This is a genomic window from Succinivibrio dextrinosolvens, assembly GCF_900116345.1.
GTDB lineage: Bacteria > Pseudomonadota > Gammaproteobacteria > Enterobacterales > Succinivibrionaceae > Succinivibrio > Succinivibrio dextrinosolvens_B.
On the sequence record NZ_FPAH01000008.1, the window covers coordinates 1 to 57671 of the forward strand.

General features: G+C 40.5%; 40 protein-coding genes (1 of these 40 running past the window's edge). 22 read left to right on the top strand and 18 right to left on the bottom strand.

Annotation, left to right across the window (positions count from 1 at the left end):
* Positions 1-354: 354 nt before the first annotated feature.
* Positions 355-1053 carry a type III secretion system chaperone gene (locus BM308_RS03860; RefSeq protein WP_074943021.1) on the bottom strand — a complete coding sequence of 233 codons (699 nt, stop codon included), beginning with the start codon at positions 1051-1053 and terminating at the stop codon, positions 355-357.
* A gap of 447 nt (positions 1054-1500) precedes the next feature.
* On the opposite strand from BM308_RS03860, the gene BM308_RS03865 reads away from it, so the two are divergent.
* Positions 1501-5883, top strand: coding sequence for an EAL domain-containing protein (locus BM308_RS03865; RefSeq protein WP_074943023.1), 4383 nt, complete (start codon positions 1501-1503; stop codon positions 5881-5883).
* A 151-nt stretch (positions 5884-6034) separates the two neighbouring features.
* Here BM308_RS03865 and BM308_RS03870 read toward each other — a convergent pair whose 3' ends face one another.
* The 7 genes from BM308_RS03870 to bcsA all read right to left on the bottom strand — a co-directional run bounded on the left by BM308_RS03870 (position 6035) and on the right by bcsA (position 18475).
* Positions 6035-6901: a hypothetical protein gene (locus BM308_RS03870; RefSeq protein WP_074943025.1), complete on the bottom strand. Its 867-nt coding sequence runs from the start codon at positions 6899-6901 to the stop codon at positions 6035-6037.
* 259 nt (positions 6902-7160) lie between these two features.
* Positions 7161-8078, bottom strand: coding sequence for a PPK2 family polyphosphate kinase (locus BM308_RS03875; RefSeq protein ID WP_143098558.1), 918 nt, complete (start codon positions 8076-8078; stop codon positions 7161-7163).
* A gap of 171 nt (positions 8079-8249) precedes the next feature.
* A complete protein-coding gene (locus BM308_RS03880; protein WP_074943026.1) occupies positions 8250-9266 on the bottom strand; it encodes a family 8 glycosyl hydrolase in 1017 nt (338 codons plus the stop codon).
* A gap of 20 nt (positions 9267-9286) precedes the next feature.
* Entirely contained in the window at positions 9287-9742 is a 456-nt protein-coding gene (bcsD, locus tag BM308_RS03885) for a cellulose biosynthesis protein BcsD (protein ID WP_074943028.1), read from the bottom strand.
* Complete coding sequence (locus BM308_RS03890) at positions 9742-13956, bottom strand: cellulose synthase subunit BcsC-related outer membrane protein (protein ID WP_074943029.1); 4215 nt, start codon at positions 13954-13956, stop codon at positions 9742-9744. The genes bcsD and BM308_RS03890 overlap by 1 nt, the downstream gene beginning before the upstream one ends.
* A gap of 18 nt (positions 13957-13974) precedes the next feature.
* Complete coding sequence (locus BM308_RS03895; protein WP_074943031.1) at positions 13975-16371, bottom strand: cellulose biosynthesis cyclic di-GMP-binding regulatory protein BcsB; 2397 nt, start codon at positions 16369-16371, stop codon at positions 13975-13977.
* On the bottom strand, positions 16364-18475 hold the full coding sequence (bcsA, locus tag BM308_RS03900; RefSeq protein WP_074943032.1) for a UDP-forming cellulose synthase catalytic subunit: 2112 nt from the start codon (positions 18473-18475) through the stop codon (positions 16364-16366). The genes BM308_RS03895 and bcsA overlap by 8 nt, the downstream gene beginning before the upstream one ends.
* 64 nt (positions 18476-18539) lie before the next feature.
* On the opposite strand from bcsA, the gene BM308_RS03905 reads away from it, so the two are divergent.
* The 8 genes from BM308_RS03905 (at position 18540) to kdsA (ending at position 28696) form a co-directional block, all read left to right on the top strand.
* Entirely contained in the window at positions 18540-20231 is a 1692-nt protein-coding gene (locus BM308_RS03905) for a tetratricopeptide repeat protein (protein WP_074943034.1), read from the top strand.
* Positions 20232-20251: 20 nt separating this feature from the next.
* Entirely contained in the window at positions 20252-20773 is a 522-nt protein-coding gene (locus BM308_RS03910; RefSeq protein ID WP_074943035.1) for a hypothetical protein, read from the top strand.
* 19 nt (positions 20774-20792) lie between these two features.
* The gene (locus BM308_RS03915) at positions 20793-22187 is read left to right on the top strand and encodes a PelD GGDEF domain-containing protein (protein ID WP_074943037.1); all 1395 of its coding nucleotides are present in this window, start codon (positions 20793-20795) and stop codon (positions 22185-22187) included.
* Positions 22153-23136 carry a hypothetical protein gene (locus tag BM308_RS03920; protein WP_074943038.1) on the top strand — a complete coding sequence of 328 codons (984 nt, stop codon included), beginning with the start codon at positions 22153-22155 and terminating at the stop codon, positions 23134-23136. Before BM308_RS03915 ends, BM308_RS03920 begins: the two co-directional genes overlap by 35 nt.
* Entirely contained in the window at positions 23126-24715 is a 1590-nt protein-coding gene (gene pelF / locus BM308_RS03925; RefSeq protein WP_083425434.1) for a GT4 family glycosyltransferase PelF, read from the top strand. The genes BM308_RS03920 and pelF overlap by 11 nt, the downstream gene beginning before the upstream one ends.
* Positions 24696-26072, top strand: coding sequence for an exopolysaccharide Pel transporter PelG (gene pelG, locus BM308_RS03930; RefSeq protein ID WP_074943040.1), 1377 nt, complete (start codon positions 24696-24698; stop codon positions 26070-26072). The genes pelF and pelG overlap by 20 nt, the downstream gene beginning before the upstream one ends.
* A gap of 239 nt (positions 26073-26311) precedes the next feature.
* Entirely contained in the window at positions 26312-27691 is a 1380-nt protein-coding gene (locus tag BM308_RS03935) for a sensor domain-containing diguanylate cyclase (RefSeq protein ID WP_074943041.1), read from the top strand.
* Between the two features lie 150 nt (positions 27692-27841).
* Entirely contained in the window at positions 27842-28696 is an 855-nt protein-coding gene (kdsA, locus tag BM308_RS03940) for a 3-deoxy-8-phosphooctulonate synthase (protein ID WP_074943043.1), read from the top strand.
* A 563-nt stretch (positions 28697-29259) separates the two neighbouring features.
* Here kdsA and BM308_RS03945 read toward each other — a convergent pair.
* The 6 genes from BM308_RS03945 to BM308_RS03970 form a co-directional block, all read right to left on the bottom strand.
* Positions 29260-30381 carry a 5-methyltetrahydropteroyltriglutamate--homocysteine S-methyltransferase gene (locus tag BM308_RS03945; protein WP_074943044.1) on the bottom strand — a complete coding sequence of 374 codons (1122 nt, stop codon included), beginning with the start codon at positions 30379-30381 and terminating at the stop codon, positions 29260-29262.
* 180 nt (positions 30382-30561) lie between these two features.
* On the bottom strand, positions 30562-31929 hold the full coding sequence (gene purB / locus BM308_RS03950; protein ID WP_074943046.1) for an adenylosuccinate lyase: 1368 nt from the start codon (positions 31927-31929) through the stop codon (positions 30562-30564).
* A gap of 33 nt (positions 31930-31962) precedes the next feature.
* Positions 31963-32610: a lysogenization protein HflD gene (locus tag BM308_RS03955; RefSeq protein ID WP_074943047.1), complete on the bottom strand. Its 648-nt coding sequence runs from the start codon at positions 32608-32610 to the stop codon at positions 31963-31965.
* A 4-nt stretch (positions 32611-32614) separates the two neighbouring features.
* Positions 32615-33736, bottom strand: coding sequence for a tRNA 2-thiouridine(34) synthase MnmA (gene mnmA, locus BM308_RS03960; protein WP_074943049.1), 1122 nt, complete (start codon positions 33734-33736; stop codon positions 32615-32617).
* 89 nt (positions 33737-33825) lie between these two features.
* The gene (locus tag BM308_RS03965; protein WP_074943051.1) at positions 33826-34293 is read right to left on the bottom strand and encodes an NUDIX domain-containing protein; all 468 of its coding nucleotides are present in this window, start codon (positions 34291-34293) and stop codon (positions 33826-33828) included.
* Positions 34294-34441: 148 nt separating this feature from the next.
* Positions 34442-34807 (bottom strand): DUF805 domain-containing protein, encoded by a 366-nt coding sequence (locus BM308_RS03970; RefSeq protein WP_074943052.1) that lies wholly within the window; start codon positions 34805-34807, stop codon positions 34442-34444.
* 451 nt (positions 34808-35258) lie between these two features.
* On the opposite strand from BM308_RS03970, the gene BM308_RS03975 reads away from it, so the two are divergent.
* The 3 genes from BM308_RS03975 (at position 35259) to icd (ending at position 38680) form a co-directional block, all read left to right on the top strand.
* Entirely contained in the window at positions 35259-35735 is a 477-nt protein-coding gene (locus tag BM308_RS03975) for a hypothetical protein (protein ID WP_074943054.1), read from the top strand.
* A 317-nt stretch (positions 35736-36052) separates the two neighbouring features.
* Positions 36053-37303 carry a tetratricopeptide repeat protein gene (locus BM308_RS03980; protein ID WP_074943055.1) on the top strand — a complete coding sequence of 417 codons (1251 nt, stop codon included), beginning with the start codon at positions 36053-36055 and terminating at the stop codon, positions 37301-37303.
* A 123-nt stretch (positions 37304-37426) separates the two neighbouring features.
* Positions 37427-38680, top strand: coding sequence for an NADP-dependent isocitrate dehydrogenase (gene icd / locus BM308_RS03985; RefSeq protein ID WP_074943057.1), 1254 nt, complete (start codon positions 37427-37429; stop codon positions 38678-38680).
* A gap of 64 nt (positions 38681-38744) precedes the next feature.
* Here the strand turns inward: icd and BM308_RS03990 are convergent, their stop codons facing one another.
* The gene (locus BM308_RS03990; RefSeq protein ID WP_074943058.1) at positions 38745-39419 is read right to left on the bottom strand and encodes a YczE/YyaS/YitT family protein; all 675 of its coding nucleotides are present in this window, start codon (positions 39417-39419) and stop codon (positions 38745-38747) included.
* A gap of 94 nt (positions 39420-39513) precedes the next feature.
* Entirely contained in the window at positions 39514-39732 is a 219-nt protein-coding gene (gene infA, locus BM308_RS03995; protein ID WP_031492527.1) for a translation initiation factor IF-1, read from the bottom strand.
* 375 nt (positions 39733-40107) lie between these two features.
* Between infA and fabB the strand changes: the two genes are divergently transcribed.
* The 6 genes from fabB to BM308_RS04025 all read left to right on the top strand — a co-directional run bounded on the left by fabB (position 40108) and on the right by BM308_RS04025 (position 45723).
* Entirely contained in the window at positions 40108-41331 is a 1224-nt protein-coding gene (fabB, locus tag BM308_RS04000; RefSeq protein ID WP_074943060.1) for a beta-ketoacyl-ACP synthase I, read from the top strand.
* A complete protein-coding gene (locus tag BM308_RS04005; protein WP_074943061.1) occupies positions 41324-42061 on the top strand; it encodes a pseudouridine synthase in 738 nt (245 codons plus the stop codon). The genes fabB and BM308_RS04005 overlap by 8 nt, the downstream gene beginning before the upstream one ends.
* Before the next feature lie 299 nt (positions 42062-42360).
* Positions 42361-42651: an HMA2 domain-containing protein gene (locus tag BM308_RS04010; protein WP_074943063.1), complete on the top strand. Its 291-nt coding sequence runs from the start codon at positions 42361-42363 to the stop codon at positions 42649-42651.
* A gap of 10 nt (positions 42652-42661) precedes the next feature.
* Entirely contained in the window at positions 42662-43294 is a 633-nt protein-coding gene (locus tag BM308_RS04015; RefSeq protein ID WP_074943065.1) for an HMA2 domain-containing protein, read from the top strand.
* Positions 43294-45453 (top strand): heavy metal translocating P-type ATPase, encoded by a 2160-nt coding sequence (locus BM308_RS04020; RefSeq protein WP_074943066.1) that lies wholly within the window; start codon positions 43294-43296, stop codon positions 45451-45453. Before BM308_RS04015 ends, BM308_RS04020 begins: the two co-directional genes overlap by 1 nt.
* Before the next feature lie 33 nt (positions 45454-45486).
* On the top strand, positions 45487-45723 hold the full coding sequence (locus BM308_RS04025; RefSeq protein WP_074840921.1) for a hypothetical protein: 237 nt from the start codon (positions 45487-45489) through the stop codon (positions 45721-45723).
* A gap of 250 nt (positions 45724-45973) precedes the next feature.
* On the opposite strand, the gene lon is transcribed toward BM308_RS04025, so the two are convergent.
* The gene (gene lon, locus BM308_RS04030) at positions 45974-48535 is read right to left on the bottom strand and encodes an endopeptidase La (RefSeq protein WP_083425436.1); all 2562 of its coding nucleotides are present in this window, start codon (positions 48533-48535) and stop codon (positions 45974-45976) included.
* A 329-nt stretch (positions 48536-48864) separates the two neighbouring features.
* Here lon and BM308_RS04035 point away from each other — a divergent pair, with 329 nt between their 5' ends.
* Positions 48865-49707: a macro domain-containing protein gene (locus tag BM308_RS04035; RefSeq protein WP_074943068.1), complete on the top strand. Its 843-nt coding sequence runs from the start codon at positions 48865-48867 to the stop codon at positions 49705-49707.
* A gap of 29 nt (positions 49708-49736) precedes the next feature.
* On the opposite strand, the gene BM308_RS04040 is transcribed toward BM308_RS04035, so the two are convergent.
* Complete coding sequence (locus BM308_RS04040; protein WP_074943069.1) at positions 49737-50741, bottom strand: hypothetical protein; 1005 nt, start codon at positions 50739-50741, stop codon at positions 49737-49739.
* A gap of 343 nt (positions 50742-51084) precedes the next feature.
* On the opposite strand from BM308_RS04040, the gene BM308_RS04045 reads away from it, so the two are divergent.
* From BM308_RS04045 to BM308_RS04055, 3 genes are all read left to right on the top strand, one after another.
* Positions 51085-52947, top strand: coding sequence for a potassium/proton antiporter (locus BM308_RS04045; protein ID WP_074943071.1), 1863 nt, complete (start codon positions 51085-51087; stop codon positions 52945-52947).
* A 2-nt stretch (positions 52948-52949) separates the two neighbouring features.
* Positions 52950-56912 carry an ATP-dependent RNA helicase HrpA gene (gene hrpA / locus BM308_RS04050; protein WP_074943072.1) on the top strand — a complete coding sequence of 1321 codons (3963 nt, stop codon included), beginning with the start codon at positions 52950-52952 and terminating at the stop codon, positions 56910-56912.
* Positions 56913-57018: 106 nt separating this feature from the next.
* Positions 57019-57671: the 5' portion of a hypothetical protein gene (locus BM308_RS04055; RefSeq protein WP_074943074.1), read on the top strand. Its footprint extends 424 nt past the window's final position; only the first 653 of its 1077 coding nucleotides appear in the window; it begins with the start codon at positions 57019-57021; its stop codon lies off the right edge, out of view.

Below are 57671 nucleotides of genomic sequence, written 5' to 3' on the forward strand. Positions count from 1 at the left end.
ATGAAGCTATGTTAAAGGATTTTGTTATAAACTCAAAGGAGATGTAACAAAAAAAAGTTCCCACCTAGGGAAATGCACAGAGAAAGATAAACTGGCACAACAGGTAAAACCGGACTGTATCAAACCTGAGTTTTATAATGGTACAAAATACCGCTAATTTAATTAAGGAATACAGTCGCACAAACCATAGAGGCCAGAGTAGGCATACTCAACAAGAGGCCGGATATATAGCTGCATTTACTTCGTTATATAAGGTTGATCAAAAATCTGTTGCACATTCAAGTGGGTCCATATATATAAAACAACAATCCAGCTTTAAGCCGGATTGTTGTTCTGGAATAGTTGCAGAATATATCAGGCGAGCATAAACATACTCTGAGCAATCATCACATCAACCAGTTCTGGCTCCTGTGGATTGCCTGCTTCTCCAGGTCCTCCTCCTATTCCTTGAGCTCCTGCGGCAGAGACCATGTTCTGCTTAAGCTGAGCCTGAATATTAGGTTGGGTGCTAAGAGGCTTATTCTGTTCGTAATTCTTTTCTGCAGTAATATTGGAAACGGAAAGACTTAAGGCACAGGACTGCTCCATATCAGGAGATAACTGTACAGATTCATCGGTGAGTCCCTGACTGCTTCTTAGGGTCTGCATTATTACATCCAGAAGCTGGGTCTTCATCAGTTTTTTAAAGCTTTTGGCATTGTTAATAAAGTCGTTGATACCATCCCGAAGTACGATTGTGGTCAGCTCGTCAAGTTTGATGTCATAACATATCCATAAAACAGTGGTGTCACTGTCATAGGCTAGTCTTAGGTTATTGAATCTGCCTGCAGAAACATCCGATGTCAGAAGCATTTCAAAAAGCTCCGGGAAGGCCTTGCATTCTGCTCCTAGTCTGTCAATTCGGGTATAGATCATCAGTGTCTTAGTCCTCATGCACATGAAAAGATACCCAAATCCCGGTATAAGAGTAGAGGAAAGCGGATTAGATCCAAACTTCGCAATTTTTGGCGAGTCCAGAGATTCTAGCATTCTGTCGATACTTGCTGCATCCATATTTTGATGGATCCTTATTGTGAAATGATTAGTGCTTATTTAAAACTGTCTAATCTAATTCTAGAAGGTATCAAACAATTCAGCCATAAAATCTCGTTAAAAAAAAGGCTATTCTTAGGAATTTATTTCTAAAAATGTAGCGTAGGCTACACATCATTGTGTCAAAACAAATTCTCTATGTGACTGAAATTTTGTCTAAAATCTGGTATATAGGTTTGTTTTTTAGAAAAAAAAATGTAATACCACGCTAATAATTGGGATTAAAAAAAGATTTTGAACTGCTTTTGAAGTTAACATAAAAGAGTATGCAAGGATAATTATGTAACTCATGTTCTCTAAATAATACGATAATCAGAAATCTACCTATAGCATCGTTAAGTCTCTTTTGAAGGTGAGCATGAGTCAATAGAAATTCTGTTTTCATCTGGTAGAAAATTTGGGGTACTGATGAAGAAAAAGCTATATTCTCCTCTATTACCTGCAGCTGCAGGTGGCGGTAGCCGTCTTTTTAATTCTCATATTAGCCCCACCGGCTATGATCCTTTAACTAATCTTGCCAGCATCAGAGAGTTTCAGTTTTTAGCCCCTAATTCTGTTGATGAAATCTATTCCCTAGGGAAAATCCCTGCGGTTATTTTCTTTGATCTTGCAGGTATGAAGGCCTTTAATCTTCGTTATGGCTTTGATGAAGGCGACAATCTTTTAGTATGTTTTGCTAATATTCTGGTAGCTAAATTCGGGAAGGGCAACTGCTGCCGTTTCGGAAGTGATCAGTTTGCGGTTATCAGCTCAACTGAGAAGATTGAGGAGTGCCTGCATAGTATCTTCAGTGCTCTTGCCAATACCAATTCCGGCAAGACTTTAAACGCCAGGGCCGGAATATATGCTATATCGCATGTGGATGAGAATATCATCTATGCCATAGATAAAGCCAAAATGGCGGCAGATATCAATAAATCCTCCATTGAATCACGCTATACCTGGTTCAATGAAAAGATGAGTTCTGATTATCTTTTAAAGGAATATATTGTCTCCCATCTTGATCAGGCTATTGAGCGTGGCTGGATTCGTGTCTATCTTCAGCCTGTAATCAGAACTCTTACCAGGAGGATCTGCAGTTTCGAAGCTCTTGCCCGCTGGGATGACCCTACCTATGGTTTTCTTCAGCCAGGGCAGTTTATCTCAGTTCTGGAGAACAACGGTCTTTCATTTAAGCTCGATATGGCTGTGGCCCGTCGTACAGCACAGATCATGCGAACTATGCTTGATGAGGGAAAAAATGTTGTACCGGTTTCCCTGAATTTCTCTCGACATGATTTTACCTTAGGAGATCCTGTAAGCAGTCTTGAAAGCCTTTTAAAAGAGTTTGCTCTTCCTTCAGACTATTTTGTTGTGGAAATTACCGAGTCTGCTGTTATCAAGGATTATGCCCTGATGCGCGGCATGATAGAGAGATTCCATGAAATAGGTATTGATGTGTGGATGGATGACTATGGTTCAGGCTATTCCTCTCTGAATGTTTTAAAGGATTTTAATTTCAATGAAATTAAAATTGATATGGAGTTCCTGTCCAATCTGAACAAGCGATCTCAGATTATTATCACTCAGACGATTCAGATGGCAAAAAAACTTGGCATTCATACTCTGGCTGAAGGAGTTGAGACTGAGGAGCAGATTGAGTTTTTAACTAAAATCGGATGTGAAAAGCTCCAGGGCTATTATTTTGGATCCCCTATGAGCTTTGCTGACATTTATCCATATATTGAAAAGAAAGGCTTGCTCTGTGAAAGCCGTGAGGCCTCCTCTTTCTTTGAGCAGGCCGGTCTGGTTGAGATTCCAGATGATACTCCTACAGCTCTGTTTCTGTACGGCAAGGATAAAACATTCCTGCTTCTGCGTGAGAATGATGCCTACAGAGACATTATTATGTCTGATAAGATCTCAGATGCTGATGCCATCAGAATCAATATGAATTCCTCTGATTCAGTTTTAAGCAGAAAATTCAGAAATCTTGCTAAAAGAGCTATCGTCAATGGCGGTGAAGAGAAGATGGTATTTGTGGATAGAGGCAATTATTATCTTTTCTCTTTTGAACAGGTGGTCAGAAATCGTAATTACTCTCTGCTGTTAGCTCACATCGATGTTGTTAACTATGATTTTGGCATCAAGCAGAATCAGCTTTTAGACAACACTCTGCGCAATATTATTTCAATTTTTGACAGTATTTATCTCGTTGATATGAATACTGATTCTAGAACGGTGATTTTCAGTGATATACCGTCAGAGAGAAGCGGTGATGTTCTTTACGGCTTAAAGAAATTCTATTCCAACTATCCTGTCCGTCATATTTATCCAGATGATCTTGATCGCTGTCGTCAGTTTATGACCAAGGATTTTCTGATTGAGAATATCAATAAATATAATCGCGGCTTCTATGAGGATTCCTTCAGAATTAAAAAGGCAGATGGTAATTATGAATGGAAGGATTTCATTATTATCACTGTGCCTGAGACTGATAATAAGAAGATGTTCGTTTGTATCAAGGCCTCTTCAATGGATTATCAGTCAGACATAGTATCCACTGTAAACCGTTATTTCGGCTTTGACGAAAACAAGACCTCCAACTCTGCTATTGCCAAGGATGCTCTGCTGTGGCGAACCATGATGGAACAGAGTCATGTGAAGTTTTTCTGGAAAGACTCCCAGCGCCGTTTTGCCGGTGTAAGCAAATCGTTTCTTGATTACTACAACTTAAAATCCTTTGATGAGATCAAGGGGAAAACCGATGAAGAGGTTGGCTGGCACGCCAATAATGCTCCATACCGTCAGGATGAACTCAATGTTCTCAAAAAAGGTAAAATTATCAGAAACTCAGATGGAGAATGTGTGGTCGACGGAGTGCTAAGACCTATATCCGCTACCAAGTTCCCAATCTATAAAAAAGGCAAAATAATCGGCCTTATGGGGTATTTTATTGATCTGTCCGATAAAGAAAATACTGAAGAGTCCTCTCAGAATTCAAGATTCGTTGATCCTGTAACTGGCTTTATGAACTCTAGAGGCATTCTTTTAGCTCTGTTTGGAATGGAAAATGAGCTTCGAGATCATAATCGTGACTATACTGTAATTCTTTGTGATGTTGGTGCGATTACCTTGCTAAGACGTGAATTCGGTCTGGCATTTTCAGAAAAGGTATTAAAGAAAATCGCAGAAAAAATAAAATCAGTCTTTACACCAATGACATCCTTAGGAAGACTCCAGTCAGGAAGATTTATTATCTGTTATCGCGACAACAATGATAGTCTGACAAAAATTCTGCAGAAGCTTAAGGATGAAATCAGTAAGATAAGACAGGTTGATTCCCACAAATGTTCGTTGTCGGCTGCTCTGGGTATTGCCAAAGGTTCCGAATCCTCAAACGCTCAGAAAGTTTTGGAACTTGCATCTAAACGCATGAGATCAAGTCAGGATAGAGTTTCTCTCAAGAACATTGCAACCGGAGATATCTATTCTGATTTGCCATTGCCATATGCTTTGGTTCATCCTATTATCGAAGATGAAAAGGTTACTGATCTGCAGTATATGTTTGTTAACAGCAAATACTGTGAAATCTCCGGAAAAACTGTAGATGAGGTTGTTGGTCATACCTACAGGGAAGTATTCCCAAACTCTGATGTGCAGTGGCTTCAGTTCACCAGAAGATCCTGTCTGGGTGAAGTCTGCTCTGGCAGAATATTCGCGGATGTTATTCATCACTGGGTACAGTTCTACTGCACGCCATCGTCAAAACCAGGCTGCTGCTCGATAATGTTTACTATTGTTGATGAGGACAAAAAGTCTTTTGACAGACTAACTCGCAGCAAGACCACGGATGATTGCATTATCAGAATTGCCAGAACCTTAAACAGTGAAAACAATATCAATGTATCTATTTCTGAGGCTTTTAATTATCTTGGCACAATTATTCATCCTGACAGACTGTTTATCTTTGATATTGACGGCTGGCAGGTATCAAGAACTCATGACTGGTGCCGGAAGGGCATTGAAACGCTTTCTGGCTACCCTAGCAAATTTGATTATCGTGTTATAAGCTACTGGGAGAAGATCCTGTTTAATGAATCAAGCGTTGTGGTTCACGATACTGAGGTGGTTTCTGAATTCAGTCCTAAGCTCTATGAGTTCCTGAAGAAGCTTAATATCACCAATTTCATTGCTACCCCTCTTTATAACAATGGTAAGCTTAAGGGATATCTTGTAGCTGAGAATTATCGAGCTGACGAGCTGGTAGATACCAGACGTCTTCTGGAGACAGTTTCCTTCTTTATTGCTGATCGCAAGGCTTTAAGTGTATCTCTTGATAAACTGAAACGCTTGAGTTCTCATGATGCTTTAACCGGAGCAGGCAGCCGTAATGCTCTGTTTGAAAAAATCTCCGAGCTAAAAAAGGTATCCTCTATGCTGGGAATTGTCTTTGCAGATCTCAATGGCCTTAAGCTTATCAATGATAATCATGGCCATGCAGCAGGCGATGAGGCTATATGTGGAGCTGCTAATCTGCTCTTCAGATTCTGCGGAGAGACTAATGTCTATAGAAATGGCGGTGATGAATTTATAGCCATTATACCTAATATCTCCTTAGGCTCATTTGAAAAGGTTCGAGATAATCTTGTGGAAGCCAGTCAAATTGATAATGCCTCTTCTCTGGCTGTTGGCTTTGAGTGGTGTGAGGATTCTCGAAAGATTGAAGAATCTATGAAAAAAGCTGATAAGAAAATGTATGATGCCAAGGCTGAGTACTACAGAAATCATGATAGAAGACATAGAGAGTAGGGAAGAAATCCTTCTGTTTTCTCAAATGTCACGAGACGTTTTCAAAAATACTCATTATTTTGGATGCTAATAAAAACGGCACACTTCAACGATTTGAAAATGCTGTGTGCCGTTCAGATTGAAAAATCAGAGCTGGATTTAAATGTATCGGCTAAGCTTCATCTGAAATATGGTTCATTCCATGTGCTGCTGCAAGAATACTTTTTACAGTCTTCTCCAAAGTGAGTTCATCATAGCTTAGCTTGTCTTCAAGTTTCTCTTCATCTTCTGTAACTTCCTTGTAGGCAGGAGTTACAAGTTCTTTGTATTCCTTTATGGCCTTGGTTACAGAGGCTTCGTCTGAGAAATCCACCGTGCTGAAAAGAGTAGTGATTCTGTTAATAAGCTCAAGATTAGATGCAACTACCTTATCATCGGTTACGGTTGCCAGATCATCAATTACAGCTGTATCTGCAACTTTATAACCGTAGTATTGATCCTGGGTTTTCTCAAAGAAACGCTTGATGATGTTTTCATTAAGATCCTGTGCTTTGTCGATAAAGCTGTTTAAGGCTTTGTTAATCAGCTCGCCCTGCTCGGTATTCAGATTCTTCTTTGAATATTTATCGACAATGTTGCGGACAACTTCAAACTGGCCGTAATTGAGGTAATCAAGAAGCTTGGACTCGGTGATGTGAGAGGATAATTCTCCTTGTGCTCCTTTTAGTAAGCCTACGGACTTCTGCAGTTCATCTTTGGTAAACACAGTGCCGTCAATAGAGATGTTATTATCAGATTCGGTATTGGCTTTTGTTCCAAACAGCCCTTCAGCAGATTCTAAAATATCATTCATATTTTTCTTCTCCGCTTTCTGCTGTTCGATTTGTTTTCTGATAACTCCTTCTGCGCCGGACATTACGGATTTCAGCATGTTTTGTATTTTTTCCTGCTGAGGATCTGCTTTCACTTTCTTTTTGTTATGGTAGTTATTGCGATTAAGATCATTAAGACTCTTAGAACCGTAGCTAACTTTAATCATAAAAATCTCCTCTGATACATCCATTCTGGTGGGATATACCGTTTGTTGTTTGTCTTATGTAAAGTATGAAATATATGGATATTTTTTTAAAGCAGGAAATTGGTATTCGTGCTATAGATCTGATTATTTTTGACAAAAAATGAATCTTTTTATATTGATTTTGAAACAGAGAAGGTTCAGAAATGATCTCATCCAAAGAATAGGACTGATGTTCTAAATTCTCTGGACGAGATATGCTTTTAATCTAGTTAAATCTATCTTACTTTTTCTTGGTCTTTGAGAGTTTTAGAAGGGCATCTCCAAACTCCTTTATGTCAACATCCTCAAACAGTGATTTAACTGTATGCAGCTGACTCTTTACATCCTCTGACAATTCAGGGAAGTGAGGATCAATTGCGGCAAGATTATCTCTCACCAGCATTGCTATCAGTAATCTTGTAAACCATTTGTTATCAGCAGGAAGTACATACCATGGAGCATACTTGGTGGAGGAACGGTACAGCATATCGCTGTATAAATCCTGATAGCGATCCCAGTACTGACGCTCTCTGATATCACCGAGGTCAAACTTGTAGTGCTTATCTGGATTTATAAGTCTTTCTGCCAGACGTTTTCTCTGCTCATCCTTTGAGACATGCAGGAAAATCTTAATCATATGAAAGCCGTTCTGATACAGATACTTTTCCCAGTTGCAGATCTGCTCATATCTATCCTTCCAGATATCAGAGTCATTTTTTATCTCATCAGGCAGGGGACCGTTTTTAATCAGATCATGCAGTCTTACCGTTACCACATCCTCATAGTGAGAGCGGTTGAAGATTCCAATCACTCCACGTGGAGGCAGAGCTCGGTTGATTCTCCACAGGTAGTCATGATCAAGTTCTTCTTCAGATGGAGCTTTGAAAGAGACAATGGAAAGACCTGCCGGATTTACCTCAGAGAACACTCTTTTTACAGCGCTGTCCTTACCTGCTGCATCCATGCCCTGAAAAAGAATAATAAGACCATGTTTATTCTCAGCCCACAGTTTCTCCTGCAGAGTACAGATTTCCTGGGTTATCTGAGGAAATAAGGATGATTCAACCTCATCTCTTTTTACTTTTGGATCAGCTTTGGTACTGATATCACCTAGAGAAATTTTGTCTTTAACAAGGAAGGAATCAAGTGAGATTTTCATAACTGCTCTCCTATAACTCTATCTCAAGTATAGGAAAGATCTAGGACAATGAACAAATTAAAAGCTCTTAGATTAACTGTCTAAGAGCAGGGAAGGCAGTCTATAATAATTTTCTATTATTCTGTAAGAACATATATAAAGCACGAAAAGATATTCGTGCTTTAGTCATGATTATTTTTGTGAGAAGGCATGATTGTAAGCTAAATATGCTAGTATGGACAGACTTGCGTTGTAATAGTCATCCTTGTCGGTGAAAACTGGCTCGGAAACATTTTCTCCTAAAACCAGCTTTCTGACGTTCAGAAGTCCTGAACTCATGTTGTAATTAGCTTTTTCTCCTGAGAGTACATCCACGTAGGCAGGAGTACTGTCAGCAGGGAAAGAGGAAAACCACTTTTTCCACTCAGCAAGCTCAGGCGCATTCTCATCTTCCCAGTACAGATATACAGGAACTCTGATGGCATCATAGCTTGATCTTGCAGGCCATCTGTCGGAGACGTGAACTTTTCCATTAAGATCCTTGGTGATCCAGTCAGGGGTAATTGGAATCTTTCGTCCCTCAACAGCGGAGATCATTCTCTTGCCTTCATCAGATAACTGTTTCCATTTTTTCTGATAGGTATGCTTATTGATTGTCTTTAAAGCTGGATAGATATAATAGGATGGGTTAATGGTTACACTGCTGTTTTCAAGAAAACTTACAAGACCTGGAAGCAGTACTGGCTTTCTGGCAAAGTCTACAATCAGTGTATTCTGAATTACAGATAGAAGCTTTTCTCCTTTTTTTCTGTAATCAGGATTATTCCATTTCTTTGCTGCCTCAAGCAGAACCCAGGCAATCATCAGATCACCGTCGGTTGCATTGTTCTTATCGGTCAGAGGATCGTTCTCGTTTCTTTTATATGCCCAGATATACAGACCTTTTTCCTGATTATAAAGATTGTTATCTGTCCAGTTTAAAATCTTAGTGAAGGCATCCTGATCATCAAAGTATAGTGAAAAAAGCAGACCGTAGCTCTGTCCTTCAGTATGGGAAATCTTGTTGTTCCCTGTATCGATGATGGATCCGTCCGCTGCAAGATATCTCTGTTTGTAGTCGTCCCAGACAGATGCAAATGCAGTAGATGACAGTGATGCAATCACTAAGGCAGTAGTAAGAGATTTTTTTAAAAGGTCTTTAATTTTCATAGAAAGCCCATTATATAGTTTTAAGCTTTTTTGAATTCAAATACAGCATCACATGGCGATATGATTTCCTTGATTCTACAGATAAGCTCTGAAGGTGAACCTGTCTGTCGGAACCAGCAGTTGTAAAGACCGCACATAATCACACAGAAATACTGTAGCCATTTATCTTTGTAATCTCTGTCCTCAATTACAGGGAGATCATGATGTTTAATAATAACACGATTGCCTGCATCCTCAATCTGACAGACTCCAAATCCAAGCTTTGAGAGAATTTCATTAATTTCAAGATGCAAGGCTGATAGCGTGTCAGCAGCCTTTACTGAATGTCTGTTGGCAAGGTTCACCCCAACCTCAAACAGAAAGTCATTAACCTCTCTGTTGCTGGCATTGATGTTCATCATTTTGATGATCTGCACCAGAATTTCAATATAGCCATTTACATCTGTTTTATACGAGGAAGAATAATAACTTTTCATTACATGCCTCCAAGAACAGACTTGATGTACAGCATTTCAGTCATTTCCTTGTACTCGCCGAAGGTATTGTAGCCAATCTTGCCTCCAATTAGGAGATCGTCAAGCAGATAGTAGTCAAGAGTAATCTTAGCTGAACCTCCAATACCGCTTTTATCCTTGGCTGGATATATAGCGGATTGGATAAAGCCGTAATTGGCAAGAAATTCTGCTGCATCTTGATAATCTGCATTTGTAGGATAATAAGGAGATTCATCTTCATGATAATTCTGATATCCTAAAGATATATTAGCGTTCAGCTCTAGATTCTCGGTTTTCTTTTTGTAGTTGACAGGAATTGATGCTACAAAGTATTTCTGTGGACTGAAATAACCTCCGTGTCCGAAAGTAAAGTAGTTCTCATTGTACTTATATTCCTCGTAGTTCAGGTCGAAACCTACAGTTAGATCCTGATACATGGTTGGCTTGAATGGATGTACATAGAGTCCTCCATTCAGACCGACGTTTTTGTTTGAGAGCACGTTCTTACCTTTGTAATTGTAATATGAGCCTCCAAGATAGCCTCCCAGAAATCCATCATCATAGCCGTATTCAAGTTTTAGTCCGTTTTTAGTGACTCCGCCCCAATAGGTTCCTGAGAGCTCATCCTTGTATCCGTAGTAGGATAATAGAGAATCCTTAACGGCTGAACGTGAGGCATTGAATCTCAGTTCTCCATTCTGGGTTACCGGGTATTTGAATAGAACTCCTCCCACAAGGGTCGTTCCATGCTTTCCTACAGGTGTTACACCCAAATTAATCTTGTAGTTGTCATCTGATAATCCAAGATTAAATCCTACCCCTGAAGTTCGGTTGACTTTTGCGTTAGCCATAACGGTGGTGATATTGGAATACTGATTGACTGCATACAGAACATTTCTTGCTTCTCCTCCCATTGAACGTAAATAGGCGAGCAGATTATGACGACCAATTTCAGTGGTAAGATTCATTGAGGCAGCATTAATGCTGTTTAAACCGTAAACAAAAGATGACAAGTTTGAATATTGGTTTGGATTATTTCCTGCAAGAAGTGCTAACAGTGCTTGATCTGATATATTATTCAATCCGTGATTATTTTTAAAAGTCGATAAAAAAGTTTCTTCTAGGCTTTGTGGTTTTTTTACAGTTTCTGGAGAAGCTTTCCATGCAGCATACTGTGCATTATAAGCATTTAATGCAGCCTCGTAATCTGCCTTAAAGGTCGTCTGAATTGCATTGACTCTTTGTACTAAATTCTGCAGGCCAATATTCAGAGCATTGGTTCCCCATTTTTCCGAGGACTGGATTGACACATCTCCTGCGTACATAGAGTCAGGAGTTACGTTCATTTCAAGCTTAGCTCCGTCAAATACAGGCGTAGACAAAGTTACAGGAACAGCCATATAATTGACTTTGCTAAGTCCTTCTTCACCATCCTTCTGATTTGCTTCTACTCCAATCTTGACTGTAGTTGCAAGCTTGTCCTGCAGATCTCTAATCATGAAGTTTACTTCATTTAATGCATCCACTCTATCCTTTGGCTTCATATTCACACCTGATGAATAAGCGGAATTGCTATTCACGGTCCAAGGCAGTACCACCTGATCAGGCTTATTTGTGGCCGATAGAGAAGCCTTTCGGTTAGAGAATGGGTTACCTGGCTGATGAACAATAGTGTTAGCCGGTGCTGTCATAGAGGTTGATAGATGAGAGTCTGGAAGAATCTCATAACGTCCGTCTAAAAGAGTACGAGCTCGCTTTAACTTGGCCAGTGCTCCTTCGTAATTCTTGTTCTTGTTATCTACTTTAGCCATCAGTGTCAGAGTCTGAGGATCATCACTTGGTGCCAGTCTCTGGGCAAGCTGAGTTGCAGTTTCGTATTCCTTGTTTGACATGGCAGCATTGATGGCTCCTTTAAGGGCATCCTGAGAGTTTGGCTCGGTTCTTAAAACATTTTCATAGATAGTATATGCCTCATCATACATGCCGTTATCCTGATACAGACGGGCCATAGCCATATTAAGGGCTGGGCTGTCAGGATTTGCTTGAATCAGAGGATACAGAGTGTCATAAGCATCGGCATTACGTTTAAGTTCACGTAGTGCATCTGCCTTGCGGATAGAGTCTCCAACGCTCAGATCATCAATTGCCTTGGCACTTGAATTTGCAAGTATGGACATATTGTTCGTGATCTCTCTGGCCTTATCATAATTACCTGTTTCTGTATAAACGGTAACGATATCTGCGTACTCATCAATACCAGCTGTAGGATCTGCTGATCTTAACATTGCCTGATTTGCAAGATCTAAAGCTCTATCCTTCTGACCGCACTTTAAGTACAGATAGGCAAGATGACCTAACTGACTGGTCTTCAAGGTTGCTGGGGAGATATTCATGGACTGAAGTGTATTCAGGGCTGCATGAGGATTTCCCTGATGCAGATAAAGCTCAACCTCTGAGAAGGTTCTGTTTCTTAGAATCTCTTCTTTTAAGGCCTTTGCCTTATGATTTGTCATACCTGACCTTGAGATAGCATTTAAAGCCATTGCATACTGCTTCTGTTCATTTAAAAGCATTGCCGCTGCATATAAATCCTCATTGCTTGCGCCATTACGGGTCAGATACTGAATATGAGAATTTGAGCCGGCACTGTAGCCCTGTTTTGACAGGTATTTAGCAAGATCATAGTGCAGCCATGTTGAATTTGGATACTTGTTGACTCCTGCATTCAAGACATCAACCGCTCCTTCAATATTACCGCCAAGAGCCAGATTTTCTGCATTGCGTCTGATGCCTGGAATTGGATCAACATATGCTTTAACTGTTGTGGCCTTTATAATCTTGTCTCGTAATAACAGGGGAGCATTGTCTAAAATCTCTTTGGCCTTAGTCTGATTTCCGGCACTACGGTACAGGTAGTACAGTGTCTCGATTGCTCCTTCATTGGTTGAATCCTGTGCCAGAATATCATTTAAGGCTTTTTCTGCAGCAGAAAGATTCTTCTGCTTCATATTTACATTTGCCTTGATAAATAGGGCATCCTTGTCATTTGGAGTAGATGCCAGAACCTCATCGATAATGGCGTTGGCCTGAGCATAGTTGTTTAATGACAGATTGAAGTTTGCTTTTGCCATGAGTGCATCATGACCTAATTTACCTGCCTTGCTGCCTCCCTGCTCAGATGCTCGCTGCAGGTAATCAGCTGCTTTTGAGTAATCCTTATCCTCAAGATAGATATAGCCTAATGCTTCTAAAGCATTCTGATTATTTGGATTATGGGCAAGGATCTTCTCAAACTCTTCAATTGAGCCTTTTTTATCAGAAGCTCTCTTTGAATATGCCTTTTCGGTCAGGCTGCCGACAATAGTATCCTCGTAATGTTTGATTACATCAGTGTTGCTGCCGTGTCTTGCAGCATAGCGTTTGTACAGCTCTTCATCTGCAGTGGTTGGAGTCAGCCATAACAGAGCCTGATGTAGGGCCTTGTCTGCATCCTGTGAACGGTTGGAGTAGAATTCCAGAAGCTCAATACCCTTACGCAGTGTTGCCTTACGGTAGGTTAAAATTTTACCGTAGGTTATCTGGGCGTTGACATCATTTGGATTGTTTTTGATGTAGGATACAAGATCATTTACAGCTCTGTCGTAATAAACCTTATCTCCAGCCATGGTCAGATAGTATTCTGATACCAGTGAGCTAGGAGGCACATTACCAGAGAACATCTTGCGATATTCTGCAATTGCTGCGGAAATGTTTCCGCTCTGACTTAATGATCTTGCATGATTCAGCTGATCTGTTGAGAGATTTGCCATATTCTGTAAACGATTCAGCTGCTCAAGATACGGGCTGTTTGGATTTGCCTTGGCAAGGCGGTCTTTATAGGTCTTAGCTGTTCTGGACTGGTTGATTTCTGATGCCCACAAAGCCATGTAGTACAGGGCTTCCTCGTTATTAGGATCGGTTAGAAGGATCCTGTTTAGGGCCTGTGATGCTTTCTGATGCTGGAATTTGTCATGCCAGAACTTTGCCTGATTAAAGAGGCTGTCCTTTAGATTTCCTGAGTTGTCAGGGCTCTGAGCATAATTTGAATTTGCTCCTGTTCCCGTAGAAGAACCGTCATTTGCTGCATAGGCTGCTGGGATCAGTATTTGAGCTAGCACAAGTGCTAATATGCTTTTGTTGAAATGATTTTTTTTCATAATCTTAATCTTAATCCCTTAATCCTCTTTCATGAATCCGCCTTCTTCGAGACGTCTTACCGAACGTCTCTGCAGAATCTTAGAAATAATCAGTGATAACATCATAACTATGAATACAGAGAATATAGCCAGCCACAGAATATGTTCACCGGCAAAATGCATGATCTTAAAGAGAGTGGATACATCTCCTGAATAGATAAAATCACCAACGGTATATTTAACTACTCGGTTGTCTCCGGAGATAACAGTAAGATCTCCGCCAACTTCGCGATTGATCTGTGGATTGTCCAGATCGTTTGAAAGCTTTGCAATTTCCTTGTCATCGGTAGCAGTTACCACCACTGCGATTCTCTCTGAGTCAAATGGAGAGAGCATACTCAAAAATCCTCTCCATGCCAGGGAGGTTCTTACGTAGCGGTTGGCATCAGCATTCTGATTTCTGAAATCACCCGAGAACAGTCTTTCTAGACCTCGCATGATTCCGCCTCTGAAATTGAGGAAACCGTAGTCATAGATGTTCAGCTCAAAGCCGTTGAAGGTGAATGCTGAATTTCTAAAGAGTACAGACAGAAAATCCTTGTTAATCAGAGTGGAAACAATCAGAATATCTTTTCCGTTAAGCTCTTCCTCATGCTGTCGGATATCGTTTAATCCCATGAGTACCATTGGCTTGGAAATCATTGCTCCTGTAGCATCACCACTGCGTGCTGCCATATCAAACAGTGACTTAAGCTCATTCTCTGTTGGATTCTCTGGCAGAAGTACCGCTGTCTGTGAGTAATCTGCATATTTTGAGAACGGGAATGATGCTCCTACGAAGTAGGACAGATTTGGCATTCTTGCATAATGAGAAGAATGTGACAGATCGATATAGCTTGAGGAGTCGATTACGCTCTTGATGTTCTGATTCTGAAAGACTGCACATGGAGCATTGTCATTGAGTCTTAAATCAAAATACAGATCGATGTCATTCTCACCATATATATATGATGGGTCAAGCTGCACATGGCGGTGAGTCTGTCTTGCATTACCTCCAAAAAGACGCCATGCGTTCTCTAACAGACCTTTCTTGTTAACAGGGAGTTTATCCAGGAAAATGCCTGATAGGGTAACATTAAGTCCTGAGTTTCTTTCATTCAGTTCCTTTTCTGCTGGGAACTCATATGATATGTACAGATCAGCCTGACCGTCGTACATCATAAACAGATCTGGTGCAGCTCTGAAAGGCAGATGAATGGAGTTATGCCAGAACCCCTTTGTGGTCAGTGACTGTCCCGGTTTTAAAAGTTCTCTCAGGTAGACTTTTCTGTTTGTTGAAATCCACTTTGGAGCATCGTAGGCTATACTCTCAGTAACGGTTCTTGAGTAAACCGGATAGTACGAGACATCTACCAGTTTCTCATTAGGTGAGAAGATTGGATCGCACAGCTGAAGCAGTTCATTTGAGAATTCCTCATCGGTCTCTGCCACCACATATATTATCTTGTAAGGATAGAAATATGGATTGTTCCTGATGTATACTCCTTTCTTTTCTGGCAGGCTAATGCCAGCTATCTTCTCTTTTGGTTTTCCAAAGAATATGGAATGATTGTGAGGAAGTTTGTCATAGGAAACTTTGAACTGAATGCCTCTATATTCTGCTTTGTCTCCAAAGAAGGAGGAAAGCATCTGAGCAGCCTTAATCTCAGTTGCAGTTGGATTTTTGGAGAAAACATACTCCACTTTTCCCTTGCTGATTTCGTATTTGTCGAAAAATGGCAGAGGGAACAAGGTTAGATCAGAGTCAATTTCCATAGTGTTGCCTTCAACAGACAGGAAACTGTTTCCTTCGATGCTTATTTCATTGAAACCGGTGTAGTCAATCTGACAGTCTGCTGAAAGACCTTCTTCTAGCTCAAAGGTTAGGCTGTTTTCCTGCGCAAGGTATTCTGAAGGCACGTTGAGTTCATAGCTTGAAGACTCAACATTTGAGATTACAAATGAGCCCAGCTCCTGATTATTCAGAAAAACTGAGAAGTGAGGACTTTTCTGAGCCATACCATCAGTAGCTGATATAAAGAGCTCAAGCTTGGACTTGGTTATGATCTTGTCTGTTGGCAGAGTAAAGTTCAGACCACTCTGTTTCTGACCTAAGGTCATAGTAATACCCTGAGGGAAACCAAGCTTTTCAAAGGATAGTTCGGCACTGTAGACGACATCCTTTTTTTCCTGTGTACTGATATTTAAATTATCACTGCTTGAAAGCTCAGTGAAGTAGCTATCATTCTGCTCTAATGGAGTAGAATTCAGAAGTATTTCCTGAAGTGCCTGAGGCAGTTCATTGGTTTTAGCGTTAGGAGCTTTTTCATCTGCAAATCCATGGGTGGTGAATACTAATGCAGATGTTAATAAAAGTGTTTTTGCAAAATTATTCATTGTGTTCCACCACTGCAATATGGATGTTGTCCTGATGGCGTTTTCCGGTTAGGGAATCTTTAATACAGCCTAAAATCGTGATAAATGATCTGAATGGATTATCCTGTTTATATTCAGGTCTTACCCAGGTATCTGCACGTGCGAACAGCAATCGTACAAACTCTCGTCTTGAATCGATATCAACGTCTAGGAATCTGATATGGATGAACTCATCCCTTCCCTGTGCAGGAATGACTCTCTCCACAGGAACACAGAAAGTATGTTTCTCGGTTTTGATTTCAATATGTGATATAGGATCTTCATCAAGATTCAGTTCACCGTTTTCAAAGTTGTCAACACGACAACCTGTCATGGACAGATCTCTCATTAAAGTACGGGAACAGTGTCCGCTTTCCTGATAGATATTAACTGGCGTTTCAACGTACAGACGGACTGTTTTTCTCTTATTGGCGGTTTCCCTTGCAACACAGATTGCAGCAGTCAGCAGTACAAGATTGAACACGGTCCAGGCGATATTCAGAATTGTTGGCTCAAGCTGAGCATCAAAGTAATTTGGAATGAACAGCTTTAAGCTACCGATTACAATTGATAGGAAAAGTATTCCCCATGCGATCAGATGTGGTCTTACTGACAGCGCATCAAAGTAGGACTTATCTACGGTATCACCTTTATCGGTCACATTAAATGAGCCGTGATGAGGTGAGAACAGAGTTACCACTGTAGGCAACACCAGGTGGAAGGATAGGACCAGATCATAAATTGGCCCCCAGAAACTGTATCTGTATTTTCCGTAAAGTCTTGAGGCTGCAAATATAGATAGAATCAGATGCGGTATAGCATATGATAGCAGCAGTTCTACCGAGCCATGAACAATTGACACACCAAAGAGCAGATAGAGTACCGGAGTGAACAGGAAAATCAGTACCGGTATTGCAAAGAAGAAATACATGGTGGCAGATAGATAACAGAGTCTTTGTGCCAGAGTAAGTCCTCTTCCCAGTAATGGATTGTCAAGACGGAAGATCTGGACCATTCCACGGGCCCAGCGGTTACGCTGCTGCAGATGCAGAACCAGACGCTCTGTTGCAAGGCCTCCTGCCAGAATATGATCAAGATAGGCTGTTTTCCAGCCCTTACGCTGCAGTCTTAAAGCGGTGTGGGCATCCTCGGTAACTGTTTCTACCGCAAAGCCTCCGATTTCATCCAGAGCCTTACGTCTGATTACTGCACATGAGCCACAGAAGAAGGTTGCATTCCAGTTGTCATTGCCTCTCTGAATCGGACCATAGAACAGGTCGTTTTCAGCAGGAATATCTCTGCCTAAATACAGATTTCTCTGAATTGGGTCAGGAGAGTAGAAATGGTGAGGAGTCTGTACCAATGAAAGCTTAGGATCCTTTAAGAAGGCTCCTACTGTTGACTGCAGGAAGATCTTGGTGGCGATATGGTCACAGTCGAAAATTGCAATCAGCTCTCCGTCTGTCAGTTTCATTGCATGATTAAGGTTACCTGCCTTAGCATGGTCGTTTTGGGTTCTGGTGATGTAGCCTACATTGGCCTCGGTGGCAAAGGAGGCGAACTCTTTTCTCTTGCCGTCATCGAGGATATAAATCTTCATCTTATCTCTTGGATACTCCATGCACTGAGCAGCAAGTACGGTATCCTTTACCACATCCAAAGACTCGTTATAGGTTGGAATATACACGTCCACGGTAGGCCATGAAGAGGTATCCTTTGGTAGAGGCACAATCTTTCTTTTAAGAGCCCATGACAGCTGGAAAAAACTTAAAAGCAGAACGATGTAAATATATATTTCAGCTAAAAGCAGCAGATATCCGAAGATCATGTCAATCCAGGATGGAAAATCCAGAGTCTGGGTAACTCTAAAGAACATGTATCTTGTTGATGAGATAACTGCAACCAGCAGAATTCCTAAAGATACGAAATGCTTTTTAGACATGAAATGAGCCACAAAACAGGTGGTAACCATGGTTATACCATAGATAAACTGATTGTGGGTACTCATTGGAGCAACTACCATCAGGATTAGAATCGGCAGTGCGACAAAGATTAAAAACAGAGATATGAGTAAATGGTTTTTCATGGGATTCTCTATCGAACTTTAATTCTTATCCTTTCTTAAAGGATTGATAATCATAGTGCCCTTGTTGACTACAAAGCCAAGTCTCTGGGCTACCTTTTTTGCGATAATTTCAATATCGAAGGCTGCAGCTCTTTATCACAAATACAAGAAGATGTTTGCGTCAAATCCAGGAGCCTGGCAGATGGCTGCATATCTTGCTTCAAGTTTAGGTTACGGAATGGATGCGAAAGTATGGTATGAACAGTATCTATCCAATGCACCTTCTCCTTCAGCGGTTGATCTGCTTTCATACGCCGAGGTTTTATCTGATCTAGGTTATTCTGATAAGGCATACAGAATCAGAAAGTATGTAGTGGATACTAAGACTGATGAACTGATGAAACTTGATGACAGCAATGTAACTTTAGCTTCGCTGGTTTCAACATTCATATCAAAGTCAGCAGGTGAGAACATAATTAGAAACGAACTGAAAACATCTCAAACTACTGCTTTGGGAACACAGTTGATGACTTCACTGCTTGAAAGAAATGACATAAAAAGTGCAGTTTACTTCAAAAAGAGAAGTTCTCTTGCAAATGTTGTTTTATCTGACAGTCAGGAGCTCATTCTTGCAACTCGTACAAAGGATAAGGAAAAGATAAAGGATCTTCTGGAACGCGGTGTTGGTATCAGTACTCCTGAAAGATACGACGCTCTTGAAAAAATCTCCAAGCGTCTTGAGGCATACCAGTTAGCTAAAAATACCGTTGGAGTTTCTCCTTACAGAGATGTTAATAAAGCGTTAAGAGGTCAGATGGCTGCTAATAATCAGAGCAAGACTCGCAGTGTGATGGCAGTTGTTAACTCTCAGCCTCTATGGGGACTTCATTCTTATGCAACGTATTTCCACGCTCCATATTCCCTTGGTCAGTTTGGTATAGCAACGATTTATCAGCAGTCCAAGGCTCCTGATGCTATGGCCATTTCCAAGCTTAAGAGTGAAAAGAGAATTATAGGAAAAGTCTCTTACGAACAGGATAAATATGAAGTTGTTGCAACAGCAGATCTTGCTGATGGTGCAGCTGATGAACGACTAGGACTGAAGGTTGATTATCTGTTCAGACTGGATGAACGATATGCTGTTTCTTTATCTGGCGCTATAAACCAGCATTCTATTGTTTCTCACATGATGGCTGTGCTTGGAAAGGATAACTATGCGGAATTACGTTTTAGCGCATCCCCTTGGAACAGAGAGTATTTTGCTCTGACCTCACGCATTCACAATTACAAGACTCGTTATGATGAGAATCTTGGATCTGGTTATGATCTGGAGTTTATGGCTATGACTCCTATCTTCAGTTCAGATCCTGCTTTATATGGTTATACCTCATGGCTCTATCAGAACAATAACCCTTCTGCAAACTCTCTTAATGATACAAACAGACTGAATGGTTCTTTAAACAATAATTTAGTACAGAGCCTAAGTTCAGAGTCATTTATTTCAAAACAGTATAAACATATGGCCTTTGGTTTGACCACCAATCATGGCGATCCGGGAATTCCAGGACCTACAGTCCCATCACCTCGATTCCTGTTTGATCTTTTCTCCGGATACAATTTTACTGAGAGAAAAGTTGATGCAGGTGTCAGTGTCGGAGTTGGTATAAGTCTGTTTAAGTCTCAGGATGAACTTTTTGTCAAGTCATCAGTACAGAGTGCTGATCGTCAGGGCAATAAGTCCGTATCTTTATCTGTCGGTTATAGCATGGTTTTTTAACTATTTGAGGAACAAACAAAATGAGAACTTTAACTTTAACAATTCTTGCAGCACTAGTTGCTTTATCAGGCTGTTCTACATACAGAGGATCAAATGGGATTTCTGTAGTAAATGGTTCAACTTTTGCAGTTATGCCATTTGTTAATCAGTCAAATACTCCTCTTGCAGCAGAAAATGTTGAAACAATCATCTGTTCAGAGCTTAGTGCAAAGAACATCAATTATGTTGCCTATGAATCTTCAGATGAACCAAAGGATCTAAAGAGTATTCTTGATGATTCATATACCACCCGTAAGGCCAATGAGTGGCTAAAAACTGTAAGTCACAACTACGTGATTTCTGGTTCTGTTGATGAGTGGAACTATAAAGCTGGTCTTGACGGTGAGCCTGTTGTAAGTGTAACCATCAGAGTTAAGGATGTAAACGGAAACGTTGTATACGAGAAAACCGGCAGCAGATCAGGCTTCGGTCGCGAGAGTCTGAATGGAGCAGGACAGAAGGTTGTAGAGAACATTTTAGGCGACATTAACTACAGCAGATAATCGCATAAGGGATTTATAAATGAAAAAGAGTCTTAAGGCGTTAGGCCGACTCATTACCAGTGGTTCTGGTCTTCCTTTAATTGTATGGGTTGAAACAGTTGTGCTGGCCGCAATCTCTTCAATTATCTGGATGAATTCTATCGAGATTTATTTTGATCAGAGCGGTCCTGTCCCAGTATTTACAGTAGAGAATACTTCTGAATTTTTCTGGCCGCTGGTTTTTGTAGTAATTGTAGCTTTGCGCTATGGTTTTTCCATGGGCTTTATTTCTGCAATTCTCTCAATTGTACTGACCCTGTCGTTTTTTAAATATCACGGTATCACCGATTATTTTTCATACTATCAGGCAGTTGGAATGCTGGTTGTAAACATGATTGCTGGTGAGTTCCGTGATGTATGGGAAGAAAGACTTCACCGTAATGACCTTGATTATGCCTTTATGAAAAAGAAGCTTTCTCTGTTTACTCAAAACTACTTCATGCTTCGTTCCTCACATGATCAGTTAGAGCAGAGAATGGCCGGACAGGTGGTAAGTCTGCGCTCAAGTATCAGTGAACTAGAAAAGCTCAACGAAAGATATCCTGTTTTAGGTGTAAAACAGTACGACAGAATAACTTCACTAGCACCTCATGTCCTAAAGCTTTTAGCTTCAATTGTGGTTATGGAAGAAGCCGGAATTTACAGAATTGAGAAAGGTAGAATTGATCCTAAGCCTCTGTCTGCAATAGGCAAGATGGCTGAACTTGATCTTAAAGACAGCATGCTCAATGACATGATGGAGAGTCGAGAGCTTTTATCTCCTATAAATCTTTATGAAACTGATTCAGCGCTTAAGTATCAGCTATGCATTCCTCTTATTGATACAGCTGGTGTTATGCATGCTTGCGTTGTAGTATCTCAGGTTAAGTTCTTCACACTTACTTCTCAGAATATTGCTATTTTGAATTTAGTTAGTGCCTATGCTGCTGACATGATGTCTACAGGTGTGATTGCTCCTGTTATTCAGTCCTCAGAGAAGGATCTGTTCCTAAGCTACCTTAAAAAGGCACTTGATGAGAACAAGTACCACGGACAGAACAGCAGTATTGTATTCTGCAGAGGTTATACTGATGCTGCTTTAGAGCTCTTTGACAAGACGATTTCTCTTCGTCGTGGTGCTGACATCTACTGGAAGCGTAAAAACAATGCCAACGAGAACATTCTGGTTGTTCTGTTGCCTCTTACCTCAAAGCTTCAGGCACAGTTGTATATTGATCGTGTTGACCGTCTTATGACCAAAGAGTCTGATGGGGCTATCAAACTTGATTTTACCGGACCTCTTGATGTAGCCGTCGACAATGATCAGTTGATTTCAGAGCTTAAAAAACTGGATTTAAAAGATGACGATTTTTCTTATTGTTTTAAGCCTGATTAGTGATATAAGCGCAGCTGTCTACGCTTTTTCCGATGCTGAGCTGTACAGGCGACTGCTGATATTTGCAATGTTTCATTCTATTGCAAGTATGAGTGCAGCCTATGCTATGTATATGCTTCTGCCTACTAATGTTAGGGTGGCTCAGAGCCCCTATATTGCTGTGGGCTTTATGTTCATGATGTGCATGTTCCTGCCTGTAGTCGGCTTTATCGGACTGTTTGTGTGTGTTGTTGTAGCCATGAATCTTCCAAGAAAGAAAAGTGAGGTTATGTGGGTTCATAATCCTAGGGAAGAATTGCCATCTCATCCTCGTGACATGATGTACACAAAGTTCGGTACAGGAGCTCTGCAGGATATCCTATTAAATGCACCTGACACAGAAAGACGTGTAGAAGCTATTTCATCTGTGTCTCATCTGCCTCGTGATCAGAGAATATCCTTTTATAAGATTGCGCTCAGAGACCCTGCAGACGATGTTCGCCTGATGGCTTATTCTCAGCTTGATCCTATTGAGCAGGGAATTACAGACAATATCAAGATGCTTGAAGATTCCTTCAAGGAGAACAATTCTGCAGATATAGCCTATGATATCGCTCAGCAGTTCTGGGAGATCTGCTATCTGGGAATTGCTGATACTGTTCTTGTAAAGCACTATTTAAACAATGCCAGAAAATGGTGTCAGAAGGCTATTGAACTTGAAGATCGAGGCAATTTTGAGCTTCTTTTAGGGCGTATTCTTCTTGAGCTTAATGAAATTGAGCCTGCCATGATTGCACTGCAGAAAGCAAAGAATGCCAAGATGCTGGATTCTCAGGTTAATACATATCTTGCTGAATGTGCTTTCAGAATGCGTGACTATGTTTCAGTTAAATCGTATCTGAGCTCTCTTTATACCACTGAAGGCTCAAAACTTTCTCAGATCAGGGAGTATTGGTTAAATGCCAAATAGTGAAGAAAAAAAGAGTGTGGGTGAAGTATATAACGAGCTGTTAAAAAAGGATGCCAGCTTTAATGTAGGTGCAGAGTCTGACATCTGCATGATGCTTGAGGGAACCTATCCGTTTGTTCGCGGAGGTGTTTCTTCATGGGTACATCAGATTATCAGCAATATGCCTCAGTACACCTTCTATCTGGTTTTCATCGGCGGACAGAGAAGCTCCTACAAGAAAATGGCCTATGAGCTTCCTTCAAATGTTGTCGGCATGGAAATGCACTATATTCTTCCGGATGAGAAGAATCTTTCCAAAAAGATGCCACAAAAAGCTAATAATAAGGATTTTGGTCTTTGGCGTGAGGTTATCAGTTCCTTTGATAATCCAGAAAATCCTATTCCTCACGACATTCTAAGAGATTTTGCCAATGCTATTGGAACAGATCCATATGCAATTAATGATCTTCTGTATAGCAGAGATTCCTGGGATATTCTGACCGAACGATATGATGCAATTGATGCTGAAGGCTCTTTTGTTGACTATTTCTGGACATATAGGACCTTATATCAGCCTTTAATTGAGCTTTGCAGAATTGCAGCTCATCTGCCAAAGACAAAATGCTATCACTCAATTTCCACCGGCTATGCCGGATTTCTTGGTGCTTTGGCTCATGCTTCAAACAATGTGCCTTATCTTCTGACAGAACACGGTATCTATACAAAAGAGCGCAAGATTGATTTGTCACTTGCAACCTGGATTAAGAGCAAGAGTGATTCTTTAGACATCTCAATGCATTCAGGTATGGATCTAATCCGCAGGATCTGGATTAATTTCTTTGTGCAGATGGGTAAGTCTGCATATCAGGAAGCATATAAGATTACAGCTTTGTTTGAAGGAAACAGACTTCGTCAGGTGAGCGACGGCGCTCCCGAGAAAAAGACTGTTGTTGTGGTAAACGGCATTAAGACTAAACGCTTTGAGGAAGCTTACAGCTTAAGACCTAATACTCCACCTCATGTTGTAGCGCTGGTTGGAAGAGTTGTATCAATCAAGGATGTTAAAACCTTTATCAGAACTATCAGAGGAGCCTTGGAGCTTTATCCTGATCTTGAAGGCTGGATTGTAGGTCCTAAGGAAGAAGATCCAAAGTATGTGTCAGAGTGTGAAAATCTGGTACAGAGTCTAGGTCTTCAGGAGCATATTAAATTCACAGGAAACCAGAATGTAGCCAAAATCATGCCTAAGATTGGAATTATGATGCTGACTTCAATTTCAGAAGCCCAGCCTCTAGTTCTACTTGAAGCTATGGCTAGTGGTATTCCTTGTATAGCAACAGATGTTGGTGCCTGTTCTGAGATTCTATATGGAGCAAATACAGAATCTCCTAACCTTGGACGTGCAGGTGAAGTTATATCAATTGCAAATCCAGCTCAGGGCGTGGAGATGATCGATCACTTCCTGCGTGATGAAAATCTATGGCGTGAAACAGGTGATATTGGCCGTCAGCGTGTGTTGAATCATTATGAAGAATCAATGATGTTTGATTCTTATAGAAAACTTTATCAAGAGGGTATAGATGGCGGGAATAGGATTTGAGTTAAGGAAAATTCTTAAAAGAGATTCTTTAACCTCTGTAATACAGGCTTATGGAATTGCATCTATAGTAAGTTCAGGTCCATGGGTGCTGTCTATCATGGCACTGCTGATTATTGGTATCATCAGTATAGATGTTGTATATCCATCGGTTCTGATTATTCAGTTTTTAATATCGGTCACGTATATGATGGCTGGGTCGCTTATATTAAGTGGCTTTTTCCAGATCCTTTTTTCAAGGTTTGTTGCTGACTGTGAATTCAGAGGCGAGGAGAATCGCATCATTCCTAATCTATTCGGAGCTATGCTGGTCTTAACCGCCGTATCAGGTGCTGTAGGATTCTTCCTGTTAACTCTTCTGCCTAGCATCGATTTTTCTGTCAGAATATGTATGCTTGCATCCTTTGTTCTTCTGACAAATCAGTGGATTGTGATTATTTTCCTGTCTGGTATGAAGGAGTACTACCGCATTGTTATAACCATGTTTGCAGGTTACGGCTTCATGGTATTTCTAGCCTGGTCAATACCTCCTTTTGGTCTATTAGGCCTTGAGTTTGTATTCTGTGTCTCTCAGGGACTACTTACCTTTGCTTTCCTGCTACAGGTTGTTCGCTCAATGCCTGGATTGGCTTTTATCAGATTTGATTTTCTAAACCCTCATAAGGTTTACGCTTCACTTGTATTCTGTGGTCTGTTCTACAACCTTGGAGTATGGGCTGATAAATTTGTTTTCTGGTTCAGAAATGAGACTTCCTATGCCCAGATAGATGTAATGCGAGCCTCTTATATCTATGATCTGCCTATATTCCTGGCTTATCTTGCAGTTGTTCCTGGTATGGCAGTATTTATCATGAGAATTGAGACTGATTTCACTGAGAACTGCTTTAAATTCTACAATTCTGTAAGAGAGGGTGGTTCTCTGAGCACTATTAATCTGTACAAGGAACAGATGATAGATTCATGCAGAAAATGTCTTTATAAGATTTTCAAGGTTCAGGGTATTACTCTGGCTCTGCTTTTGGTTTTTGCCAAGGATATTCTGTCTGCATTTGGTATTGACCTAATTTATCTGAACCTTTTCTATATTGATCTTGTTGGTGTAAGTCTACAGGTTCTGGTTATGTCTCTTCTGAATGTCATGTATTATCTGGATAAGAGATACGGCGCTCTGGTTCTGACTACAGTAATGGTTACATCAAACTTCCTGTTCTCATACATCAGTATTGATCTTGGTCCTGTGTATTACGGATACGGCTTTGCATTCTCAATGCTGCTTTGTACCATCACTGGTCTGTTCCTCGTTGATAGACAGTTCTCTGATCTTGAATACCAGACCTTCATGCTACAGAAAACTCAGTAGCAGTTGCGCGGGAAGCATATGTTTCCTGCGCTCTTAAATCTCTTTTCGTTACTCTCTTATAGAAGAGAAATCTCTTTTTTCAGGTGTTTACCTGTTTTCTCTATAATTCAGATTTAAATACCTTAAATATACTGAGATGCGAACGATATCAGAATATAAATCAGTGTTATATTTAAAATATAGAGAAGTGTTACTGTTTGTATAAATTATGAATCAGCTAAAAGAAGGTATCTGTGATCATGGAATCTAATAATTATAACGAATCAGAGATGGTTAATGAGGTAGATCTTCTTCAGGAAGCACTTGGTTCTGGAGCCTGGAATATGACTTTCAACCAGAACGGTGAAATGACTTCTGTAAAATGGAGTCAGGTTTTTCGACGTATGATTGGGTATAAGGATGAATCAGACTTTCCTAACGAATTCAGTTCCTTCGAGGACAGACTTCATCCAGATGATAGGGAAAGAGTGGTTAATCAGTATTGGAACGCTGTAAAAGATTATACCAATCGAACAATTTATGATACTGAATACAAATTTCTAACCCATAACCGAGGATATCGCTGGTTCCATGCGGCAGGAAGAATTGCCAGAAGAGAAGATGGATCACCAATATCTATTGTTGGTTTCTTTATTGATATCGATGACAAGAAAAAACTCGAGGAAAATCTAAAAGCAGCGGATGCAGTAAAATCGGAACAGCTAAGAATTCTGAAGTCCCTTGCTGATATGTATTATTCTATGCATCTGATTAATCTTAAAACCGGAACAATAACAGAATACTCTTCAGGTGGCGAGTTAAAGGAATTTTTGGATAAAAAAATCTCTGCACCTGAAAAAATGCGGCTTATTATGGAGAACGTCATTGTTCCTCAATATCGTGATAGTGCCTTAGAGTTTACTGATCTCACGACTATTAGTGAACGTATGAGAGGTATTAAGACTCTATCCTCTGAGTTCATTGGACAACATACAGGCTGGTTTATCGCTAACTTTATTTCTGTAGAAACTGATAATGATGGCTGTCCTACTGTCGTACTGTTCTCAACACAGGTAATTGATGAACGCAAGCAGCAGGAACAGGTGTTATTTTTGCGTTCAGTTACAGATGATATGACCGGATTCCTGAATCGAAGAGCATACGAGGCACAACTTGAATATTATCGCAGAAATCCAATTCCTGACAATCTGGTGTTCACTATGTTTGATATAAATCATCTCAAGCAGGTTAATGATACTCTTGGTCATGCTGCTGGAGATGAACTGATTTATGGGTTTGCAGATATAGCTGAAAAACTGAAACATCTGCAGGGAAAAAATAAAAAAATTTATCGTACTGGTGGAGATGAATTTGTCGGTATATTTTACTTAACCCCTGATGAATATACCATAGGAGAAAGAGAATTCTTTATACATGTTAATCAGTGGCAGGGCAAACTTGTAAAGAATATGTCTATTTCGGCTGGCCATGCCTGCAAGGTAGATTATCCTGATGCAAACATAGATGAACTTGCAAAGCTTGCTGATGAGAGAATGTACAAGGCAAAGGCCGAATATTACAAGAATAATGGACTTGATCGCCGAAATACCTCAATTTCGCAATTAGATTCAATCAGCTAGATCTCCAGGAATTCGGTGGCAATACAGATTGATTTGTTTGTCACCGATATTTTTCTTCTATTTATTTTTTTTATGTTCCTTTCGGCTGATGGTTAAATAGAATCTTTTTCTTTTCATGGTAAAATTAACTCAGTATTAAGGAGTTATTTTATGCAGCATAGAGTAATTGAGATTGGAGATATCAAGGTTTCCAATCAGAATAAGTTTGTTCTATTTGGTGGAATGAATGTTCTTGAGAGTCGTGATCTTGCAATGAAGGTCTGTGAACATTATGTCAATGTCACCTCAAAACTTAATATTCCATACGTTTTTAAGGCAAGTTTTGACAAGGCCAACCGTTCATCTGTATTTTCCTACCGTGGCCCTGGTCTTGATGAAGGCATGAAGATTTTCGAGGAATTAAAGAAAACCTTCAACGTTCCTGTAATTACCGATGTTCATGAAGTCTTTCAGGCTCCTATTGTTGCAGAAGTCTGTGACGTTCTGCAGATCCCTGCATTCCTTGCAAGACAGACGGATCTTGTAGCTGCTATCGCCAAGACCGGAAAAGTAATCAATATTAAGAAGCCTCAGTTCCTTTCACCATCTCAGATGGTAAATATTACTCAGAAGATTGAAGAATGCGGAAACCGAAACATTCTGCTTTGCGATCGCGGAACCAACTTTGGCTATGACAATCTGGTTGTTGATATGCTCGGCTTTGGCGTGATGAAGCAGGTCTGTGGCGGATATCCTATTATTTTCGACGTTACTCATTCTCTGCAGTGTCGTGACAGTACAGGTGCAGCCTCAGGCGGCAGAAGAGCTCAGGTTGCAGACCTTGCTCGTGCTGGTATGGCTGTAGGTATTGGTGGTTTATTCCTTGAGTCTCATCCAAATCCTAATGAGGCAAAGTGTGATGGACCTTCTGCACTGCCTCTTGATAAACTTGAACCATTCTTAAAACAGTGCAAGGCAATCGATGATCTGGTTAAATCATTTGATGAACTAGATACCTCTAAATAATCATTTCCAAATCAATGCTGGTGATTCTACCAGCATTATCTCTTTTTCACGCTTAAAATTCGACAAACCATTTTCTCTTAACGCAGACAGAGATTGTACAATGCATTATTCTATTTGAAGGACCAGTGACTTAATTGCTAAGATAGGTATGTTGGATATGATAGAATTAACGACCGTAGAGCGATAGCTCTATAAAAAGGGTGGTTCTAATATACTTTTAGAGCCATTCGGCAAAATGGCTCTAAAGTAATTAGAACTAATTGTTTAATCTAATTAAGGAATATTCTTATGAAAACCTTAATTATCTTAATAGTTGTTCTAATCTTACTGTTATGGTCTGCAGCCGTATGGTAAATTAGAACATACTCTTTTAGGTAGGGGGCTTAACAGTTTCCTACTTTTTTTATTATAGGCTCACTGTTTCTAAAACTCAACGAATAATGATTGAAAACTGAGCTCTGTCTAAAGCCTAATCAATTAAATTCGAACTTAATGATATAAAATGAAAAGAGATGGACTGTTAGGTTAGTTCATCTCCTTTCCTTATACAATTCTGAGCGTTTTTACTGATTATCGCCCCAGACTTCGCTCGCAATATCCTTAACCAGTTTCAGTTTTGCCCACTGATCTTCATCGGTTAGCTTGTTTCCAATTTCACATGAAGCAAATCCGCACTGAGGGGATAGATTCAGTCTGTCCAGATCAACGTATTTTGATGCCTCTGCGATTCTCTTCTTGATGAAGGCCTTATCCTCAAGCTCAGCTCTCTTTGAAGTAATTAGTCCGAGGATAACTTTCTTATCCTTTGGAATATACTTCAGTGATTCAAAACCGCCTGAGCGTTCGTCATCAAACTCAAGATAGAAAGCATCAACATTCTCTTTTGCAAATAAGAATGGGGCTATCTTATCGTATGGACCTGTGCAGGCATAGGTTGAATGGTAGTTACCGCGGCAGACGTGAGTTGTGATTGTCAGATCGGCAGGCTTACCCTCAAGAGCAAGGTTATTTACTTTGAGATACTTGTTTGCTTCATCCTCAAATGATACATTTCCGTTCTGACGGTTGGCCCAGTATTTCTCATCTACGAACATTCCCCAGGTACAGTCATCTAGCTGAATGTTTCTACATCCTGATTCATAGAGTTCTTTGATTACGGTTCTGTAGGCAGCACCGATGTCCTCAATCAGAACATTGATATCAGGGTAGAATGCTTTTGTATTCTCAATGTTGTCCTTTCTGAACAGCTCTGCCAGAAGCTGCGCTGGAGCAGGGAAGGTCTGTTTTGCCACAGTGTTCTCATCCTCAAATTCTTTAACAAATTTGAAGTACTGAACGAATGGATGGTTTTCACCGGTGATTTTGCCGGTAACCTTTATTGAACCCTTAGCGGTTTCTTCTCCGTGGAAGAAATAACCGTGGCTTAATTCAGTCTCTTCAATACCATTTAGTCCCCAGAAGAAATCAAGATGCCAGTAGGCTCTTCTGTACTCGCCGTCGGTAATTACGTGGAAGCCAGCATTCTTCTGTTTCTGGATAAGCTTGGCAATTTCCTCGTTTTCTACAACATTCAGCTCCTCTGCTGAAAGTTTGTTTGCCTTGTATAGATTTCTTGCATTCTTAACAGCGGCTGGTCTTAAGAAACTGCCCACATAATCAAATCTGAATGGTATTGTCTTGTTCATATAGATCTTTCCTTATTATTTAATTTTAATAGGAATAAGTTATATGATTGAGACGTTTTTTTCTAATACTGATTTTGAATAGGTGGGTATAGTTAAAGGCTATAACTATAAATTAAAAACCTGAAGACCTCTCTGAAAAGGAGCTTCAGGTTTAGATTTGAACTGGTCTATATCTTCTTATTAGATATCTTTAGCAAATTGAACTGCACGACCGATGTATTTTGCTGGAGTCAGACCTCTTAGCAGAGCCTTAGCCTCTTCTGGCATATCAAGCTCCTCAAGGAAGTTTTCCATGATTTCCTTAGTTACTCTCTGACCGCGGGTTAGAGCCTTTAACTTCTCATATGGATTCTCAATGCCGTAGCGGCGCATTACAGTCTGGTATGGCTCAGCTAGAACTTCCCAGTTGTTATCCAGTTCAACAGCAGTATGCTCGGCATTTGCCTGTAGCTTTGAAATCCCCTTCAGAGTGGACTTGTAGGCAAGAATTGAGTAACCGAATGCTACACCTAAATTACGTAGTACAGTTGAGTCGGTAAGATCTCTCTGGAATCGTGAAATAGGCAGCTTGTTGCCTAAGTGAACGAATAGGGCATTGGCAATTCCAAGGTTACCCTCTGAGTTTTCAAAATCAATTGGGTTAACCTTATGAGGCATGGTTGAAGAACCAATTTCTCCTGCAATAGTCTTCTGAGTGAATACACCGTTTGAAATATAGCCCCAGATATCTCTGTCAAAGTCGATTAGGATGGTGTTGAATCTGTCAACTGCAGCAAACAGCTCAGCAATGTAGTCATGAGGCTCAATCTGAGTGGTATAAGGGTTGAAGGTCAGACCCAGATCTTCTTCAAACTTCTTTGAGAACTCATACCAGTCAACATTTGGATAAGAAACACTGTGAGCATTGAAGTTACCAACGGCACCGTTGATCTTACCCATGATTTCAACTGCTTCAATCTGCTTGCGCTGACGGCGCATACGATAAACAACATTTGCCATTTCCTTACCAATGGTGGTTGGAGATGCAGGCTGACCGTGGGTTCTTGCTAAAAGAGGAACATCTGCATACTTGTGAGCAAGCTCGGTAATCTTGGCGATGATTTCATCAATAACAGGGAGAATAACCTCTTCACGGGCTGTCTTCAGCATTAAAGCATGAGAGTTGTTATTGATATCTTCTGAGGTACATGCAAAGTGGATGAATTCCTTAACTTTTGCAATCTCTTCGCATTTTGCAGTCTTGTCTTTCAAGAAATACTCAACTGCCTTAACATCGTGATTGGTTACAGCTTCACGCTTTTTGATATCTAAAGCATCTTCTTCTGAGAAATTAGCGATGATGTCATCAATAAAAGCAATTGTTTCCTTTGAAAAAGCTGGAACTTCCTTAATTTCTTCGCAGGCTGCCAGGTGCTTTAACCATGTAAGTTCAACCTGAACACGGAAACGCATCAGACCATACTCTGAGAAGATTGGTCTTAGTTCTTCGGTCTTAGAACCGTAACGTCCGTCCAATGGTGAAATTGCAGATAGTGATGATAAGTCCATTTTAATCCTCATAAGATAAAGTACATCGAACTGTTAGGAAAACTTTTGTGCGTATTCTAAAATTGCCTTGCGACGGAATACCAGGAAACGTCGTCTGCCGCCAACCTGTCTCCACAGAATTACAGCTCTGATACCTGCAAGTAGAAGGGCTCTTATCTTTTCCTGATTTTCAGGAATTCTAAGATGGCGCTCCTCTCCGTAAATCAGGAGTTTTGCAAAGTTAGGGCTGATAATTGACTGATAAAGAGAACCGAAAAGATGAATGTTGGTTGGATCGTTAACGACTGATATACCAGCTTCAAAAAAGTCAGGATGCTCTGCAGTAACTGCTCTTTTCAGACCATCGATTTCGTCAGACAGTCTGCCGAAGATCTTTGAGTTTCTCTCAACGTTGTGTGCAAGAGAAATGAGCTTTAAGGCCATCTTGGTAACTTCGATGGTAGTAGCAGTCTTTGTAACATCAGATTTGCCGAAACTGTCTACAAGCTGTTTAAAACCAACCATCAGTCTTGATGGTTCATAAATATCCTCAATTGTTCTTGGATCGGTAACCAGAAGTGCTCTGAGTACACAGGAAACAGACTGTTCATCATAGTAACCGGTTGATGCCAGTCTCTGAATCTGAGTGCAGCACTGAAATAATGCTGCAAGTGCGATTGTCTCTGATTTAATATCGGTCATACAGCTAATCCTTGATGTGACTATCAATAACAGCTCCGCCTAAACAGTCAGGTCCGTCGTAAAAGACCACTGACTGACCAGGGGCAACAGCAGCAACAGGCTTTTTAAACATAACCCTCAGTTTTTCCTTTTCGCGGTAAATTGTACATTCAACATCCGGCTGACGGTAGCGAATTTTGCAAGTGCACTCAAATGGTAAGTTTGGACATTCTGTTATCCATGTTTCTGAAATTGCATTCAGTCCAATTGAGTATAAAGCTTTGTCGTCATTGCCTTCAGCTACAATCAGTGTGTTGTTCTTAACATCCTTGTCTACAACATACCAAGGTTTGCCGTTGCCGTCCTTTGTACCGCCGATGTTAAGGCCTTTTCTCTGACCGATAGTGGCGTACATAAGTCCGTCATGCTGTCCGACGACCTGACCTGTAACTGTTTTTATAGGACCAGGCTGAGCTGGAAGATATTTGGATAGGAATTCATGGAATCTCTTCTCTCCAATAAAACAGATTCCGGTTGAGTCTTTTTTCTTGGCAGTGGCTAAGTCAAGAGAATCTGCTATTTCTCTAACCTTAGGCTTCTCAAGATCACCTACAGGGAAAAGAACTCTCTCTAGAATATTTTGTCCGATAGCGTGCAGGAAATAGCTCTGATCCTTGTTCTTGTCAAAGCCTCGTAACAGATGTGCACGTTCGGTGTTAAAGCTTCTCTGGCAGTAATGGCCGGTTGCGATAAAGTCGGCTTTCAGAACCTGAGTTGCATAATCTAAAAATGCCTTGAACTTGATTTCCTTGTTGCAGAGAATATCTGGATTTGGGGTACGTCCTGCCTTGTATTCTGAAAGGAAAATCTCAAAGACGTTATCCCAGTATTCGGCTGCAAAGTTGATAGTCTTAAGCTCAATTCCGAGCTTGTCACAGACCTTCTGTGCATCTTCACGGTCCTGTGCTGCTGCACAGTAGGATTCATTGTCGTCCTCTTCCCAGTTCTTCATGAAAAGGGCTGTAACCTTCATGCCGTGCTCTTTTAAAATTGCAGCACTGACAGATGAATCTACACCGCCTGAAAGGCCCAGAACAACATGCTTTCCCTTCAGCACATCATAAGGAATTTTAGGATCAAAAATCATAAGCTAGTCTTTAATTATGACACCCCAGACTTATCAGAAGAGGGGGTTATTATGAAACGTTTATTTGTCTTAACCGAAAGCGACAGGATTTAAGGATGAATACTTCTGATTAGATCAACAGGATATCTTCTGCCAGCAAAGTAATCATCAAAATTCTGACCAACAAGGCGTGTTCTCCAGTAGTCCTTGCCCGCATAAATCTGCTCTTTGGTATACCATTTAACAGCAAGAATCTCATGATCTGGATCATCCGCCTTAAGACTTTCTGGTACTTCCTTGAACTTGGCCTCAAAACAGAATCTGTAAATGGTTTCGTTATCCTTTACATAGTCATTTATAGAGATCAGATTCAGAATCTCAACTTCGGCACCTGTCTCCTCGTAACCTTCTCTTTTAGCAGCTTCTAAAATGGTTTCTTTACCATCAATATGTCCGCATGGATTACCAAAAACCAGTCGGTTATTCTGATCTTCGTTGTATTCTTCTACGATTAGATATTTTCCGTTGTGTTCAATGATAAGAGCAACGGTTGCGTATGGTTTAAATCTTGTTGACATGTGTTTCTCCAATATCACTCTATTTTATCAGAAAAACGGCTATCTTGCATGGATGCTGATTTAGTAAAGGGGGAAGATATTCTTTTTGCAGTAGAGGATTAGTGGAATCCTCTACATGTAACCGAGGATCCCTGTAGAAAAAAACTGTCTAATTCTGAGAAATTGTCTTCCTCGACGCAAAACACAGGTAGATTACGTATGCTAATCCAAACAGAGGGATCAGGATAAACCATGCATAGTAAGGATTTTTGCCACAGTCTCTGAGTCTTCTTGGCATGCAGAAATAAGTAAAGAGAAATACGGTAATTGGTGGAAGGAAGTGAATCATCTGGCAGATGAATACAACCCCTGGTTCATAGGCTGAGGCAGCAACCTGATCTGCAGCTTTGCAGATTATTCTTAATACAATAAAAGTTACCAGAAAAAGTACCGTGAATATGGAGTAGGTTGTTCGGTTCATGGTTTTCTTCTGCTTTTGCAGTGGCTGTGCAGCGGTGATGATTTGTTCGGTCATGGCGAATCCTTTAAATTTAGTAAATAAATCCGCTGTATTCTGAATCTTCTATCTTAGAAAAGAGTTAGATAATCACGATTCTTTTGTCTTTTTCTTAAAAATCCGCCTGAGATCAAAATCGGTGTTCTGGTGCATTGTCTGTGCATTGATTATTTTAGGCAAAAAAACAAATTTTTTGTAAACGTTTTAATAATAATTTTCATGCCGTCTAGATCAGAAATGCACACAATGGCGTGTCATTGATCAATTAAAAAGAAGCTTCTTTCTATAGCTTAATAATTTGATTTTTTTAATAAATTTCTCTAAATGCGACATTCAACTCGTTTTGAAATTCTGAAACATAAGCTTGTTCACGTATTGATGATTTTCAATCAGAATCCGTAAACCTCCTCGCTATAATTAAAATGGTTCTGCAAATTTTGCATAAGATTCAAGAATGTGGAGGCATGACATGAAAACTAAGTCCGACCTGGTTCGTTTAGCTCAGAAAGATCCTAATCTTACAATTCCAAGCTTTGACAGTGATATAAACATCGTTCAGGAAATCAAGGCAAAAGCTGACAAAATGCATTCAACCAGACTGCCTATGCTGATTAAAGAGGTTGTAGGTCAGCTGAGTAACTCAATCAGCGAGCTAGAGGAAATCTATCAGGATGTCTATGAGATCTTTATCAATGGTTCTCCAAAGAATCTGGTGATCAGTGGTATTTCTAAGGAGTTCGTGTGTCTGGAGTTTCAGGTTGGAACCATTCACGTTGTTGATGAGGACATCATTGGTCTTTATATCAAGAAAAGAGGTCTGCCTTCAGTCGATCTTACCAATGCCGAGGTTTTTGCTGATATTCGTGATGTTGTGGTCAGTGAGTACAATGAGAAGCTCGGAACTTTATTTGTAAAGATTGTTGGTGCAAAACTTCTGATTGATTAAAGGAAAGTTTACTGCAAATTATTGCAGAAATTTTTGCTTTACGGATTTCTCTTTAACGACAAAAGTTGAAGTACATAATTACTTTGACTTTCTGTCGTTTATTTATTTTTTGGGAGGATGCGATAGATACAAACGGATATCTTACTTTTTGTTTCCTTAATAACAAAATTTCACATAATTCAGTTTTATAGCGTTAATCAATTAGCAAATCTATGAAGTTAACTCACAAAAATAAGTATTTCTCTGTATTTTGTCTCTTCATTTACTGATTCTTTTCTATTCTTTTATATATATAAGGTGTGTTTGAGGATATGTGTATGCTGCTATTGCGAAGTAAAAGTCTGTTTAAATATCTGGCTTTAGCTTCTTTATTCACGTGTTTTAATGCCTATTCAGAGGATCTTGATTTCAACGCTGCCGTAGAAGACTGCTACAAGGGTAGTGCCAGTGAATGTGAACTGGCAGGAGCCTTCCTTTATAAAAACAAAGATTACAAAAAAGCAGAAAAATATTTCACTATGGCCTGTGACGGAAAAAACAGCAAGGGCTGTAATGAGCTTGCACATATGTATCTTAAGGATGAACTGGGGAAGGCCTCTTATGATCGAGCGATATCCTTCTTTGAGAAAGGCTGTGATCTAAATTACGCCGGAAGCTGCAATAACCTCGGTAAAATCTATGAAACTAAAAAGTACGGACACTATGATTTAAAGAAGGCTCGTGACAGTTATGAAAAGGCATGCTACATGGGAGAGTCTTTAGCCTGTTCTAATTTAGGAAGAATTTTGGCCGATCCTAAAAATCCGGATAAGAATTCAAGAAAATCTAAGGAACTCTTTGAAAAGTCCTGTAAGGCTGATAATCCTGAAGGCTGTGTTGAGCTGGCAAAAATCTATCTTAAAGGAGATGCCGACGATATAAAAATCGGACTTAAGCTTTATGAAAAGGCCTGTTCTCTGAATTCAAAGGATGCCTGCTGGGAGGCAGGAAATATGTACGCGATACCAAAATCCAAAGACAGCAGAAAATCTGACCTTATCACCGCGTTTCAGTTTTATCAGTACGGCTGTAATATCGACAGTGCAGACTGCTGCTACAACTTAGGTGTGCTGTACGAATACTCCCCTGAGTTTAAAAAGGATTCTCATATGGCCTCAGAAGTGTATGAGAAGTCCTGTAAGCTTAAAGAAGGCTCTGGCTGTAATGCCTTAGGAACTCTGTATCAGGATGGTAAGGGTGTCGATAAATCCGAGCAGAAAGCTTTTTCTTATTTTGAAAAAGCCTGCAGTCTTAAGGTTTCTGATGGCTGTATGAATCTTGGGCTTCTGTATAAGAACACCCCTCGTAAAAACAATAAGCCTGACTATAAGAGCGCACTTAAATACCTTGAAATGTCATGTGACATGAATAATGGACTTGCCTGCGGCTATTTGGGGCTGATGCATGAAAAGGGGGAGGGCGTTGAGCGCAGCTATAAACGCGGAAAAGTCTATTACGATAAGTCCTGCGCCTTAAAATCAAGCTTTGGCTGCGATATGTCCCAGAAACTGGATGACATAGAGCCGTAATTTTCTAAGATACGTCACAATTGCACAAAAACTATACAATTTTGGCGTATCTTTTATATTGTCTTTAAATTCTCCCCGTTTTGCTACAATAGCTCCATAGAATTTTGAAATATGGAGTGACTAATGTTCAGCAGTAAAGTTGTTGTTCCTTCACAGGGTAGTGCAATTGAGATTGATGCAAATGGAAAGCTGATTGTTCCTGATAATCCTGTTGTTCCTTTTATACGTGGTGATGGTATCGGTGCTGATATTACACCTGTTATGCAGAAAGTTGTTGATGCAGCTGTAGCCAAGGCTTATAACCAGAAGAAAAAGATTTCCTGGATGGAGATCTATGCCGGTGGCAGATCAGTTGAGGTTTATGGAGACAATACCTGGCTGCCTGATGAAACCTTTGACTTCATCAGAAAGTATCACGTTGCAATCAAAGGTCCTCTGACCACTCCTGTGGGCGGCGGTATCCGTTCTCTTAATGTCGCTTTAAGACAGACCCTGGATTTATATATCTGTCTGCGTCCTGTTCGTTACTTCAAGGGCGTACCTTCACCTGTAAAGCATCCTGAGCTTGTTGATACTGTAATCTTCCGTGAAAATGCTGAAGATATCTATGCCGGTATCGAGTGGGAGGCAAATTCTGAGGGCGCAAAGAAACTGATTGCTTTCCTTGAAAAGGAAATGAATGTCAAGAAGATCCGTTTCACCGAAGACTGCGGTATTGGTGTAAAACCAATGTCAAAGGCCGGTACCGAAAGACTTATCGGTGCTGCTTTTGAGTATGCAATCGATCATGACAGAAAGTCTGTAACCATCGTTCACAAGGGCAATATCATGAAGTTCACTGAAGGTGCCTTTAAGAACTGGGGCTACAAGCTTGCTGAAGAGAAATATGGCGCCACAAAGGATGAGAAGGGCGTTGTAAGCTTTGTAAATCCAAAGACTCAGAAGCGTATCGTGGTTAAGGACTGCATTGCGGATGCTTTCCTGCAGAACATCCTTCTGTATCCACAGGATTATGACGTAGTCTGCGCTATGAACCTGAACGGAGACTATATCTCTGATGCTTTAGCTGCAGAGGTTGGCGGTATCGGTATTGCTCCTGGTGCAAACATTGGTGCTGACAGTGCAATCTTCGAGGCAACTCATGGTACTGCTCCTAATATTGCAGGTACCGGTAAGGCAAACCCAGGCTCAATCATTCTGTCAGCAGAACTGATGCTGCGTCATATGGGCTGGAATGAGGCTGCAGATCTGATTGTTGATGCTATGGAAAAGGCTATCAGCTCAAAGCGTGTAACTTCTGATTTTTCTGGTCTGATGGAAGGTGCAACAACCCTAACAACCAGCGAATTTGGAGATGAGATTATCAAGAATATCTAGCACATAATTGCTATTGTTATCCGTCAGGCTGTTTTCCTTTTGAACGACAGCCGGCGGATTTTTTTTACTTTTGTAGCATAGGTTTCAGCTTTGCAGTAAGCGGAATGAAGAAATGTACGATAGGTCCGGTACATAAGGCTGCAAACAGTGTCCCCTCACGAACAGCTTCAATCTGAGTAAAGCCAGTCAGAAACAGAGAAAGGATAACCGCTGATGAAACCAGGAAGATATCAAAGAAAGTCTTTACAAAGCTGAAGGTTCTGTTGACAAGAGGATGGAAAATCTTGATGAAGTATTCTCCTGGAACCATAGCCACGTTTGAGGTTACAGACATTGATACGGCTAGAGCAAGAAGTACTGTTCCGAAGATTACCAAAGCCCAAGCGACAATGTAATTTATTTCCTCTGGAAGCGTGATTTTCAGAAGATTCATTCCAAGATCAATCATTGCCGAAAAAATCAGACAGACAGGAATCTGCATTAAAAGATTAACGGCATGTTTCTTTAACGGATCTTTTCCTATTGAGATGAACATAACCTGAAGAATCATCAGCAGAATGTTAAAGATCAGAGTTGTTTCTCCAAGTGTAAAGGATGAGTGAATTGCCAGCACATAGTTCGCAGAGGAGATAGGGGTAGTTCCTATATTGGCAAAGGTGATTGAGGCAATTGCGATTCCCTGAAAAACTACAGATAAAAAGAAAAGGGCATACCTTTTCAGAAGTTCTTTTTTAGACACAATGATCCCTTCCAAATTTTTGCAAAATTAAGAATAAACTAAGCCACTTAATACCTTGTGCATTAAGTGGTTATATATTTTTTAGGGGAATTTATTAGCGGGCGCGGAAGGTAATTCTGCCTTTGGTCAGATCGTAAGGAGTGATCTGAACGGTAACCTTGTCACCAGTAAGAATTCTGATGTAATTCTTACGCATCTTTCCTGAGATGTGGGCCATAACAATATGACCGTTTTCCAGCTGAACGCGGAACATAGTATTTGGCAGGGTTTCTAGGATGGTGCCCTGCATTTCAATGCTTTCTTCTTTTGCCATATAAAAAAATAAATACCTAAATAATACTGGTTTAAGCTGATATATACGTTATATATCGTCTTTACAACGTGCGCTATTATACAACAAAATTCAGAAATGCAAATGAAAAGCTATGTTTTTTTTATGTATCTCCACTCTTGAGCAAGCTCTGATTTTTTTTGCGTAAAATCTATTATCAATAATGTTGTGATCAGTGATGCAAGAATTCCACAACTTTTGTTGTGATAAGCTTCAAGAGGTATTCACAGGAATACATAATTGTTATAATTCATCTGAAGTTTTAATTCGTCAATGCACGAAACCGCAACCTTGCACATTTTCTGCGGGAAGACGTGCGCATATAACATATAAAAAAACTTTAATTTTGGAGTACGTATGACATTAAAAAAAGTTGTCATTACAGGTTACGGAATTGTATCTTCGATTGGTGTAGGCGTAGATGCAGTTTTAAAGTCACTAAAAGAAGGCAAATCAGGAATTAAAAAGGCTCAGGACTTTGTTGATAAACAAATGCGTTCCCAGGTAGCCGGTTTAGTTGATCTTGACCTAAAAGATCTTATAGATAGAAAAGTTCTTCGTTTCATGGGTGAAGCTGCCGCCTATTCATATATTGCTATGAAAGAGGCAATCAGCATGGCCGGTCTTACCGATGAAGATGTAAGCAATGATAGAACTGGTCTGATTGCAGGTTCTGGCGGTGGAGACACCAGAACTATTGTTGAATCTGCCGATATTCTTGTTGAAAAAGGGGTAAAGAAGGTTGGTCCTTATGCTGTTCCAAAGGCAATGAGCTCAACTGTTTCTGCAAACCTTGCAACCGCATTCAAGATCAGAGGTGCTTCCATGAGCGTCAGCTCTGCCTGTTCAACCTCTGCTCACTGTATCGCTCTTGCCTGTGATCAGATCGCTTTAGGCAGACAGGATGTGATGTTTGCCGGCGGTGGTGAGTCTGCCGACTGGACTATTTCATGTCTTTTTGACGGCATGGGGGCCTTATCAAAAGGCTTTAATGAGACCCCTGAAAAAGCTTCAAGACCATATGATGCAAACCGTGACGGTTTCGTTATCGGTGCCGGTGGTGGTATTCTGGTTTTAGAATCTGAAGAACACGCAAAGGCAAGAGGTGCTCATATAATTGCTGAGGTTGTTGGCTATGGCGCAACCTCTGATGGCTATGATATGGTGGCTCCATCTGGAGAAGGTGCCTTAAGATGTATGAAACAGGCTCTTGAGACCTGTAATTCAAAGATTGATTATATCAATACTCACGGTACAGCTACTGTTTTAGGCGATATCAAGGAACTTGAGGCAATTCGCGCTGTATTCGGCGATAACTGTCCTCCTATCTCATCAACCAAGTCTATGACTGGTCATGCCTTGGGAGCTGCCGGTGTTAATGAGGCTATCTTCTCTCTGATTATGATGCAGAATAACTTTATTGCACCTTCTATTAATATTGAGACTTTAGATGAGAATGCCAAGGGCTTTGATATTGTTGCCAATACCGCTCGTGAGGCTACCCTGAATACCATTATGTCCAACAGCTTTGGATTCGGTGGTACTAATGCTACCCTGATCTTAGGAAAATATAATGGCTAAGGATACCCTTCGTTTAGACAAGGCTGTATCTCATAACTTCGATGTACCTCGATCTGCTGCCGCAAAGCTTATTAAGGCAGGCGAGGTTGAAGTAAATGGTGAAATCGTTTTAGATCCTGCTGCAAAGATTTTAGTAACCGACGAAATCGTTATCGACGGTTACGAGGTTGAAGCGTCAGACGGATTTAAAAAACGTGTTTTTATGCTTAATAAACCAGCAGGGTATGTCTGTGCCGACAGAGATAACAATAATCCTGTAGTTATAAATATCTTCAGCGATATTCCTAAATTCACTCAGATGCACTGTGTTGGCAGGCTGGATATAGATACTACTGGGCTTCTGCTGGTGACTGATGATGGGGAGCTTAATCATAAGATAACCTCTCCTAAATCAGAGGTAACTAAGACATATCAGGTTTCAACTCGAGATCCGATTGTTCCAAAGGATGTTGAGCTTTTCAAAAAAGGACTGAAACATCCGGAGGAGAAAACCAGATACAAGAGTGCTCTGCTTGAGATCCTCTCAGAACATGAAGCTCTGGTAACGGTTACTGAAGGTCGTTTTCATGAGGTAAAAAGACTTTTTGAATGCGTAAACAATGAAGTAACAGAGCTTAAACGTCTTTATATTGGACAGCTAAAGTTAGATGATTCTCTTGAAGAGGGGGAGTACAAAACTTTAGATGAATCTGACCTTCAGAAGGTCTTTCTTCCGTACACAGCTGATTAGTCTAATTCTTCACCATAATGGTTCGCATAATAGCAGGATTTTTTCTGCTATTTCTTATTGTTAATTCTTTCAAAAAAAAATTTTTTTAATATGAAAATTTTTAGTTTTTTCTGTTAGCATATACTAATTAGCTATGGCTAATTTATGCTGATTAAGGAATTTATTAAACATTATTTCCTGTATTTTTATCATACCTGTTAGACTGAGCTAATTCGTATTACTTATTAGTAATAAAAATTTGACTATGCTCACACTTTAATTTGGTAATACAATTGATAAAAAATATTTAAAGGTAACTTATGTTTAATTTCTTATCTCAGTTTTTTAACGAAAAAAAATATTTTCTTTCAACTGTAACCGTTGCAAGCTACATCCCTGGTCGTATCAGAGGCTATAGCTCTCTTGTTAAGGGTAATCATGAAAATGCAAAGGCTCTTGAAGAATATTTTTCTCAGTTTAAGGAACTGGATAGCTTTTCCATTAATGAAGTAACAGGCTCGATCCTGATTGAATACGATGTGGATAAATTAGCCTCGAACAAAGAATTGCTTGAAATAGAACAATGCCTTCGAAAAAAGGCGGGAAAGTAGGGAAAATTAAATGAATCTTACCGTTTTGTCTGTCCTAATCGCTGTAGCTCAGCCTTTAATGCAGATGGTTTTTAATAATTATTCAAACAAGAAGATTAACGAGAATACTAAATTAGCTATGTTTACCTGTTTACACAGTATAGAAGGCAGAAGACGCTATAAAAGTGTTCTTTTGAAGGATAAAGCCTTTGGTGAGGCCTTAAAGTCCAAGCTTAAAGGTCTGGGACTTTTTGATCAGATCTCTGTTAACAATGTCACCGGTACCATTCTTCTGACCTATAAGAGTGAAGAGAAGGATGTTGATACCGTATTTGAGCATCTGAATGCTCAGACTCTGAAGGTTGCAGAAAGTAAGACCAAGTTTGCAAATTCAACTCTTGGTGCAGCTTCAGCATATAGTGTAGGTCAGCAGGCAGCATCTATAGGTAGAAATTCTTTAATTGGTCAGTCATTAAGAAATTACACAACTAAAGTTAATTCCTGCGTAAAGAATTCTACTAACGGAATTGCTGATCTTGCTGTAATTGTCGGTGCGGTCTGTCTATTATGGGGCGGCTACAAGGTATTTACTCAGAATCAGGTGCCAAGCGGCCCATCTTTAGTCTGGTGGGGCTATAAGATCCTGGAGGGTGGTACTAAATAATGTCACAGGTGTTTCACTATACAACTAAGCTAGAGCAGGAATACAGTGCCAAAGGAACGGCTGTTCTTGAATATAAGCTAAGAAAAGTTCCTGGTGTAGTTTCTGCCTGCATATTAAAGGACAACACCTTAAGCGTTTATGCTAAGGATAAGCTTTCTTTAGCTAAGGCGCTGTTTGCTTTAAGACTTGTTCCTGTGAGAGATGAACTTAAAGCCAAAGCAAAAAAAGAAAGAAATGATATCAAGGCTGTATCAGAAGAATTAAAGAACTACAAATTCAAGGCTCTGGTTTCTCTTTTCGGCTTTGGTGCTTTAGAGGCTTTCAAACGTCTGTCTCCAACAGCATTTACCAATCTGTCTTTTTTAAGAACAGCCTTTGTTCTGCTTATTGCCAAGGATATTTTCAAGGAAGGCGTGTTGGGCCTTATTAAAGAAAAGGCTCCAAATGCTGATACCTTAACTGCAACAGCCGTGCTGGCATCTGTGCTGTCAGGAAAACCTGAATCCAGTCTTTCCCTATTAGTTCTGTCCAATTTTGCAGAAATGCTGACTATTGGTGCGGCAGAGAAGGCTCGTCAGCATATTTCAAATCTTCTTGATATGAAGGAGAAATATGTATGGCTAAAGGATAAGAAGGGGCATGTCTCCAAGGTAAGCATTGACGATGTAATGGTCAATGACGAGGTTGTTGTTTACGTTGGAGAGAAGATCTGCGTGGATGGTGTGATTATTGAAGGTGAGGCTTCAATTGATCAGTCTTCCTTAACCGGTGAGTCAATTCCTGCATTTAAGACTATAAAGCAGGAAGTTTATGCCGGTACAGTGGTTCGCTCTGGAGAAATAACAATCAGGGTTTCCAAGGTTGGAGATGAAACCAATCTTGCCCGTATCATAAACATGGTGGAGAATGCTCAGAATCGCAGAGCTCCAATTCAGAACTTTGCTGACAGAATGGCTAATGCCCTGGTGCCTATTTCATTTTTGTCTGCTGCCGTTGTTTATGGTGTAACCCGTGATTTCCAACGTGTATTAAACATGTTCTTCATTGACTTCAGCTGCGGTCTGAAGCTTTCTACTTCAACTGCAATTTCAGCTTCAATCAGTAAAGCTGCTCAGATAGGTGTGCTGGTCAAAGGCGGTAACTTCATTGAGACTTTAGCTGATATTGATACTGTCATTCTGGATAAGACCGGAACAATTACTGATGGTCATCCAATCCTGATTGATACTATCAGATGCAATGAGATTGAGGAGAAGGAGCTGGTTCTATTAGCTGCAGCTGCCGAGAAATCTTCATCTCATCCTTTAGCTGAAGCTGTAATTAATTATGCTCAGGATAAGAACTGGAATGTTCCTCATGAAGTTAAGACAGAGACTGTTGTCGGTCGTGGTATATGCGCTAATGTTTCTGATTTTGATTCCTATAAGGGTGGTGAGATCCTGGTTGGAAGCAGAACCTTCATGAAGGAGAAGAAAATTCCAGGCGTGAATGACATTGACAGATCTGGTTTTTCAAAGGAATGCAATATTATTTACGTGGCAAGAAACAGTGAGCTCCTAGGTGCACTGGTAATCACAGATCCAATCCGCAAGGATATCAAGAAGACTCTTAACAGAATCCGCCGAAACGGTGTTGACGAAATCGTAATGCTTACTGGTGACAACAAGGTTACAGCAGAGTATGTTGCAGGAAAACTTGATCTTGATGGTTACAAGTCTGATGTTCTTCCTCATGAGAAGGCTGAATTTGTTGCAAGTAAGCAGAGTTACTCAAAGGTTCTGATGGTTGGTGACGGTATCAATGATGCTCCTGCTCTGGCTTATGCCGATATTGGTGTAGCCCTTGGTGGAAAATCTACTGATATTGCCATGGAGTCAGCCGATATTACAATTACTTCTGATGAACCTTTAAAACTTGCAAAGGTCATGGAATTATCTAAATCCACCATGGGACTGGTTCGTCAGAATTTTGCTGCGACAATTGCCATCAATTCTGCAGCAATGATGCTAGGTGCGCTAGGAAAGATCAATCCTCTTATTGCGGCAACCATTCATAATGCTGCAACCATAGGTGTTGTTATTAATTCAGCCAGAATTCTTTTTGATAAGAAGTTTAATTTTGAAAAAATTAAGCGCAATCAGGATCTGGATAATCTATAATTTTTGAGACTAACTATATAAAAGGAGATAATTATGTTATCTAACAAGACTGATTTCTTTATTGGTTTAGCAGCAGGTGTTGTTGCTGGTGCTGTTGGCTATAAGCTTTTCCAGGATCACAAGGAGCAGATTTTAGGTTCTTTTGATTCTCTAACCTCAAAGTTCTCAAAGACTGAAGAGACTGCCTTATCCGAGGAAGAGCTTCAGGCTCAGAAAGAGCACTTAGAGGACTTAATTGCTGAGCAGAAAGCTGCAAAGAAGTCTAAGTAATCTTTACAAAAAAAGCTTATCCCAGATGTAAAAGTCTGGGACGGCTTTCTGCCATATCATCTGTAAGACTTTTTTCTGAAAGTCATTCTCTCCAATCAGAATCATTATTCTCCCTCTTTACAGCGCTTTCTGATACTGTTTATTGCAAACTGATTGAAACAAATTCAATGTACAAAAAAATCCTTCTTTCAGTTTTTATAGAACTTTCAGAAGGATTTCTTTCTAGAGAACCTTAAGTTTTAGGCTGTTTTTACTTGGTCTTACGACCATCAAAGATTACCTTGGCAACATCGTTAAAGGTATCTGCATAGTAGTAGGTGACTCCTTCAGTTACTTCAGCAGGGAGTTCCTTTACATCAGACTCATTTGCTTTAGGACAGATGATGTTGGTTATACCCATACGTCTTGCAGCAATAGTCTTTTCTTTGATGCCTCCGATTGCCAGAACCTGTCCGGTAAGAGAAAGCTCTCCAGTCATGGCGAAGCCTTTTCTTGGAGCCTTGTTCATGGCAAGTGACAGCAGACTGGTAGCCATGGTTACACCTGCGGATGGACCATCCTTAGGTGTTGCGCCCTCTGGTACATGCAGATGGATGAAAGCCTTTTTAAAGAAATCTTTTTTCTCTTTGCAGAAAGTTCCCATATGAGCCTGAACATAACTGTAGGCAATATGTGCAGACTCCTTCATGACATCACCTAAAGAGCCTGTCAGTTCAAAGCCTTTGGCATCGTTGTTAATCTTGGAAGACTCAATTGGAAGTGTTGCTCCGCCAACTGATGTCCAGGCAAGTCCAGTGATGACACCAACTCCTTCAAGTTTCTTTTCGCGCTTGAAAGGAGCTGTTCCCAGATAATCAAATAGGGAAGAAGCGGTAACTGTTACCGACTTTTCACCCTCTAACAGCTTCACTGCAGCTTTACGGATGATCTTCTCAATAGCTCTCTGGGTAGAACGCATACCGCTTTCACGGGCATATTCCTCGATAATCTTCTTGAGCACACTGTCGGAAATCTTAAGCTGGCTCTTTTTCATGTTTGCCTTCTCAAGGCCCTTAGGCAGCAGATGCTTCTTGGCAATGGCCAGCTTTTCCTGACTGATGTAGCCTGAAAGTCTTATCGGATCCATTCTGTCTAATAGAGCTGGTGGAATGGTATCGGTAGTGTTTGCTGTACAGATAAACAGACACTTTGATAAATCCAGTCTTTCATCCAGATAATGATCCATAAAGCCGTTGTTCTGTTCTGGATCTAGGGTCTCAAGCAGAGTTGAGGCAGGATCACCATGATATGATCTGGTCAGCTTGTCGATTTCATCAAGCATGATTACAGGATTCATAACCTTGGCTTCTCGAAGCGCCTGGACAAATTTTCCCGGCATTGCTCCTACATAAGTTTTGCGATGGCCCTTAATCACAGATTCATCGTTAACACCGCCCAAGGACAGTCTGTAGAAAGGTCTGTTCAAAGCTTTGGCAATTGACTTGCCAATAGAGGTCTTACCTACACCCGGAGGACCTACAAACAGCAGAATTGAACCATTGGTGTTGCCCTTAAGTGCACCCACGGCTAAAAACTCAAGGATTCGATCTTTAACATCCTTGAGGCCTTCATGATCCTCATCCAGGATCTTTCTTGCCTTGGCAATATCCAGATCTTCCTTGGCAACTTCACCCCATGGAATAGAGGTCAGAATATCAAGATAATTGGTAAGACCTGCATATTCCGGTGAATTTGGATCAAGGGTATTCAGTTTTTTTAGCTCTTTTTCAAATCTCTTGCTGATATAGTCAGGAGGCGAGAGCTTCTTCATACGGTCTACATACTCGTCAGCTTCAGTTGTACTGTCGGCACGGGTTCCAAGTTCTTTCTGAATCTGCTTTAGCTGTTCTCTTAGAACGTATTCCTTCTGTTTTCTTGAAAGCTTCTCATTAACAGTAGTTTTAATCTCATCGTGAAGCTTAGCTGCCTTAAGCTCTTTCTGCAACAGATCCTGAGAGAGCTCCAGTCGCTTAAGAATATTGGTGCAATCTAAAACCTTCTGCAGGGATTTAGCTGAGGTAGTTGTAACAGAAGCAGCGCAGTCTGCCAGAAGAGAAGGATCATTCTGATCAAAGCGAAGCAGATACTGACGCATTTCATCAGAGTACATCGGATTTAGTGGCAGCAGTTCCTGAAGCAGGGATACAAGGTTCATGGCATAAGCCTTAACCTTTACTTCATCCTCTGATCCTGATTCTGGCATCTCGTTTTCAGGATATTCCAAAACTGCCTTTGGGGAGCCGTTAAAGCTTTTCCACTCCTGGATAGTTACACGTTCAATTCCTTCACAGACAAAATGAACCTCACCAGGAACGGCTTTGGCGTGTAGCAGTTTGACCAGAGTACCCATCTTAGGAAAATCGCTAGGTCTGATCTTTCCTTTTTTCTCAAGCTTCTCGTCGATTGCGAAAATAGCAAAAGTCTTTTTCTCGGTCTGTGCAATCTGGGTGATGATCTCCTCGTAGTCAGATTTTATCTGCATAGGAGTGATCTGTGATGGCATTACTGGTCGGCCGAAGGTTGGAATTACAAACATTTCCTCTGGCTCTGACTTTGGAATGTCAATACCATCTACGTTCTCGCCAAGACTTGCAAGTTTTGCGGCGAGAGATTTTAATGAATCTGTGTTCTGAGCGTTGATAAGGGCCTCGGTCTTTTTCAGTTCCTCGACACCTTTCTTTATATTCTCTTTGATGGAGTCAACTTTATCGCTGAGCTCTTTAATCTTCTCAGGATCAAGGTTATCTCTATCTTTAGGAGTATTATCTGACATATATTTATATACCTTAAATTCAGTTTCACTCGTTCTCTTTAAACATGGTGCCAAGTCAGCATTTTTTCAAGTAATTTTTTCTACAATAAATACTCTTGTCTAACTTGTTTTGTCTTTTGCTTTCTTTTTGTGAGTATCTATATGTATTTTTTGGGAAAATTTGAATATTGAAAAATCCTATACAGATCTGATTTTTTTACAAAACCATGAAAAATTATTCATGTTGCTGAGCATACCGAATTTTTAAAGAAAGATTGTTGCTAAAAATTGCTAGTGAAGGTATAAAAAAGTTAGATCTAGAAAAATAACATTCATAAAGGTGAACCGATATGATTGAGAAAGAACCTTTAGTAGAAAAGCTTATCGACATATTAGTACAGTACGTGCCTAGTTTAAAGAATCAGGCTCAGTCTTTTTCTGACGACTACTTTGCACAGAGAGCTCTTTTAAGAGGCCTCATGAATATGCATCGTGTCCAGAACAAGCTTCCTCCTGAATATTTTACAATGCAGGATCAGCTGCTACAGGCTGAGCTTGCAGAGAAGAAGATTGTTCAGAGCGACGGCCTCTTGAAGTCTAAAATCAATACCAATATGAGTCTGCATCAGGGAGATATCACCACCTTAAAAGTGGATGCGATTGTAAACTCTGCAACCCCATCACTTTTAGGCTGTTTTCAGGCAGGGCACAACTGTATAGATAACAATATACATTCTGCTGCCGGACTGCAGCTGCGTTATGAATGCTATAAGATTCTGGGAGGCGGGGAGGCCAGAGAGGGAACTGCAACCATTACTCACGGCTTTAATCTTCCTGCCAAATTTGTGATTCATGTGGTTGGACCTAAGGTAGGCTTTAACATTTCTCCTAGAGAGAAGGCTACTTTGGCCTCCTGCTATACCGAGGCCTTAAAGGTTGCAAGAAAGAACGGCGTTAAGTCTCTGGCTTTCTGTAGTATCTCAACTGATTCATTAGGCTTCCCTAATGCCGTTGCTGCACGTATAGCTGTAAGTACCGTCGATGAGGATCTTAAGGCTCATGGAAATGATCTGAAGGTGGTATTCTCAGTTGAATCCGAGCGAGATGCCAAGGCTTATAAGATTGAGTTTGATCCTCAGCCTGAAAAGGATAGTGCCGAGCTGCATCCTTTCTTTAATATTAACCTGATTTAAAAATGGCGCCAAAAAGGCGCCTGGTTAGTCTATAATTCGAAAACCTCAAGGCTGTCCAGGGAATCTGTGATAGCCTTATATTTTTCCTGCTCCTCTTTAAGCTTGTCTCCATGAATGTCACGATAGTGATAGTAGTAATCTCCAATTCTGCCCTTAAGAGAGGTGAATCTGTACAGAAGTTCAAAGGCAGCTTTGAGATCATCCATGTTCAGATCTGAATAGAACTCAACATCCTCATCTACTGCTGTAAAACATAGATAAAGAGCTGCAGCCAGAACTCTTGGTTCCATTGCTTTTCCTGAATGCCAGATTTTATGTTTTTCGGTTCCGAAATAATCACCGTCAGGCATAAAGAAGGAGCCGTCCATAAGATCAATATCCACTGAACGTTCACCCTCTCTCTGGTATCTTTGTACCACATCATAGGCTGTTGCAGGTGGCTGTGCCAGCATTCTCCAGCCAGGGGCAAGTGCTTTGTAGGAGAAATCCTCATATTCAGTTTCACGACAGATGCCGCAGATAATAGCGCAGGCATTTAGGGCTGCGGTATCATATTTCTCTCCTTTTACCATGCCTAGGAGCCCCTGTACAACAGGGAGACGTCTTGGACTTATATAGGAGTAGAAATCAAAGTAGTCATCTGATGCCAGTCTTAAGACCTTCACCGGAATAATGATTCCGCTTTCTTTTAAGTATTCATGAAGACTGTGGAAATCTAGTTCATAAAACTCGTTAAGCTTGGTTCTCTTATCAGGCTCTTCGCTTTGAGTTGTTATAACTTCCTCTTCCTTTAAAAGGATTTTTATGGAATAGAGGTACTCAAGTGCCTCCTTTACAGCATCTGGTTCTACTCTGAGATTTCTTGCCAGAAGATGGGTATGGCATCTGGCATTGAATCTTACATATTTGTCTTTGGAGTGCCAGAAAAGCAGTACCGACAGAACAAGCGAACTACAGTCATTGTTGACAGTATCTCTTCTGACTGCATTTAGTTCAGGATAGTAGGGAACACGGGTTAGGCCAAATTCTTCCATAATTTAATCTGATTTCGTAGCTAAATATTTTCTGCTGTTTATTTTAATTCAGCTCTGCATTCTATCACAGTCTTTAAATCGCCCTATGATTAAGTTAAAAAAGCTTAATACATTAGAGTTCTAATTTCGATTTTTCAGATAATTTTCGAGCTAAAACGCAATTTTTCTCAATAACGCTCTAACCTAGTGTAATAGAAAGGAAAAATTTTAAAAAAATTTGACAAATGTTTGAAAATTACTATTTTTAAAGCCTGTTCTAATTTAGAATATAAATATGACACTAAAAGAAATGTAAAAAGTTCAAATCTGAAGATTTCCACAATAACATGACAGGGAGGATGCGATGCAGATCAGTGACATGAATTACGCATTCTTTATTGTGGGTTTATTGCTGTCATTCGCGATATTTGCCTCAAAACTGTCTTCATTCTTCGGAACCCCTCTGCTGCTGTTGTTCCTTGCAATCGGTATGTTAACCGGTGAAGATGGTGTCATTCTCCATATCCAGTACACTGATTACAGATCTGCCTTTTTTATTGCCAACCTGATGCTGGCGATTATTCTGCTCGATGGCGGACTTCGAACCAATTTTTCGACAATGAAATCGGTGGCAAGTGAATCAACGATTCTTGCTACGATAGGTGTTGTGGCAACTTCTGGTATTACCGGTGGAATTGCCTATCTGCTTTTGGATATCTCTTTAATTGAATCTCTGCTTTTAGGCTGTATCGTAGGTTCAACTGACGCCGCAGCCGTGTTTTCTCTGCTTTCAAGAAACGATGGTGTTTCACTTAAGACCAATGTAAACAGTACTCTGCAGATAGAATCAGCAACCAACGATCCTATGGCAATTCTGCTGACTACCACTATGATTGCCTTTGCCTCTGCCAAGGCAACTTCTTTGACAGATGCTCTGCTGTTCTTTGCTACCCAGTTTGGTTTTGGTATTTTAATCGGTGTATGTTTTGGTGCACTGGCCAGGTTTATTATTGCCAATATTTCTCTGGGTGTCGGACTGTACTGTATTATGGTTATCGGTATGGGCCTGGTCGGCTTTGCCGTGACTGCCTATGTTAATGGCTCAGGCTTCCTTGCAATCTTTATCATCGGCATGTTTGTCGGTAATCAGAAAACCAGACATGTAAGCTATATTCTTCCTGTATCTGAGGGCTTCACCTGGCTCTCTCAGATCACTCTGTTCTTAATGTTAGGTCTTCTGGTTACCCCTCATGAGATGCTTAACTACTGGCTGCCTGGTGTGGTAATTGCCGTAGTTATCACTGTTATTGCAAGACCTCTGGCGGTATTTTTCTGTCTGAAGCCTTTCTTCCGTGCCTATAACAATCGAGACCTGATCTTTATGTCCTGGGTTGGACTGCGTGGATCTGTTCCTATTGTACTGGCAATCTACCCTGTATTTGAGAATCTTGATAACCCTCAGCTGTATTTTAATGTGGCTTTTGTGGTGGTTATTGTGTCTCTGTTATTCCAGGGCTCTCTGATTGTTCCGCTCTCAAAGTTCTTAAAGGTATGTACTCCTTCGGTTATGGTTCCTATTACCAAGTCTGATGTGGGCATTATGCTTTCAAATGACTATGAAATTTTAAACTACCGTATCAAGGAGCCTTCATTTGATGGCGCTGTGTTACGAACTATCCCTTTCCCTAAGGGAACTTCGGTTGCGGCTCTTTTCCGTGATGGAAAAATGATCAAGTGTCAGGGCGATACTCCTATTAAGACCGGTGATATTCTCTCTCTTATAGGTCGTGATGCGGATGAACTGCTTTTGAATTCTCTTTTCTCTCACCCTCTAAAAGAGAAGAGACACCCATTATATAAAGGTGATAAAATGTACGCCGCTGATACGCTTATGGTTGAATTAGGCGAACAGTACGGTTTTGAACTGACCACCTATGAGAAGACTCTAACCCTGGGAGATTTCATGTCATACCATATTGGCGGATATCCTCAGCCAGGTGACAGGGTAAATCTTATTAAAATTTCTCTGGTGGTAGTTGATCTTGAAGGTGACAAGATCAGCAGAGCCGGCCTGTATCTGACCTCAGAGCTTATGCAGGAGTTTGAGCGCAAACGTAAAGATAAGCTTATTATGCAGAAAATTGAACAGGAAGAACTTGAACGTCGACGTAAGATTGCTCAGCAGCAGCTGTTTGACAGTATAAATGACGACGAAGAATACTCTTAGCTATGGCAAATAATAAAGAACAAGAAAAATTTATCTCAGACGTAAAAAGCAGATTTCCATCATTAACTTTCAGACACAGACATCTAATCTCAAGGGAGCTTAATAAGCTCTCTTCTTGTCCTGATGATAAAGCAATAGAGCTTCAGATTTCCATCAGTGAGAAACTAGAAGAGTATCTGACTTTCTTTAAAGATCGTGAAACTCATGTTCCTCAATTAACCTATGATGAGAATCTTCCTGTATCACAGAAACGAGAAGAAATCATTGAGGCAATAAAGTCTAATCAGGTTGTTATCATTGCTGGTGAAACCGGTTCAGGAAAAACTACTCAGATCCCAAAGATGTGTCTTGAGGCCGGTCTCGGTCGTTTCGGTTTTATCGGTCATACCCAGCCTCGTCGAATTGCAGCCAGAGCCGTAAGTACCAGAATTGCCTCAGAGCTTGGTGAAGAGCTCGGTCAGAGCGTAGGCTACAAGGTCAGATTCAATGATGTGACCTCAGATAACAGCTATATCAAGCTGATGACTGATGGTATTCTGCTTGCAGAAACCGCCCATGACAGAAAGCTCTTAAACTATGACTGCATCATTATTGATGAAGCCCACGAGCGTTCTTTAAATATTGATTTTCTTTTAGGATATCTTAAAAAGCTTTTAAAGGTCCGTTCAGATCTCAAGCTGATTATTACCTCAGCAACCATCAATACTAAACGTTTTTCAGAACATTTTGACAATGCTCCTATCATTGAGGTTTCCGGCAGAACCTATCCTGTTGAGGTTGTATACAGACCTTTAGGTGAGTCTGAAGATTCAGATGCAGATGATGAGGTTGAGACCGATGAGAAGGATCTTCGAAACGGTATTTTAAATGCCATAAAATTTCTCTTCAAAGAGTATGGTCGAGAGGATATTCTTGTCTTTCTGCCTGGTGAGCGAGAGATTATGGATATTGCCAAATTCCTCTCTAAAGCTCATCTGCCTAATACCGAGATTCTGCCTTTATATGCCCGTCTGGCTACCTCTGATCAGAACAAGATTTTTGCACCTCACTCAACTGTTAGAGTGGTGCTTGCAACCAATGTTGCTGAAACTTCCTTAACTGTTCCTGGAATTAAATATGTGATTGATCCTGGTACCGCCAGAATCAGCCGCTATTCTCCTCGAACCAAGGTGCAGAGTCTTCCTATTGAAAAGATTTCAAAGGCAAGTGCCGATCAGCGAAAAGGTCGCTGTGGTCGTGTTAGTGAAGGCGTCTGTGTAAGACTTTACTCAAAGGAAGATTTTGAGTTACGACAGGATTTCACTGATCCTGAAATTTTAAGAACCAATCTCGCTTCAGTTATTCTGCAGATGGTTTCTCTGAGACTCGGAAACATCACAGTCTTTCCTTTCATTGATCCGCCATCAGGAAAACAGATTACTGACGGTATCAGACTTTTAGAGGAAGTCGGAGCCATCAATGAATCAAGAGGACTTTCCACTGATGAACTTAGACTTACAAAAATTGGCACCGATCTTTCAAAGATCCCCTGCGACCCTCGTCTTTCAAGAATGCTGGTTGAGGCTCATAAGGAAGGTGCTCTGGCAGAGGTACTGGTTATTGTTTCAGCCATGGCGGTTATGGACCCTCGTGAGAGACCAGTGGATAGACAGGAACAGAGCCGACAGCAGCATGCCCGTTTTGATGATGAGAAATCAGATTTTCTTGCATATCTGAACCTGTATCATTATATCTGCAAGTGCCAGAAAGAGATGAGCAACTCTCAGCTTCGCAAAAAGCTCAAATCTGAGTTTATCTCTTATCTGAGAGTCCGTGAATGGTTTGATCTGCTTCGTCAGTTAAGAGCATCCTGTCAGATGCTTAAATATAAGCTGAATGAGGAACCTGCAGGCTATGATGCAGTTCATCGTTCGATTTTAAGCGGTCTGCTATCACAGGTTGGTCATTATGATGATAATGATAAAGGTCTGTATCTTGGAGCTCGAGGCATTAAGTTTGTTATCCACCCATCCTCTGTATTTAACAAGAAAAAGCCAAAATGGATCTGTGCTGGTGAGCTCAATGAAACCTCAAGACTCTTTGCCAGAACTGTTGCTGCAATTGATCCTCTATGGGTGGAGACAATCGGTAGACACCTTGTTAAAAAGAATTATGCTGAGCCTCACTGGTCAAAATCAAAGGGCAGTGTGGTTGCCAATCTGACTATTTCTCTTTACGGTCTTCCTGTGGTTCAGGGAAGAAAGGTTCTGTATACCAGTATTGATCCTAAACTCTGTCGCGAGCTTTTCATTCGAGATGGACTTGTTGGAGGAGATATTGAGTGCAATCATGCCTTCTTCAGACATAATCTTGAGGTGATTGATGAGGTTGAACATGTAGAGGACAAGCTCCGTCGACGTGATCTGCTTGTGGATTCCTCTGTATTAGAAGAGTTTTATGATAAAAAGCTTCCTGAGGATATCCTGACTCAGCGACACTTTGATAAATGGTGGCAGCAGAAGCGTAAAAGCGATCCTGAGTATCTGAATTTCTCCATTGATCTGGTGTCAAAGGATGCTTTTAATGAGGTTGAGGAACACGATTTTCCTGAGTTCTGGCATTATGACAGCTTTAAGCTTCCATTAAGCTATATATTTGATCCAACCTCAAAGGATGACGGTGTTACCGTTCATATTCCTCTTGCCATTGTAAACAGGATCAACAGCAGGGAATTTGCCTATCAGATTCCTGGTCTTAGACTGGAGTTTTTAACTTCTCTGATAAAGTCTCTGCCAAAGCGTCTGAGAAAGAACCTTATTCCGGCTCCTAACTATGCAAAGGCTTTAGCTGAATCCATTGGCGGTCCTTCAAAGGATGATCTGTATGTCAAGGCAGCAAAGGAGCTGACCCGCATGGGAGGGGAGATTGTTACCTGTGATGATTTTGATAAGACGCTGATTGAAAAACACCTTTTCATGATCTTCTCAATTGAGGATGAAAAGGGCAAGGTTATTAAAAAGGGCAGAAATTTTGATTCCATTGCCGCAAGTCTACAGGGACAGGTTAAGGATGTCTTAAGTAAATATGCATCAAAGTCAACTAAGGTTCAGAAACCACTTAATGAGTGGAACTTCGGTACTATCAAGACAACTGAGGTTACCTGTCAGAACGGTATTGAGATTACTGCCTACCCAGCGCTTACCGATAAAGGACAGGGGGTTACCCTTGAGCTTTATGACAGTAAATACAAGCAGCAGAAAGCTATGTGGGCAGGGCAGAGAAAGCTGTTGTCTTTAGGCTTAAAACAGCCTACTGCATATCTTGAGCAGCATCTTCCTAACAAGTCAAAGCTTTCAATGTACTATCAGCCTTTAGGAACGGTTAAGGATCTTATAAATGATCTGATGCTTGCTGCTATCGACATGATTATGGTGGAGAATGGAGCTCCTGTTTATGATGAGGAGAACTTTAAAAGGCTTTTAGAGAAAGTTCGCGGTGATCTTAATGATACAGCCTTAAAGCTGTGTTCAACTGTTGAGAAGATCCTGCTGAAGGCTCATGAGCTCAAAAGAAAGCTCAAAGGTCAGCTCAATCTCGCTGTAGCCTACAGCTACAAGGATATGGCCGCTCAGCTTGATTCTCTTGTATACAAGGGATTTTTAAGTTCCACCAAGGTAGAGTATCTTGAGCAGATACCTAGATATCTTGATGCTATGCTCTATCGAATTGAGAAGGTGCACCGTGATGTTAACCGTGATCTTGTCCATACCAGAAAGATCGAGGAGGTTAATACACTGTATAAGAACACTCTGTCCCGATACAAATACACGGCGATACCGGATGATCTCATAAATGTGAAATGGCTGATTGAGGAGCTAAGAGTTTCCTACTTTGCTCAGCAGCTTGGAGTAAGGGTAAGTATTTCTGATAAGCGTATTGCTAATGAGCTTAAACGTATTTTAGAGGAATATCCCGAACATGGTTAAAAATCTGCCTATTCAATTGAGCAGATAAGCTAAATTAGGATAGAATTCAGAACGGTTATTGGATTCTCAAAAAAAGAATCCTTCTCATAAGGAAAATGGAAGAAAAATGGAAGACTTAATTATTATTCTTGGGCTTTTGGCTGTAATTGCAGTCTTATTGAATCAGTTTAACTACAGACTTGCTCTGCGCATGTTTCCTGACACTGTCAAGGTTACCAGATGGCAGGGGCTTTTAGGCTGGTACGGTTGGGTTAATCTGTTTGTTGCTCTTCCTTTTTTATGGGATGGAGATTTCTCTCAGGGCATGTATCCTCTGATTATTGGTCTTGTTCCTGCAGCCATATCAATTTTTACTGTTTTAAAGTTTAACGATGCCAGAAACGTTGAGCTGCGTCGTGACTCAAAGGTTACATTTAACGATAACGGTCAGATTCTTGAGCCTTGCAATGATGTTTACGGCTTTCTTCACAACTATTCACAGCGCATGAAGGCAATCGGTCCAAAGTTTTTCTTCAAGGAAATCTTTGCCAGAGAAAAGTCCAATAAGGTTTTAGCTGATGGTCTACTTGAGAATACCCCAGAGGTGACTGTTGACACCTTAAAGTCTCTGCCTTGGGTTATTGATGGGGCTGTAGAGGTAAAAGCTCAGTTTATCTTCCTGCTTGAGTACATGACTACTCGATATGACAACAAGAAGCTCTACGAGAACCTTAAGGTTTTCTGTGAGAATTCAATGGCTGTAGCCAGACTGCTTGAGAT

Coding starts and splice junctions, on each gene's coding strand:
- BM308_RS03860 (WP_074943021.1), bottom strand. CDS start 1,053: ATGGATGCAGCAAGTATCGACAGAATGCTAGAATCTCTGGACTCGCCA.
- BM308_RS03865 (WP_074943023.1), top strand. CDS start 1,501: ATGAAGAAAAAGCTATATTCTCCTCTATTACCTGCAGCTGCAGGTGGC.
- BM308_RS03870 (WP_074943025.1), bottom strand. CDS start 6,901: ATGATTAAAGTTAGCTACGGTTCTAAGAGTCTTAATGATCTTAATCGC.
- BM308_RS03875 (WP_143098558.1), bottom strand. CDS start 8,078: ATGAAAATCTCACTTGATTCCTTCCTTGTTAAAGACAAAATTTCTCTA.
- BM308_RS03880 (WP_074943026.1), bottom strand. CDS start 9,266: ATGAAAATTAAAGACCTTTTAAAAAAATCTCTTACTACTGCCTTAGTG.
- bcsD (WP_074943028.1), bottom strand. CDS start 9,742: ATGAAAAGTTATTATTCTTCCTCGTATAAAACAGATGTAAATGGCTAT.
- BM308_RS03890 (WP_074943029.1), bottom strand. CDS start 13,956: ATGAAAAAAAATCATTTCAACAAAAGCATATTAGCACTTGTGCTAGCT.
- BM308_RS03895 (WP_074943031.1), bottom strand. CDS start 16,371: ATGAATAATTTTGCAAAAACACTTTTATTAACATCTGCATTAGTATTC.
- bcsA (WP_074943032.1), bottom strand. CDS start 18,475: ATGAAAAACCATTTACTCATATCTCTGTTTTTAATCTTTGTCGCACTG.
- BM308_RS03910 (WP_074943035.1), top strand. CDS start 20,252: ATGAGAACTTTAACTTTAACAATTCTTGCAGCACTAGTTGCTTTATCA.
- BM308_RS03915 (WP_074943037.1), top strand. CDS start 20,793: ATGAAAAAGAGTCTTAAGGCGTTAGGCCGACTCATTACCAGTGGTTCT.
- BM308_RS03920 (WP_074943038.1), top strand. CDS start 22,153: ATGACGATTTTTCTTATTGTTTTAAGCCTGATTAGTGATATAAGCGCA.
- pelF (WP_083425434.1), top strand. CDS start 23,126: ATGCCAAATAGTGAAGAAAAAAAGAGTGTGGGTGAAGTATATAACGAG.
- pelG (WP_074943040.1), top strand. CDS start 24,696: ATGGCGGGAATAGGATTTGAGTTAAGGAAAATTCTTAAAAGAGATTCT.
- BM308_RS03935 (WP_074943041.1), top strand. CDS start 26,312: ATGGAATCTAATAATTATAACGAATCAGAGATGGTTAATGAGGTAGAT.
- kdsA (WP_074943043.1), top strand. CDS start 27,842: ATGCAGCATAGAGTAATTGAGATTGGAGATATCAAGGTTTCCAATCAG.
- BM308_RS03945 (WP_074943044.1), bottom strand. CDS start 30,381: ATGAACAAGACAATACCATTCAGATTTGATTATGTGGGCAGTTTCTTA.
- purB (WP_074943046.1), bottom strand. CDS start 31,929: ATGGACTTATCATCACTATCTGCAATTTCACCATTGGACGGACGTTAC.
- BM308_RS03955 (WP_074943047.1), bottom strand. CDS start 32,610: ATGACCGATATTAAATCAGAGACAATCGCACTTGCAGCATTATTTCAG.
- mnmA (WP_074943049.1), bottom strand. CDS start 33,736: ATGATTTTTGATCCTAAAATTCCTTATGATGTGCTGAAGGGAAAGCAT.
- BM308_RS03965 (WP_074943051.1), bottom strand. CDS start 34,293: ATGTCAACAAGATTTAAACCATACGCAACCGTTGCTCTTATCATTGAA.
- BM308_RS03970 (WP_074943052.1), bottom strand. CDS start 34,807: ATGACCGAACAAATCATCACCGCTGCACAGCCACTGCAAAAGCAGAAG.
- BM308_RS03975 (WP_074943054.1), top strand. CDS start 35,259: ATGAAAACTAAGTCCGACCTGGTTCGTTTAGCTCAGAAAGATCCTAAT.
- BM308_RS03980 (WP_074943055.1), top strand. CDS start 36,053: ATGCTGCTATTGCGAAGTAAAAGTCTGTTTAAATATCTGGCTTTAGCT.
- icd (WP_074943057.1), top strand. CDS start 37,427: ATGTTCAGCAGTAAAGTTGTTGTTCCTTCACAGGGTAGTGCAATTGAG.
- infA (WP_031492527.1), bottom strand. CDS start 39,732: ATGGCAAAAGAAGAAAGCATTGAAATGCAGGGCACCATCCTAGAAACC.
- fabB (WP_074943060.1), top strand. CDS start 40,108: ATGACATTAAAAAAAGTTGTCATTACAGGTTACGGAATTGTATCTTCG.
- BM308_RS04005 (WP_074943061.1), top strand. CDS start 41,324: ATGGCTAAGGATACCCTTCGTTTAGACAAGGCTGTATCTCATAACTTC.
- BM308_RS04010 (WP_074943063.1), top strand. CDS start 42,361: ATGTTTAATTTCTTATCTCAGTTTTTTAACGAAAAAAAATATTTTCTT.
- BM308_RS04015 (WP_074943065.1), top strand. CDS start 42,662: ATGAATCTTACCGTTTTGTCTGTCCTAATCGCTGTAGCTCAGCCTTTA.
- BM308_RS04020 (WP_074943066.1), top strand. CDS start 43,294: ATGTCACAGGTGTTTCACTATACAACTAAGCTAGAGCAGGAATACAGT.
- BM308_RS04025 (WP_074840921.1), top strand. CDS start 45,487: ATGTTATCTAACAAGACTGATTTCTTTATTGGTTTAGCAGCAGGTGTT.
- lon (WP_083425436.1), bottom strand. CDS start 48,535: ATGTCAGATAATACTCCTAAAGATAGAGATAACCTTGATCCTGAGAAG.
- BM308_RS04035 (WP_074943068.1), top strand. CDS start 48,865: ATGATTGAGAAAGAACCTTTAGTAGAAAAGCTTATCGACATATTAGTA.
- BM308_RS04040 (WP_074943069.1), bottom strand. CDS start 50,741: ATGGAAGAATTTGGCCTAACCCGTGTTCCCTACTATCCTGAACTAAAT.
- BM308_RS04045 (WP_074943071.1), top strand. CDS start 51,085: ATGCAGATCAGTGACATGAATTACGCATTCTTTATTGTGGGTTTATTG.
- hrpA (WP_074943072.1), top strand. CDS start 52,950: ATGGCAAATAATAAAGAACAAGAAAAATTTATCTCAGACGTAAAAAGC.